The 56,251-nt window shown below is 71.5% G+C and carries 57 protein-coding genes (2 of these 57 only partly in view); 21 read left to right on the top strand and 36 right to left on the bottom strand.

What is annotated here, in order from left to right; all coding sequences use genetic code 11:
• Both RIN75_RS11485 and RIN75_RS11480 read left to right on the top strand, forming a co-directional pair.
• Positions 1-107: the 3' portion of an ABC transporter ATP-binding protein gene (locus RIN75_RS11485; protein WP_309111825.1), read on the top strand. 1,711 nt of this gene lie to the left of the window's left edge; 107 of the gene's 1,818 nt are visible here — the last part of the coding sequence; its start codon lies off the left edge, out of view; it ends in the stop codon at positions 105-107.
• Positions 104-1,948 (top strand): ABC transporter ATP-binding protein, encoded by a 1,845-nt coding sequence (locus RIN75_RS11480; protein ID WP_309111824.1) that lies wholly within the window; start codon positions 104-106, stop codon positions 1,946-1,948. Before RIN75_RS11485 ends, RIN75_RS11480 begins: the two co-directional genes overlap by 4 nt.
• On the opposite strand, the gene RIN75_RS11475 is transcribed toward RIN75_RS11480, so the two are convergent.
• Together RIN75_RS11475 and RIN75_RS11470 are read right to left on the bottom strand one after the other, a co-directional pair.
• On the bottom strand, positions 1,945-2,544 hold the full coding sequence (locus RIN75_RS11475) for a DUF2537 domain-containing protein (protein ID WP_309111823.1): 600 nt from the start codon (positions 2,542-2,544) through the stop codon (positions 1,945-1,947). The two genes, RIN75_RS11480 and RIN75_RS11475, sit on opposite strands and share 4 nt — an antisense overlap.
• A gap of 45 nt (positions 2,545-2,589) precedes the next feature.
• On the bottom strand, positions 2,590-3,468 hold the full coding sequence (locus tag RIN75_RS11470) for an RNA methyltransferase (RefSeq protein WP_309111822.1): 879 nt from the start codon (positions 3,466-3,468) through the stop codon (positions 2,590-2,592).
• 103 nt (positions 3,469-3,571) lie between these two features.
• Between RIN75_RS11470 and RIN75_RS11465 the strand changes: the two genes are divergently transcribed.
• Positions 3,572-5,074 (top strand): glutamate-cysteine ligase family protein, encoded by a 1,503-nt coding sequence (locus RIN75_RS11465; protein ID WP_309111821.1) that lies wholly within the window; start codon positions 3,572-3,574, stop codon positions 5,072-5,074.
• Positions 5,075-5,089: 15 nt separating this feature from the next.
• Here RIN75_RS11465 and RIN75_RS11460 read toward each other — a convergent pair whose 3' ends face one another.
• Together RIN75_RS11460 and RIN75_RS11455 are read right to left on the bottom strand one after the other, a co-directional pair.
• Positions 5,090-5,500: a hypothetical protein gene (locus tag RIN75_RS11460; protein ID WP_309111820.1), complete on the bottom strand. Its 411-nt coding sequence runs from the start codon at positions 5,498-5,500 to the stop codon at positions 5,090-5,092.
• 4 nt (positions 5,501-5,504) lie between these two features.
• Positions 5,505-7,115 (bottom strand): ABC-F family ATP-binding cassette domain-containing protein, encoded by a 1,611-nt coding sequence (locus tag RIN75_RS11455; RefSeq protein ID WP_309111819.1) that lies wholly within the window; start codon positions 7,113-7,115, stop codon positions 5,505-5,507.
• Between the two features lie 102 nt (positions 7,116-7,217).
• Here RIN75_RS11455 and RIN75_RS11450 point away from each other — a divergent pair, with 102 nt between their 5' ends.
• Positions 7,218-7,841 carry a superoxide dismutase gene (locus RIN75_RS11450; RefSeq protein ID WP_309111818.1) on the top strand — a complete coding sequence of 208 codons (624 nt, stop codon included), beginning with the start codon at positions 7,218-7,220 and terminating at the stop codon, positions 7,839-7,841.
• 135 nt (positions 7,842-7,976) lie between these two features.
• Here the strand turns inward: RIN75_RS11450 and RIN75_RS11445 are convergent, their stop codons facing one another.
• The 4 genes from RIN75_RS11445 to RIN75_RS11430 all read right to left on the bottom strand — a co-directional run bounded on the left by RIN75_RS11445 (position 7,977) and on the right by RIN75_RS11430 (position 12,038).
• Positions 7,977-8,750, bottom strand: coding sequence for an ABC transporter permease (locus RIN75_RS11445; RefSeq protein WP_309111817.1), 774 nt, complete (start codon positions 8,748-8,750; stop codon positions 7,977-7,979).
• 8 nt (positions 8,751-8,758) lie between these two features.
• The gene (locus RIN75_RS11440; RefSeq protein ID WP_309111816.1) at positions 8,759-10,006 is read right to left on the bottom strand and encodes an MFS transporter; all 1,248 of its coding nucleotides are present in this window, start codon (positions 10,004-10,006) and stop codon (positions 8,759-8,761) included.
• Between the two features lie 78 nt (positions 10,007-10,084).
• Positions 10,085-10,516 (bottom strand): MarR family transcriptional regulator, encoded by a 432-nt coding sequence (locus RIN75_RS11435; protein WP_309111815.1) that lies wholly within the window; start codon positions 10,514-10,516, stop codon positions 10,085-10,087.
• Between the two features lie 49 nt (positions 10,517-10,565).
• Entirely contained in the window at positions 10,566-12,038 is a 1,473-nt protein-coding gene (locus RIN75_RS11430) for an NCS2 family permease (RefSeq protein WP_309111814.1), read from the bottom strand.
• Between the two features lie 76 nt (positions 12,039-12,114).
• Here RIN75_RS11430 and RIN75_RS11425 point away from each other — a divergent pair, with 76 nt between their 5' ends.
• On the top strand, positions 12,115-12,375 hold the full coding sequence (locus tag RIN75_RS11425; RefSeq protein ID WP_309111813.1) for a DUF2530 domain-containing protein: 261 nt from the start codon (positions 12,115-12,117) through the stop codon (positions 12,373-12,375).
• Positions 12,376-12,886: 511 nt separating this feature from the next.
• Here the strand turns inward: RIN75_RS11425 and RIN75_RS11420 are convergent.
• Positions 12,887-15,715, bottom strand: a complete 2,829-nt coding sequence (locus RIN75_RS11420) for a sacsin N-terminal ATP-binding-like domain-containing protein (protein WP_309111812.1) — start codon at positions 15,713-15,715, stop codon at positions 12,887-12,889.
• Positions 15,712-16,761 carry a DUF3027 domain-containing protein gene (locus RIN75_RS11415; protein ID WP_309111811.1) on the bottom strand — a complete coding sequence of 350 codons (1,050 nt, stop codon included), beginning with the start codon at positions 16,759-16,761 and terminating at the stop codon, positions 15,712-15,714. Before RIN75_RS11415 ends, RIN75_RS11420 begins: the two co-directional genes overlap by 4 nt.
• A gap of 57 nt (positions 16,762-16,818) precedes the next feature.
• Between RIN75_RS11415 and RIN75_RS11410 the strand changes: the two genes are divergently transcribed.
• Positions 16,819-17,595 carry a glutaminyl-peptide cyclotransferase gene (locus RIN75_RS11410; protein ID WP_309111810.1) on the top strand — a complete coding sequence of 259 codons (777 nt, stop codon included), beginning with the start codon at positions 16,819-16,821 and terminating at the stop codon, positions 17,593-17,595.
• Between the two features lie 28 nt (positions 17,596-17,623).
• Here the strand turns inward: RIN75_RS11410 and RIN75_RS11405 are convergent, their stop codons facing one another.
• Positions 17,624-18,076 (bottom strand): Lrp/AsnC family transcriptional regulator, encoded by a 453-nt coding sequence (locus tag RIN75_RS11405; protein WP_309111809.1) that lies wholly within the window; start codon positions 18,074-18,076, stop codon positions 17,624-17,626.
• A gap of 69 nt (positions 18,077-18,145) precedes the next feature.
• On the opposite strand from RIN75_RS11405, the gene RIN75_RS11400 reads away from it, so the two are divergent.
• From RIN75_RS11400 to RIN75_RS11390, 3 genes are read left to right on the top strand one after another with little or no spacing between them, the layout of a single operon-like run.
• On the top strand, positions 18,146-19,048 hold the full coding sequence (locus RIN75_RS11400) for a PLP-dependent lyase/thiolase (RefSeq protein WP_309111808.1): 903 nt from the start codon (positions 18,146-18,148) through the stop codon (positions 19,046-19,048).
• A gap of 33 nt (positions 19,049-19,081) precedes the next feature.
• A complete protein-coding gene (locus tag RIN75_RS11395; RefSeq protein ID WP_309111807.1) occupies positions 19,082-20,716 on the top strand; it encodes an MFS transporter in 1,635 nt (544 codons plus the stop codon).
• A gap of 11 nt (positions 20,717-20,727) precedes the next feature.
• Positions 20,728-21,210 carry a DUF2771 family protein gene (locus RIN75_RS11390; protein ID WP_309111806.1) on the top strand — a complete coding sequence of 161 codons (483 nt, stop codon included), beginning with the start codon at positions 20,728-20,730 and terminating at the stop codon, positions 21,208-21,210.
• A 394-nt stretch (positions 21,211-21,604) separates the two neighbouring features.
• Here RIN75_RS11390 and RIN75_RS11385 read toward each other — a convergent pair whose 3' ends face one another.
• From RIN75_RS11385 to moaA, 3 genes are all read right to left on the bottom strand, one after another.
• A complete protein-coding gene (locus RIN75_RS11385; RefSeq protein ID WP_309111805.1) occupies positions 21,605-22,255 on the bottom strand; it encodes a transglycosylase family protein in 651 nt (216 codons plus the stop codon).
• A 383-nt stretch (positions 22,256-22,638) separates the two neighbouring features.
• Positions 22,639-22,893: a MoaD/ThiS family protein gene (locus RIN75_RS11380; protein ID WP_375295938.1), complete on the bottom strand. Its 255-nt coding sequence runs from the start codon at positions 22,891-22,893 to the stop codon at positions 22,639-22,641.
• Positions 22,894-22,895: 2 nt separating this feature from the next.
• Positions 22,896-23,954: a GTP 3',8-cyclase MoaA gene (gene moaA / locus RIN75_RS11375; protein ID WP_309111804.1), complete on the bottom strand. Its 1,059-nt coding sequence runs from the start codon at positions 23,952-23,954 to the stop codon at positions 22,896-22,898.
• 116 nt (positions 23,955-24,070) lie between these two features.
• Between moaA and RIN75_RS11370 the strand changes: the two genes are divergently transcribed.
• Together RIN75_RS11370 and RIN75_RS11365 are read left to right on the top strand one after the other, a co-directional pair.
• On the top strand, positions 24,071-24,523 hold the full coding sequence (locus RIN75_RS11370; protein WP_309111803.1) for a MarR family transcriptional regulator: 453 nt from the start codon (positions 24,071-24,073) through the stop codon (positions 24,521-24,523).
• A gap of 18 nt (positions 24,524-24,541) precedes the next feature.
• A complete protein-coding gene (locus RIN75_RS11365) occupies positions 24,542-25,339 on the top strand; it encodes an HAD-IIA family hydrolase (RefSeq protein WP_309111802.1) in 798 nt (265 codons plus the stop codon).
• Here the strand turns inward: RIN75_RS11365 and RIN75_RS11360 are convergent.
• Positions 25,336-25,716 carry a hypothetical protein gene (locus RIN75_RS11360; RefSeq protein ID WP_309111801.1) on the bottom strand — a complete coding sequence of 127 codons (381 nt, stop codon included), beginning with the start codon at positions 25,714-25,716 and terminating at the stop codon, positions 25,336-25,338. The genes RIN75_RS11365 and RIN75_RS11360 overlap by 4 nt on opposite strands.
• Positions 25,717-25,871: 155 nt before the next feature.
• On the opposite strand from RIN75_RS11360, the gene RIN75_RS11355 reads away from it, so the two are divergent.
• On the top strand, positions 25,872-26,672 hold the full coding sequence (locus tag RIN75_RS11355; RefSeq protein WP_309111800.1) for a metallophosphoesterase: 801 nt from the start codon (positions 25,872-25,874) through the stop codon (positions 26,670-26,672).
• Here the strand turns inward: RIN75_RS11355 and RIN75_RS11350 are convergent.
• Together RIN75_RS11350 and RIN75_RS11345 are read right to left on the bottom strand one after the other, a co-directional pair.
• Entirely contained in the window at positions 26,653-27,027 is a 375-nt protein-coding gene (locus tag RIN75_RS11350) for a YccF domain-containing protein (protein WP_309111799.1), read from the bottom strand. The two genes, RIN75_RS11355 and RIN75_RS11350, sit on opposite strands and share 20 nt — an antisense overlap.
• Before the next feature lie 238 nt (positions 27,028-27,265).
• Complete coding sequence (locus tag RIN75_RS11345; protein WP_309111798.1) at positions 27,266-27,805, bottom strand: TetR family transcriptional regulator; 540 nt, start codon at positions 27,803-27,805, stop codon at positions 27,266-27,268.
• Between the two features lie 68 nt (positions 27,806-27,873).
• On the opposite strand from RIN75_RS11345, the gene RIN75_RS11340 reads away from it, so the two are divergent.
• The gene (locus RIN75_RS11340) at positions 27,874-28,512 is read left to right on the top strand and encodes an HAD hydrolase-like protein (protein ID WP_309111948.1); all 639 of its coding nucleotides are present in this window, start codon (positions 27,874-27,876) and stop codon (positions 28,510-28,512) included.
• On the opposite strand, the gene RIN75_RS11335 is transcribed toward RIN75_RS11340, so the two are convergent.
• Positions 28,478-28,669 carry a hypothetical protein gene (locus RIN75_RS11335; protein WP_309111797.1) on the bottom strand — a complete coding sequence of 64 codons (192 nt, stop codon included), beginning with the start codon at positions 28,667-28,669 and terminating at the stop codon, positions 28,478-28,480. The two genes, RIN75_RS11340 and RIN75_RS11335, sit on opposite strands and share 35 nt — an antisense overlap.
• Before the next feature lie 125 nt (positions 28,670-28,794).
• On the opposite strand from RIN75_RS11335, the gene RIN75_RS11330 reads away from it, so the two are divergent.
• On the top strand, positions 28,795-29,181 hold the full coding sequence (locus RIN75_RS11330; RefSeq protein WP_189221110.1) for a cold-shock protein: 387 nt from the start codon (positions 28,795-28,797) through the stop codon (positions 29,179-29,181).
• 55 nt (positions 29,182-29,236) lie between these two features.
• Here the strand turns inward: RIN75_RS11330 and RIN75_RS11325 are convergent, their stop codons facing one another.
• The 5 genes from RIN75_RS11325 to RIN75_RS11305 form a co-directional block, all read right to left on the bottom strand.
• Positions 29,237-29,662: a molybdenum cofactor biosynthesis protein MoaE gene (locus tag RIN75_RS11325; RefSeq protein ID WP_309111796.1), complete on the bottom strand. Its 426-nt coding sequence runs from the start codon at positions 29,660-29,662 to the stop codon at positions 29,237-29,239.
• Positions 29,659-30,132, bottom strand: a complete 474-nt coding sequence (locus tag RIN75_RS11320; RefSeq protein ID WP_309111795.1) for a MogA/MoaB family molybdenum cofactor biosynthesis protein — start codon at positions 30,130-30,132, stop codon at positions 29,659-29,661. The genes RIN75_RS11325 and RIN75_RS11320 overlap by 4 nt, the downstream gene beginning before the upstream one ends.
• On the bottom strand, positions 30,129-30,602 hold the full coding sequence (gene moaC, locus RIN75_RS11315; RefSeq protein WP_309111794.1) for a cyclic pyranopterin monophosphate synthase MoaC: 474 nt from the start codon (positions 30,600-30,602) through the stop codon (positions 30,129-30,131). The genes RIN75_RS11320 and moaC overlap by 4 nt, the downstream gene beginning before the upstream one ends.
• A 10-nt stretch (positions 30,603-30,612) precedes the next feature.
• Positions 30,613-32,001: an NAD-dependent malic enzyme gene (locus RIN75_RS11310; protein WP_309111793.1), complete on the bottom strand. Its 1,389-nt coding sequence runs from the start codon at positions 31,999-32,001 to the stop codon at positions 30,613-30,615.
• A 186-nt stretch (positions 32,002-32,187) separates the two neighbouring features.
• On the bottom strand, positions 32,188-32,373 hold the full coding sequence (locus tag RIN75_RS11305; protein ID WP_309111792.1) for a hypothetical protein: 186 nt from the start codon (positions 32,371-32,373) through the stop codon (positions 32,188-32,190).
• 84 nt (positions 32,374-32,457) lie between these two features.
• Between RIN75_RS11305 and RIN75_RS11300 the strand changes: the two genes are divergently transcribed.
• Positions 32,458-34,701, top strand: coding sequence for a helicase-associated domain-containing protein (locus RIN75_RS11300; protein WP_309111791.1), 2,244 nt, complete (start codon positions 32,458-32,460; stop codon positions 34,699-34,701).
• Positions 34,702-34,983: 282 nt separating this feature from the next.
• Entirely contained in the window at positions 34,984-35,358 is a 375-nt protein-coding gene (locus RIN75_RS11295) for a hypothetical protein (protein WP_309111790.1), read from the top strand.
• A 312-nt stretch (positions 35,359-35,670) separates the two neighbouring features.
• Here the strand turns inward: RIN75_RS11295 and RIN75_RS11290 are convergent, their stop codons facing one another.
• From RIN75_RS11290 to RIN75_RS11275, 4 genes are read right to left on the bottom strand one after another with little or no spacing between them, the layout of a single operon-like run.
• Positions 35,671-36,276, bottom strand: coding sequence for an ATP/GTP-binding protein (locus RIN75_RS11290; protein ID WP_033432210.1), 606 nt, complete (start codon positions 36,274-36,276; stop codon positions 35,671-35,673).
• Positions 36,257-37,006, bottom strand: a complete 750-nt coding sequence (locus tag RIN75_RS11285; protein ID WP_309111789.1) for a DUF742 domain-containing protein — start codon at positions 37,004-37,006, stop codon at positions 36,257-36,259. Before RIN75_RS11285 ends, RIN75_RS11290 begins: the two co-directional genes overlap by 20 nt.
• 30 nt (positions 37,007-37,036) lie before the next feature.
• Positions 37,037-37,456 carry a roadblock/LC7 domain-containing protein gene (locus RIN75_RS11280; protein WP_189221129.1) on the bottom strand — a complete coding sequence of 140 codons (420 nt, stop codon included), beginning with the start codon at positions 37,454-37,456 and terminating at the stop codon, positions 37,037-37,039.
• Positions 37,453-40,719, bottom strand: a complete 3,267-nt coding sequence (locus RIN75_RS11275) for a nitrate- and nitrite sensing domain-containing protein (RefSeq protein ID WP_309111788.1) — start codon at positions 40,717-40,719, stop codon at positions 37,453-37,455. Before RIN75_RS11275 ends, RIN75_RS11280 begins: the two co-directional genes overlap by 4 nt.
• A gap of 556 nt (positions 40,720-41,275) precedes the next feature.
• Here RIN75_RS11275 and RIN75_RS11270 point away from each other — a divergent pair.
• Positions 41,276-42,142, top strand: a complete 867-nt coding sequence (locus tag RIN75_RS11270; protein ID WP_309111787.1) for an ABC transporter substrate-binding protein — start codon at positions 41,276-41,278, stop codon at positions 42,140-42,142.
• A 77-nt stretch (positions 42,143-42,219) separates the two neighbouring features.
• On the opposite strand, the gene RIN75_RS11265 is transcribed toward RIN75_RS11270, so the two are convergent.
• From RIN75_RS11265 to RIN75_RS11250, 4 genes are all read right to left on the bottom strand, one after another.
• Positions 42,220-43,113 (bottom strand): hypothetical protein, encoded by an 894-nt coding sequence (locus RIN75_RS11265; protein ID WP_309111786.1) that lies wholly within the window; start codon positions 43,111-43,113, stop codon positions 42,220-42,222.
• Positions 43,114-43,224: 111 nt separating this feature from the next.
• Entirely contained in the window at positions 43,225-43,698 is a 474-nt protein-coding gene (locus tag RIN75_RS11260) for a hypothetical protein (protein WP_309111785.1), read from the bottom strand.
• A gap of 56 nt (positions 43,699-43,754) precedes the next feature.
• Positions 43,755-44,534 carry a hypothetical protein gene (locus tag RIN75_RS11255; RefSeq protein ID WP_309111784.1) on the bottom strand — a complete coding sequence of 260 codons (780 nt, stop codon included), beginning with the start codon at positions 44,532-44,534 and terminating at the stop codon, positions 43,755-43,757.
• A gap of 319 nt (positions 44,535-44,853) precedes the next feature.
• Positions 44,854-45,108 (bottom strand): hypothetical protein, encoded by a 255-nt coding sequence (locus RIN75_RS11250; protein ID WP_309111783.1) that lies wholly within the window; start codon positions 45,106-45,108, stop codon positions 44,854-44,856.
• A 903-nt stretch (positions 45,109-46,011) separates the two neighbouring features.
• Between RIN75_RS11250 and RIN75_RS11245 the strand changes: the two genes are divergently transcribed.
• The 3 genes from RIN75_RS11245 to RIN75_RS11235 all read left to right on the top strand — a co-directional run bounded on the left by RIN75_RS11245 (position 46,012) and on the right by RIN75_RS11235 (position 50,095).
• Entirely contained in the window at positions 46,012-47,673 is a 1,662-nt protein-coding gene (locus RIN75_RS11245) for a DNA repair helicase XPB (RefSeq protein WP_309111782.1), read from the top strand.
• Between the two features lie 914 nt (positions 47,674-48,587).
• Positions 48,588-49,103 (top strand): hypothetical protein, encoded by a 516-nt coding sequence (locus RIN75_RS11240; protein WP_309111781.1) that lies wholly within the window; start codon positions 48,588-48,590, stop codon positions 49,101-49,103.
• 59 nt (positions 49,104-49,162) lie between these two features.
• Positions 49,163-50,095, top strand: coding sequence for an o-succinylbenzoate synthase (locus RIN75_RS11235; protein WP_309111780.1), 933 nt, complete (start codon positions 49,163-49,165; stop codon positions 50,093-50,095).
• 20 nt (positions 50,096-50,115) lie between these two features.
• Here the strand turns inward: RIN75_RS11235 and RIN75_RS11230 are convergent, their stop codons facing one another.
• Positions 50,116-50,793 carry a type 1 glutamine amidotransferase domain-containing protein gene (locus RIN75_RS11230; protein ID WP_309111779.1) on the bottom strand — a complete coding sequence of 226 codons (678 nt, stop codon included), beginning with the start codon at positions 50,791-50,793 and terminating at the stop codon, positions 50,116-50,118.
• 51 nt (positions 50,794-50,844) lie between these two features.
• On the opposite strand from RIN75_RS11230, the gene RIN75_RS11225 reads away from it, so the two are divergent.
• The gene (locus RIN75_RS11225; protein ID WP_309111778.1) at positions 50,845-51,735 is read left to right on the top strand and encodes a LysR family transcriptional regulator; all 891 of its coding nucleotides are present in this window, start codon (positions 50,845-50,847) and stop codon (positions 51,733-51,735) included.
• Between the two features lie 3 nt (positions 51,736-51,738).
• Here the strand turns inward: RIN75_RS11225 and RIN75_RS11220 are convergent, their stop codons facing one another.
• The 4 genes in view from RIN75_RS11220 to RIN75_RS11205 are tightly spaced (at most 5 nt apart) and all read right to left on the bottom strand, a layout consistent with a single transcriptional unit that may run on beyond the window.
• Positions 51,739-52,821: a CapA family protein gene (locus RIN75_RS11220; RefSeq protein ID WP_375295942.1), complete on the bottom strand. Its 1,083-nt coding sequence runs from the start codon at positions 52,819-52,821 to the stop codon at positions 51,739-51,741.
• Between the two features lie 5 nt (positions 52,822-52,826).
• Positions 52,827-53,456: an SRPBCC family protein gene (locus RIN75_RS11215; protein ID WP_309111776.1), complete on the bottom strand. Its 630-nt coding sequence runs from the start codon at positions 53,454-53,456 to the stop codon at positions 52,827-52,829.
• A complete protein-coding gene (locus tag RIN75_RS11210) occupies positions 53,453-54,307 on the bottom strand; it encodes a xanthine dehydrogenase family protein subunit M (RefSeq protein WP_309111775.1) in 855 nt (284 codons plus the stop codon). The genes RIN75_RS11215 and RIN75_RS11210 overlap by 4 nt, the downstream gene beginning before the upstream one ends.
• Positions 54,304-56,251, bottom strand: partial view of a xanthine dehydrogenase family protein molybdopterin-binding subunit gene (locus RIN75_RS11205; RefSeq protein WP_309111774.1) — the 3' portion only. The gene runs 413 nt beyond the window's last position; the window shows 1,948 of its 2,361 coding nt (coding positions 414-2,361); its start codon lies off the right edge, out of view; the stop codon is at positions 54,304-54,306. The genes RIN75_RS11210 and RIN75_RS11205 overlap by 4 nt, the downstream gene beginning before the upstream one ends.

Raw genomic sequence — 56,251 nt, 5'->3', positions numbered from 1 at the left:
TCGACGGGCGGATCGCCGCGGTCGGCACGCACCGGGAACTGTTGGCGGACAACGAGGAGTACCGCTACTTGCTGTCCACTATGGAGGATGAGGAGGTGGCGGCGTGACCACCGTCGAGCAGACCGCGGAGCAGGACGAGGAGAGGTGGCGGGGCGTCGCCGCCGAGGACGTCGAGGACCTGGACCACGCGACCGGCGTGAAGCTCCAGGCCCGGTCGCGCCGGCTGCTCGGCTCCCTGCTGCGCCCGCACACCAGGGCGGCCGTGCTCGCGCTGGCCATCGTGGTGCTGGAGAACCTGGTCAACCTCGCCGGGCCGCTGCTGATCGCGGTGGCCATCGACCGGGGCGTGCCGGCCGCGCTGGACGGCCGTCCGGAGGTGCTGGCGTGGTGCGTCGGCGGGTACGTCGGCGTGGCGTTCTCGGCGACCCTGCTGCGCTGGTCGTTCGTCCGGCTCACCGGCCGGATCGGCCAGGACCTGCTGCTGGACCTGCGCGAACGCGTCTTCCGGCACGCCCAGCGGCTGTCCGTGTCGTTCCACGAGCGCTACACCTCCGGCAAGGTGATCTCGCGGCTGACCAGCGACGTCGACTCCCTCCAGGACCTGCTGGAACAGGGCCTGGACGGGTTCTTCACGTCCATGCTGTCCGTGGTCGGCATCTCGATCGTGATGCTGACCCTGGACCCGCCGCTGGCCGCGGTCGTGCTGTTCGGGTTCGTGCCGCTGCTGCTGCTCATCCGGTGGTTCCGCCGCCGGTCGGCGCGCGCCTACCGGGGCACCCGCGGCGCGATCGCCAAGATCATCGTGCAGTTCGTGGAGACCATGAACGGCATCCGCGCGGTGCAGGCGTTCCGCCGGGAGCGGCGCAACGAGCAGATCATGGGCGAGTTCAACGACAAGTTCCGCGACGCCAACACCGAGGCGTTCAGCGTGGTGGCGGTGTTCACCTCGCTGGTCCGGGTGATCGGCAACGTGTCCCTGGCCGTGATCCTCGCCTGGGGCGCGTGGCGGGTGGCGCACGGCGACCTGGAACTGGGCGTGCTGGCCGCGTTCACCCTGTACGTGCGGCGGTTCTACGACCCGTTCGACGAGATCGCCATGTTCGCCAACTCCTACGCCTCGGCGACCGCCGCGCTGGAGAAGATCTCCGGCGTGCTGGAGGAGCGGCCGACCGTGCCCGAGCCCGAGGACCCCGCGCCGCTGCGGGACGTGCGCGGCCAGGTCGCGTTCGACGGGGTGGAGTTCCGCTACTCCGCCGCCACGCCGGTGGTGCTGCCGTCGTTCGACCTGCACGTGCCGGCCGGGCAGACCGTGGCGCTGGTGGGCGCGACCGGCGCGGGCAAGTCGACGCTGGCCAAACTGGTGGCGCGGTTCTACGACCCGGCGGCGGGCGCGGTCCGGCTGGACGGCATCGACCTGCGCCAGGTCGCCGACACCGACCTGCGGCGCGCCGTGGTGATGGTGACCCAGGAGAACTTCCTGTTCGACGGGTCGGTCGCGGACAACATCAGCCTGGGCCGGCCGTCGGCGACCCGGGACGAGGTCGTGGCCGCGGCCCGCGCGGTCGGCGCGCACGAGTTCATCTCGGCGCTGCCCGACGGGTACGACACCGACGTGCGCAAGCGCGGCGGGCGGCTGTCGGCCGGTCAGCGGCAGCTCGTGGCGTTCGCGCGGGCGTTCCTGGCCGACCCGGCGGTGCTGGTGCTCGACGAGGCCACGTCCAGCCTGGACGTGCCGACCGAGCGGCTGGTGCAGCACGCGCTGGAGACGGTGCTGGCGGACCGGACCGCGTTCATCATCGCGCACCGGCTGTCCACGGTCATGATCGCGGACCGGGTGCTGGTGCTCGAAGGCGGCCGGATCGTGGAGGACGGGTCACCCGAGGACCTGGTCGACGGCCGCGGGCGGTTCGCCGCGCTGCACACGGCGTGGCGGGACTCGTTGGCCTAGAGCAGGGTGGTGATCAGCGCGAACCACGCCAGCAGCACGCCGGCGACCACGCCGTAGGCGACCCAGCGCCAGACCAGCACCTTGCGGGCGAGCCACACGGACGGGGCGATGCCGCCCACGACCAGCACGTTCGCCAGCAGGGCCAGCCACGGGCTGGTCTCGCCGAGGCCGAGGGACAGGGTGACGACCATGAACGTCACCACGGCCGCGGTGAACACGCTGACCGTCAGACCGGTGCCCCAGGGCGTGACCTCGTCCTGGGGCACCGGCTCCGGCTCGTCGGCGGGCGGGCGTTCGACCTCCGGCGCTTCCACCACGAACTGCTCGCCGGACACCGGGTCGGTGTAGGACACGGCCGTGCCCATGTCGGCGGCGAGCCGTCCCGCGAGTTGGCGCCCCCGGCGGGTGACCAGCGCGCCCGCCGCGCCGTTCACGGGCGGGTCGGTGCGCAGCACCGCTTCCGCCACCTTGGCCCACTCGTGCAGCGCGTCGGCGAGTCCCGCGCCCAGCGGCAGCGTGTGCGGGTCGACCTCCCGCTCGCCCGCGTCGTCGCGGCCCGCCAGCACGGCACGGCCGCCCCGGACCCGCAGTTCCACGAATGCCCTCCTCGGCGACGGTGTGCTCAGGTTGAACGTAGTCGGTCAGGCGATCGCGTAGAAGGCGATCGCGGCGGCCGTGGCGACGTTCAGCGAGTCGACGCCGGAGGCCATGGGGATGCGGACGGCCAGGTCGGCGGCGGTGATCGCCTCCTCGGTCAGGCCGTGGCCCTCCGAACCCAGCATGACCGCGACCCGCTGCCCGCGCAGCCCGGCGTCCTGGAGGTTGGTCGCGGACGCGCGCGGCGTGAGCGCGGCGACCCGGAACCCGTTGCGGCGCAGCATGTCCAGCCCTGACACCAAGTCGGGCATGGTGGCGAAGGGGACGCGCAGGACGTGCCCCATCGAGACCCGCACGCTGCGCCGGTAGAGCGGGTCGCTGCACCCCGGTCCGAGCAGCACGCCGTCGATGCCCAGTGCGGCGGCGTTGCGGAACAGGGAACCCAGGTTCTCGTGGTCGCCCACGCCCTCCAGGACGGCCAGGCGCGTCGACTTCGCGGCGAGGTCCTCGGGACTGGGTTGCGGCGCCCGGTCCGCCGCCGCGAGCACGCCCCGGTTCAGGTGGAACCCCACCACCTCGGCCATCACCTCGGGCGAGGTCACGTACGCCGGCGCGGGCAGGTCGCCCAGAGCTTCGACCCGGTGGCGCACGCCGAGCAGCGCGCGCACCGGGTAGGGCGAGGCGAGGAGCCGTTCGACGACCACCACGCCCTCGGCGATGACCAGCCCGCGGCCACCCGGCCGGTCGGGCCTCCGGTCGGCCGTCGAGAGGTCCCGGAAATCGTCCAGTCGGGGGTCCGCCGGATCGTCGATCTCGATCACCCGGGCAGTGTCCCACTTCCCGGCATGTGAACACCCCTCGTAGTCCAACGGGTCGAGCCGCAAGCGCTGGACCAGCGTTTTCTCGCTGATTGTTACCTCCATGTGACAGAGAGCACCGATTTGGGCGCTGGCGGGCGGAAAGCAGCCGTGTCACGGTTGACCTCCGCTGAGCCCGCCGGAGCAGCCCGACCGATTGGGAGGCGGCATGGGTAGCAATGTGTCCAGTCGGACGTTCACCAGGGAGGACCGCCAGCGCTACCGCGAGCGGGTGCAGCGGTGCTTGGACGCGCTGGGGACCATGTTGGCGGAGGACAGCTTCTCCTTCCCGCGCCAGCAGATGGGCCTGGAGATCGAACTCAACCTCGTCGACGACTCGGGCCGGCCCGCGATGGCCAACGCCGAGGTCCTGGAGAAGATCGACGACCCGTCGTTCACGCTGGAACTGGGGCAGCACAACCTGGAGGTCAACGTCCCACCGCGCGAACTTGCCGGCGACGAGACGCTGGACCTGGAGCGCGAGCTGAAGCAGACCCTGTCGTGCGCCGACGACAAGGCCCACGACGCCGGCACGTCCCTGGTGATGATCGGCGTGCTACCCACGTTGCGGCACGAGCACTTCGACCGCCGCTGGCTGTCCGACAGCCCCCGCTACGCCCTGCTGAACGACCAGATCTTCGCGGCCCGCGGGGAGGAGGTCGTGCTGAACATGGAGGGCACCCCGATGCCGGGGCGCGCCGCGCCCGAGAAGTTGTTGAGCTACGCCGAATCCATCCTGCCGGAGGCCGCGTGCACGTCCGTGCAGCTGCACTTGCAGGTGGCGCCGGACGACTTCGCCGCGCACTGGAACGCGGCCCAGGCGCTGGCCGGGGTGCAGGTGGCGATCGCGGCGAACTCGCCGTTCCTGCTGGGGCGGGCGTTGTGGCACGAGACGCGCATCCCGTTGTTCCTGCAGGCGACCGACACCCGGCCGGTGGAGCTGAAGAACCAGGGCGTGCGGCCGAGGGTGTGGTTCGGGGAGCGGTGGATCACGTCGATCTTCGACCTGTTCGAGGAGAACGTGCGCTACTTCCCGGCGTTGCTGCCGGAGACGGGCGACGAGGACCCGTTGGACGTGCTGGGGGCGGGCGGGACGCCGTCGTTGACGGAACTGAGGCTGCACAACGGAACCGTGTGGCGGTGGAACCGGCCCGTGTACGACGTGGTGGACGGCGTGCCGCACCTGCGGGTGGAGAACCGGGTGCTGCCGGCCGGACCCACGGTGCTGGACACGATGGCGAACGCCGCGTTTTTCTACGGGGCGCAACGGGCTTTGACGACGCTGGAACGTCCTTTGTGGACGCAGATGTCGTTCGACGCGGCCGAGGAGAACCTGTACGCGGGCTCCCGGCACGGGATGGGCGCGCACCTGTACTGGCCGGGGATCGGGTGGGTGCCGCCGGACGAGTTGGTGCTGCGGAGGCTGCTGCCGTTGGCGCACGAGGGGTTGCGGGCTTGCGGGGTGTCGGACGAGGCGCGGGAGCGGTACCTCGGGGTGATCGAGGCGAGGTGCCTGTCGCGGCGGACCGGGTCGTCGTGGCAGCGGGAGACGGTGGCGTTGTTGGAGGAGCGGGGGGTGGAGCGGGAGGTGGCGTTGAGCGCCATGTTGGCCAGGTATGTGGAGCTGATGCACAACGGGGAGCCCGTCCACACCTGGCCGGTCGGCTTGTAGCCCTCCGGCGGAGGACTAGCGGCGGCGGCCGGCCTTCAGGGGGGCCACGTCGGCGCCGTCGTGGGAGCTGCGGCACTCGTCGGGGGTGACCGCCTCGACCGCCAGCGTCAGCATCCCCTTGACGCCCGTGTAGATGGACTCACCGCGCGACGCCAGCGAGGTGTGCACCCGGTTGGAGTCGGAGAAGTCGCGCTCGTCCTTCGTGCGCTTCTTCCCGGCCTCCTCCGGCTTGGTGGCGCTGCGGAGGTTGACCTCCAGCCACGCGGCGACCTCGGCCGGGGTCGTCAGGACCTCTTCCGGGGTGCGCTCCAGGCGCTCCTGGCGTGGTGAGGCGTGGTCGAGGGAGGTGTGTTCGACGTAGGCGTGCCAGTGGGTGTTGCGCAGCGACCACGTCTGCTCGATCGGCCAGTCGTCCTCCGTGCCCATGTGCTCATCTTGCCAGGGTCCGCACATCGAGTGCGTGGTCCACCCCCACCGCGTCCGCGAGCCTCCGGTCGTGCGTCACCAGCAGCAGGGTCCCCGAGTAGGTCTCCAGGGCCTGTTCCAACTGCTCGATGGCGGGGACGTCCAGGTGGTTGGTGGGTTCGTCCAGGACCAGGCACGTCGTCCCCCGAGCCTGGAGCACGGCCAGACCCGCCCTGGTCCGCTCGCCGGGGGACAGGGAGCGGGCCGGCCGGAGCACCGCGTCAGCACCGACGCGGAACTTGGCCAGCAGGGTCCTGACCTCGACGTCCGGGAGCCCGGTGGCTTCCGCGACGACCTCCAGCGGGGTGCGGTCGGTCGCGAACCCGGCGCGGATCTGGTCCACCTCACCGACGACCACGGACGCACCCTGACTGCGGTCACCCTCGACCAGGGGAATCCGGCCGAGCAGGGCACCCAGGAGGGTGCTCTTGCCGGACCCATTGGGACCGGTGATGCGCCAGCGCTCCCCCGCGCCGATGGTCAGGTCGATCGGCCCCAGCGTGACCTCGCCGCGACTCACCACGGCACCCCGGAGCGTGAAGGCGATCTGGCTGCCCCGGCCGGCCGATGGCAGGGTCAGGCGCAGCTCCCACGGTTCGCGGGGCTCCTCGACCTCTTCCAACCGAGCCAACGCACGGTCCACTGTGGACGCCTTGGCGGCCGTGTTCTCCGCGCCCTGCTTGCGGAAGGCCTTGATGTTCTTGTCCGGCTCGTCGGACTTGGCGTTGCGGCGCACGCCCGCGCGGGACCACTCGCGGACCTCGCGGGAGCGTTGGACGAGGGCGTCGCGCCTGGCCGCGTAGGTCTCGTACTCCTCGCGGGCGCGCCGCCGGGCCGCCGCCTGCTCGGCCACGTAGGCGTCCCACCCGCCGCCGAACACGGTGACGCCGTGGCTGAACTCGTCGAGTTCGGCGATGTCGGTCGTGGTCCGGGCGAGGAACTCGCGGTCGTGGCTGACCAGGACCATGCCCGCCGGGCTGGCCAGGACGTGGGACTCCAGCAGGTCCAGGCCAGCCGCGTCGAGGTCGTTGGTGGGTTCGTCGAGCAGCAGGAAGTCCGCGCGCGCCAACAGCACCGACGCCAGCCGCAGCCGTGCCGACTGGCCGCCGGACAGGGTCCGGTGCTCGTCGAGCAGGTCGGCGGGCAGGCCGAACCGGTCGCACACCTCGTCCGCGCGTTCGTCGAAGTCGGCCGCGCCGATGGCGGTCCACACGTCGAAGGCGTGCGCATAGGCGTCATCAGCGCCCTGTCGACCCTCGGTCAACGCCAGCGTGGCCGCCTCGAAGGCACGCACGGCACGCGCCACACCGGTGCGCCGGGCGAGGTGGGCCCGCAGCGACTCGCCGGGCCGGACGGTCGTCTCCTGGGTCAGAAAAGCGACGCTCCCGCGCGCGATGACAGTCCCCTCGTCGGGCTTCACCTCGCCGGCGAGCACGCGCAGCAGGGTGGACTTGCCGACGCCGTTGGGCGCGATCAGGCCTGCGCGGCGACCTGGGTGGACATCGAGATCTACCTCCTGGAGCACGGTCCGCGGACCGAACGACAGCGTGACGTTCCGGGCTGCCAGTACGGACACGCCCCGATCATCGCAGGCTCGCCGGTGATCAGCACCTCAGTTTCCGACGGCACTAGTTGCAAGTAGATTGCAAGTACCAGAGAGTTGCAACGAGGGGATGTCATGGCCCAGTACGTCCTGCCCGACCTGGATTACGACTACGGCGACCTCGAGCCGGCGATCATCGGCGAGATCAACGAGCTGCACCACTCCAAGCACCACCTGGCCTACGTGAAGGGCGCGAACGACACGCTGGAGCAGATCGCCGAGGCGCGCGACAAGGAGTCCTTCGGCTCGATCGTCGGCCTGGAGACCACGCTCGCGTTCCACCTCGCCGGCCACGCGCTGCACCAGGTGTGGTGGAAGAACCTGTCCCCCAACGGCGGCGACAAGCCGACCGGCGAGCTGGCGGCGGCGATCGACGAGCACTTCGGGTCGTTCGACAAGCTGCGCGCCCAGCTCACCGCGGCGTCCTCGTCGATCCAGGGTTCCGGCTGGGGCGTCCTCGCCTGGGAGCCGGTCGGCCAGCGGCTGATCACCCAGCAGCTCAAGGACCACCACTCCAACCTGTCGATCGCGACCACGCCGCTGCTGGTGTTCGACATCTGGGAGCACGCGTACTACCTGCAGTACCGCAACCTGAAGGCGGACTACATCTCGGCGCTGTGGAACGTCGTCAACTGGGACGACGTGAACGCCCGCTTCGAGGCCGCGCGCGCCGGGCGGAACGGGCTCCAGCTGCCCTGAGAACCCGGTGGCGGATGCTCCGACAAAGCCCCACCGCCGGACACGACGAGGCCCCGCTCCCCGGCGGTACGACCGGGAGGCGGGGCCTCGTCTGTTCCCGAACCGACTGCCGCTCCCACCACGAAGCGACGGGACTTAGGTTAGCCTAACTTCGCCATGTTGGGAAGCCCGGCGCACGAACCCCCGCGCGACCAGCTCCACGACCACCGCGATCGCCGCCGCCTCCACCGCGAGCAGGCCCAACAGCACCACCAGCTGCAACGCCCCGGCCTGCCACACCGGCGCCCCGCCCAGCAACATGCCGACAAAAGCACCCGGAAGTGTGACCAGCCCCACCGTCCGCGTCTGGTCCAACGCGGGCAACAACGCCTCCCCGGCCGGCCCGCGCACCAGCTCCCGCACCGCCACCGCCTCGGTGAACCCCAGCGCGAGGGCCGCCTCGAACTCCCCGTGCCGGTCCCGCAGGGTGTCCAGCGCCCGCCGCACGGACAACGTCGTCGCGGTCATCGCCCCACCGATGAGGATCCCGCCGACCGGCACCAGCGCGATCCCGGAAACCGGCACCAGCCCGCTCAAGACCAACGCCGCGATCGCCGGCACCGTCCCGCCGAGGATCGCCACCCCGACCCAGATCCCCCGCCGGCCCGTCTTGGTCCGCGCCGCCGACGTCCCGGTCGCCACCCCGGCCATCAGCACCAGGAACCCGACCGTCAACGGCAACGACGCCAGCACCACCGTGACGACCGACGACACCACCGCCAACTGCACGGCCGCCCGCAACGCCGCCCGCACCACCGGTTTGGGCGAAGCCAACCCGGCCCACCACAACACCGCCCCCGCCGCCGCGGTGAAGAACACGCAGATGACGAGCAGCCGCACCCAGTCCGTCGAGATGACCACGGAGGTCATCATCCGCTTCAGACGCGGGCGCGCCGCCGCAGGCCGAGCCGGTAGGACGGCAGCCTCAGCCCGCCCCGACGGGCCAGGACGAACCCGCCGACCAGGGCCGCCACGATCGAGACCGCCCCGCCGACCACCAGGGGCGCGCGGGCGGTGAAGTGCTCGGCCAGCCAGCCCATCACCGGGCCGCCGACGGGGTTGCCGCCCAGGAAGACCAGCATGTACAGGCCCATCACCCGGCCACGCATGGCGGGCGTCACGGCCAGCTGCACGGTCGAGTTCGCGGTGGTCGTGAAGGTCATCATCGCGATGCCCACGGGGATCAGCAGCGCACCGGTCAGCCACAGCGACGGCATCAGACCGGCCGCGATCTCCAGCGCACCGAACGCCAGCGCGCCGATGATCAGCAGCCTCAACCGGGGTTTGCCCCGGGCACTGCGCCGCGCCGCCAGGGTCGCACCGGCCAACGTGCCCACCGCCATCAACGTCGACAGCAGGCCGTAGGCGTCGGCGTCGCCCCCGAACGTGTTGCGCGCCAGCACCGCCAGCGTCACGTGGAAGTTCAGCCCGAACGTGCTGACGAAGAACACCAGGCACAGCAGGATCACCAGGTCGCCCCGCCCCCGCACGTACCGCAGCCCCTCGCGCAGCTGCCCCTTCTCGCGCGGCACCGGGTCACCGCGGTGCAGTTCGGCCGGGCGCATCAGCAGCAGGCCCGTGATCACACCCACGAACGTCATGGCGTTGAGCAGGAACACCCACCCGGTGCCCACCACGATGATCAACCCACCGGCGACGGCCGGACCGACCATGCGGGCCAGGTTGAACGTCATCGAGTTCAACGCGACCGCGTTGGTCAGCTGGTCCCGCCCGACCATCTCGACCACGAACGACTGCCGCACCGGCGTCTCGACCGCCGCCACCGCGCCCAGCAGCAGGCACAACAAATACACGTGCCACAACTCGGCGACCCCGAGCACGTCGAGCAGGCCCAGCGTCAGCGCGCACAGCCCGAGCCCGACCTCCAGCACCAGCAGCAGCCGCCGCTTGTCCATCCGGTCCGCGAGCACGCCCGCCCACAGCGACAGGAACAGGATCGGCGCGAACTGCAACGCCGCCGCGATCCCCAAAGCCACCGGCGACCCGTCGGACAGCTCCAGCACCAGCCAGTCCTGCGCGACGCGCTGCATCCACACGCCGACCAAGGAAACAACCTGGCCGGACGCGTACAACCGGTAGTTGCGGACACGCAGGGAGCCGAACATGCGGGCCTTCGGCGGGGGTAGCGCTTTGCCTCGATCGACCCGATCGGACTCGCCACCACCCGCGTAAGCCGGCACCCGTTACTGCCCCGCCATCCTGTCGATGATCTCGGCGGCGCGCGACAGCACCGCCCGTTCGTCCGGTGTCAGCTCCGCGAGCCGCTTGTCCAGCCACGCCTCGCGCGCGGACACCTCTTCGTCTATGTAGGCCAGCCCGGCCTCGGTCAGCTCCACGATCGCCTGCCGCCCGTCGGTCGGGTGGGGGCGGCGCGTGGCGAAGCCGAACTCCTCCAGCGCCGCGATCACCCGCGTCATGGACGGCGGCTGGACGCCTTCCTTGGCGGCCAGCTCGCCCGGCGTCAGCGGCCCGCACTTGTGCAGCGTGGACAGGGCGGACACCTGGGTGAGCGAGATCGCGGAGTTCACCCGCTGCGCGCGGAGCCGTCGGGTCAGCCGGACCACGGCCAGCCGCAGCCGGCTCGCCAGTCCCCGTTCCGCGTCGCTCTCCGCCACGTAGTTAGCATACCTCACGATCTCGCCCCCGTCGCGTGAACCTGCCCATTCAGCTGCCGAGAGCTGCCTGAATGGGTCCCATGGCGAAGTAGACGACGAAAGCGGCGGCGATCACCCACATCAGCGGGTGCACGCTGCGCGCCCTCCCGGTGAGCGCCCGCAACACCACGTAGCTGACGAAGCCCGCGCCGATGCCGTTGGCGATCGAGTAGGTGAACGGCATGACGACGATGGTGAGGAACGCGGGCAGCGCCACCGAGAAGTCGCCGAAGTCGATCTCCTTGACCTGCACGATCATCAACGCGCCGACGATGACCAGCGCGGGCGCCGCCGCCTCGACCGGCACGATGGAGTAGAGCGGGGTCAGGAACATCGCCGCGAGGAACAGCAGCCCGGTGACGACGTTCGCCAACCCCGTCCGCGCGCCCTCCGCGATGCCGGCCGCCGACTCGATGTAGACGGTGTTGGACGAACTCGACGCCGCCCCACCCGCGACCGCGCCCACGCCGTCCACGAACAGCGCCTTGCTCACGCCCGGCAACTGGCCGTCCTTGCCGATCAGGCCGGCCTCCTTGCCCAGCCCGGTCATGGTGCCGACGGTGTCGAAGAAGTCGGTCAGCACCAGCGTGAACACCAGGAGGGCGGCGGTCAGCGCGGGCAGCCGGGTCCACGCGCCGAACGACACGTCACCCAGCAGCGCCAGGTCCGGCAGCCCGAACACCTGGTCGGGCAACGCCGGGTACCCGAGGTTCCACCCGGCCGGGTTGGTCCCCTTGGACGGCCCGGCCTGCGCGATCGCCTCGACCACGATGGCCAGCACCGTCGAGGCCAGCACACCGATGAGGATCGCGCCCTTGACCTTGCGCGCCACGAGGATGCCCGTCAACACCAACCCCACCACGAACACGAACGTCGGCCAGGATGCGATCGACCCGCTGATCCCGAGTCCGACCGGGACGGTCGTGCCCGCCGCGTCCGGGATGCGCCGCACGAACCCCGCGTCCACCAGCCCGATGAAGCAGATGAACAACCCGATGCCGACCGCGATGGCCGCCTTCAACTCCGGCGGCACCGCGTTGAACACCGCTGTCCGCACGCCCGTGACCACCAAAAGCAGCACCACGAGCCCGTTGACGACGACCAACCCCATCGCCTCGGGCCACGTCATCTGCGGCGCGAGGGACACGGCCACGAACGAGTTGATGCCGAGCCCGGTGGCGAGCGCGAACGGGTAGTTCGCGACCAGTCCGAACAGGATGGTCATGACCCCGGCGACCAGCGCGGTGACCGCCGCGACCTGCGACACCGGCAGGATCGCGCCGAGCACGTCCTTCTTGGCCGACGGGTCGTCCGCCGCGAAGCTGCCCAGGATCAGCGGGTTCAGCACGACGATGTAGGCCATGGTCACGAACGTGACCAGCCCACCGCGCACCTCCCGCCCCACCGTCGAGCCGCGCTCGGAGATCTTGAAGAAGGTGTCGAGCCCTTTCCTCGACACCTCACCGCCGGTCTTCGCGGCCATCTCGCCTCCCACTCCGGGTCAATCCAGGTGCGCAGAGCGTGCCGCACCGGTGTTTCCGCCAGGTAGCCTGCCTGACGTGGCCGAACAGACCCAATCGCCGCCCGCCCCACCACCGCTGCCGCCGAGGCTGACCGACCCGGTCCCGGCGATCGTCGGCGGCACGGCCCTGTGGCTGCTGACCTTCGCGGCGGTCCTCCTGTTCGCCCGCGACCAGACGACCGTCCTGTGGACGTGCGCGGCGGGCGCGGGCCTGGGCGTGATCGGCTACGGCATCTTCAGGTGGCAACGATCAGCCGCCCGAAGGGGTTCGCGCACCGCCCAATCCGGCCTCGACTGACCACCCGCACCCACCGCCTGCTCTCCGACGCACCCACCGCCTGCTCTCCGACGCACCCACCGCCTGCTCTTCGACGCGCGCAGCGCGTGCTTTTCGGCGCGCAGCGCCGTCGGGCGTGCCGCCGGGGCACACACCCCAACCCGGGCTTCTTGCTTGTGTCATCCCCGTATGGCCCGCCCGAAGGGCTACCACAGATTTCCCGGGTGCAGCCAAAAAGTTTTGCGAGGAACGAGCAAAAGTTTTTAGCGGCACCCGGGAAATCTGTGGTCGGCTTTGCCGGGTCATGCGGGGATGACACAAGCAAGAAGCCCCCGCTCTTGCAGTTGTGTCATCCTTGGCGGCTCGCCCGCCGGCGAGGCTCTTTAATCTTTAAACCGGCGCTCACCTGCTCAAATCCACGCTTCGCGCGCGGTCACGCGACGCGCTCCACGCTCTCAAGCTCAAACGCGCTCCACGCTCTCAAGCTCAAACGCGCTCCGCGCTCTTGAACCCGCTGACGACCTGTAGCTATTCAGCCCAAAAGGACGCTGGGAGTCGGGTCGGCGATCAATGCCGCGAACGTGTGACGGTCGGACCACCTGTTCGTGGCCCATGCCAACGCCCGCGCCAACCCCTCCGGCGTGTCCGCCGCGTGCGGCACGCCGTCCTCGACCCACCACGACACCTCGTGCGACTCGCCCTCGAACGCCACACCCAGTTCGTCATGGACGATCACCGGACTGGTCGGCAACTCCACCCCGAGCAGATCACAAGCCAAGCGCACCGCGCCCAACTCCGCCCACACGACCTCGTCACCGGCAGTCTCGATCTCGCCAACCACCTCTTCGGACGCCAACGGCAACGCCAGCAACTCCGCCAACGCCTCCGCATGCCCCTCAGCGGCCAGCACCTGGTTGCCCGGCAGCACACCCAACAACCACGGCAGATCGAGCACGACCACGTCGTCCGCCGCCACGGCCTCGCCGGTCAGCACCCGCACCCGGTCCGGCGGCTCGACGCTCACCGAGTCCGCCACCTCCGCCAGGGCCGCGTGCACCCGCAGCACCAGGGCGTCGGCGAGTTTGCGCTCCGGGTCGCCCAGCCGGGTCAGCAGGTCTGTGACGTCGTCCTCGTCCAGCACGGTCAACGCGGTCCGCACGCCGGCCGCCGCCAACACATGCGGCGGGACGTCCACGTCCGGGACCACGTCGTACAGGCCGTCCAAGCCCTCGGCGTCCGGCAGGCGCCACGCGTTGAGCGGGCAGCCCTCCAGGGTCGCGTACCGGGCGAGCCACCACCCGGTGTAGCCGTCGGGTTCGGTCACCGCGCGCCACGCGACCGGGTCGGCGGCCATCAGGCGCAGGGCGGCCGGCCACTTGTCGCGGGCCACCAGGTCCAGGTCGCGGATGCCCAGGACGCGGGTCGGCGGCTCGTCGGCGCCGTCCCACCAGTAGCCCTCGTCGGCCAGGTCGTGGTCGGGCTCGGTGGGCGAGGTGTCGTCGACCACGGTGAAGCCGTCGATGACGCCGACGCCCGTCCACACCTCGCGCGGCCACTCGGCGGCCAGGTCGGCGTCCAGCACGCCGATCGGGGCGTCGGACTCCAGCACCGACAGCAGCGGCGAGTCGGGCAGCGCGAGTTCGTCGGCGCGCCGCCAGTCGCCGTCGGCGTCCGGCAGGGCCAGTTCGCCCAGCCACGGCCGCCCGCCGGCCCGCGCGACCAGCGACAGGACCGTCTTGACCAGGTCCGGGCCGTCCAACGCGGGGTCGTCGAGGCTGTGCTTGACGGCCTCGCGCAGGGCGTCCGAGTCGAGCAGTTCGCCCGGTCCGGCCTCCAGCGCGCCCAGGCGCAGCAGCAACGGGTGCGCCGCCTCCGGGTGCACGATCCGCAGGCCGGACACGTCGAAGGACATGTCGGCGGGCAGCACGTAGACGCCGCGCGGCGAGCTGACCAGGCGGCCGTCCGCGAGCGGCACGGGCAGGCTGCCCATCTCCTCGCGGGCGGTGGAGTCGACGTCGGCGAGCGGGGTCAGCGCGTCGTAGACCTCGTGCCACCAGCCCGGGTCGCCGCCGATCCCGGCCAGGGCTTCGACCACCTCGGCCACCGACATGCGCGGGACTTCCAGCGCCGCCAACGCCTTCGCGTGCTCGGGCAGGGTCAGCTCGGCGTCCAGCAGGCCGGGGACGACGTCCTCCAGCAGCTCCACCAGCGGCTCGGACGGGGCGTCCAGCACCTTGGCGTTCTCCGGCGCGGTCCACTCGCCGCTGGCCAGCGGCAGCCAGGACGCCTTCCGCAGCGCGGACAGCACGCGCTCGCGCAGCAGACCGTCCACTTCGGACAGCGGGAAGCCGGGCAGCGGCACCAGGGACGTGCGGTCGATCGCGGGCAGCTCCAAGACCAGGTCCGGGTACGCCCGGGCGGCCTGGTCGAGCACGTACTCGGCGGCGGCGCCGACCAGCACCCGGCGGCGGGACGGTTCCACCGGCAGGGACGCGATCAGCCGCGCCGGCAGGGACATCTTCTCGTCGGTCGGGGTCGGGGCGTGCAGGACGTCGCCCTGCAGCGGCTCGTCCATCGGCCACGCCCAGCAGACGTTCCAGTGCGGCCGGGCCTCGACGCCCTGCACCAGGTGCGCGGGCAGCTCACCGCCGACCCGCCGCACCCGCCACCGCTGCGCGCCGGCCGGGCCGTGCAGCACGACCACGCCTTCGTCCTCGGTGCGCTCCCAGACCTGGTCGCCGACCTCGATCCTGCGCAGGCCGGGCAGTGCCAGCAGCAGGTCCGGGACCTGGTCGGCGAACTCGGCGAGCAGCGGGGCGGCGTCGACCTTGAGCGGCAGGCGGACCTCGGTGTCGAAGCCCTCGGGCAGGTCGGCCTCGTCGGTCGGCCAGACCAGCCGCAGCACGGGCACGTCCCCGCCGCGCGCCTCGGCCAGTTCGGGGACCGCCTGGCGGGTGCGGGAAGCGGAGAACAGCACGCCACCGGACGTGGAGACCACGCGCGGGGCGTCGGTCACGGCGAGGACGGCGGCGAAACCCACGCCGAACTGGCCCACGGTGTCCGCCGACTTGGCGGACGCGCGCAGCGAGGCGAGGGCGGCCACGCCTTCGACGGTCAGCGGGTGACCGGTGTTGGCGGCCCGGAGTTCACCGTCCACAACGGACAGACGGAGGGTGCCGGGGGTGGGGCCGGCGGCGTCGGCGGCGTTCTGGGCGAGTTCGACCAGGAGCCGGTCGCGGTAGCCACCCAGGCGCAGGTCTTCTTCGGCGTTGGCGTCCTCGCGGAACCGGGTGGGCGAGCCGCGCCAGGCGGCCAGCACCGACTCCCGCAGCGCCTCCGTGCCGAACGGGTCCCGGCTCACCGCCCGGACTCGTCCGCCTGCTCGGCGGGGGTCTCGGCCTCGGCAGCTTCGGCCGGCGCGGCGGTTTCGACCGACCCAGCCTCGGCTCCGGCCGGCTCGGCGGCGGGCTCGACGGCTTCGGCCGGCGCGGACTCAGCGGTAGCAGGCTCACCGTCGGCCGGTTCGGCTCCGGCCGGCTCGGCGGCCGACTCGACGGCGGCCGACTCGACGGCGGCCGACTCGACGGCGGCCGACTCGACGGCGGCGGGCTCGACGGCGGCGGGCTCGACGGCGGGTTCGTTGACCTCGACGTCCAAGGTGGCGTCGTCGTAGACCAGGTCGGCCACCGGCACCGCCGGACCGCCCTCCACCTCGACCTCCGAATGCGCCCCGCACCCGTACTCGACGTGCACCACGTGCCCGTCCGCCGGCGTCAGCTCGTTCGCGCACACCCCGAACGCCGCACCCAGCGACCCCGCGATCCGCGTGTAGAAACCGCACGTCCCACACGTCGCCGGCGCGCTGCGGGCCATGTCGCTGCGCGGGCCGAAGTCGCCGGCGTGCCACCGGGACGCGGCGTCCAGCACTCCCTCGCGGGACAGCACGCGCACCCGGCCCAGGCCGATCTCCTTCGCGACCTCCTCGACCGCCGGGTCGTCCGAACCCACGTACCCGGGCACCAGGCGCGGGTCGTCCTCGCGGGTCGGCAGCAGGTCGCCCACGCCCAGGTCACCGGCGCGCACGCGCTCGTGCCACGGCACCCAGTCCGGCGCGACCAGCGCGTCCTTGCCGGGCAGCAGCACCACCTCGGACACCGACACCGGCGTCCCCGGTCCGGCGAACGCGACGGTCACCGCCCAGTTCCACCCCCGGTAGCCCGCGTGCGCGGCCTCGAACAGGTGGGTGACCGACGCCTCGTCCTCGGCGAGCACACCCACGTGCTCACCGACGGGTTCCGCGCCCGCTTCCTCCTGCGCCGCGGCGCGGGCGGTCGACACCGCTGCGGCGTCGACGAGCGCCGGGTCGGCGAGCACTGGATCGGGCTGCTGGGTCGGCGTGGCGGTCACAGGTGAATTGTGCCGCACGTCTTCGCAGGCTCGTGCACACGTGCCACCCTTTCGGACGTGCGGTGGCTCCCGGTGGCAGTGGTCCTCGTCATGTCGACGGCGTGCACGTCCACGCCGGACGCGCCCGAACAGCCCAACCAGCAGCGCAGACCGACCGTCGAGGTGGTCGGCACCCTCCCGCACGACCCGGAGGCGTTCACCCAGGGCCTGGAGCTGGTCGACGGCGTCCTCTACGAGGGCACCGGCTTGGAGGGGCAGTCGACGCTGCGCCGCATCGACCCGGCGACCGGCGAGGTCAAGCAACGCGTCGACCTGCCCGCGGACTTCTTCGGCGAGGGCGTCACCGTCGTCGGCGACCGCGTCTGGCAGCTCACCTGGCGCAACGGCGTCGCCATCCAGCGCGACAAGAACACCCTCCAAGAGGTGAAACGCGCCACGTACGAGGGCGAGGGCTGGGGACTGTGCCGCGACGGCGACCGGCTGGTGATGAGCGACGGCACCGAAGAGCTGCGGTTCCGCGACCCGGAGACGTTCGCCGAGACCGGCCGGGTGACCGTGCGCCGCAACGGCATCCCGCTGGTCCGGATCAACGAGCTGGAGTGCGTCGGCGGCGCTGTGTGGGCGAACCTGTGGCAGCTCGACGAGGTCGTCAAGATCGACCCGAAGTCCGGTGACGTGCTGGCCACCGTCGACCTCAGCTCGCTGCGGCCCGCGGACGTGCCCGAGACCAACGTCCTCAACGGCATCGCGGCGGTGCCCGGCAGCACCGACGAGTTCCTGGTGACCGGCAAGAACTGGCCGACGATCTTCCGGATCAAGATCAAGTCAGGGTGACAGCCGCGCGGTGATCGAGGCGGGGTGGTCAGGGCAGCGTGACCGCGAGGCCGGTCTTGACCGCGTCGAACACCGGCATCGTCTCGTAGCGCTTGACGTTGTCGTCCTGCTGGAACAGCTCGTCGCCGACCTCGCGGCAACGCGCCATGTCGGTCACCGACAGGACCACCAGGTAGTCCCACCGGCCGGCCAGCTCGTAGCACTGCTGGACCTCGGGCGTGGCGCGCATCCGTTGGGCGAAGGCGCGGTGGTGGGCGTGGGACTCCCGTTCGAGCACCACCAGCACGATCGCGAGCATCCCGCCGAGCTTGCCGGTGTCCAAGACCGCCACCTCGCGGGTGAGCAGGCCGGACGTCCGGTAGTGGGTGATCCGCCGCTGCACGGCGCTGGGTGACAGGCCGACCAGCTCGCCGAGTTCGTGCAGCGTGCGGCCGGAGTCCTGCTGGAGCTGCGCCAGCAGGCGGCGGTCCACCTCGTCCACGCGAAAATTTTGCGTGGAGGCGGGGAAAGTTTCAATCGGTGCCCTGGGCCTGCGATCTAGCTTCTGAACGTGGACATCGACCTGGACAACATCGCCCGCGCCGCCAAGACCATCGACCCCGTGTTCCGCGACACCCCGCAGTACGTGGACGAACAGCTGTGCGCCGCCCTGGGCCGCCGGGTGCTGGTGAAGGTGGAGACCGCGAACCCGTTGCGCAGCTTCAAGGGCCGGGGCGCCGACTTCCTGGCCTCGACGCTGCCCGTCGGGCGGACCGTGGTGTGCGCGTCGGCGGGCAACTTTGGCCAGGCGGTGGCCTACGCGGGGCGCAACCACGGCTTCCCGGTCGAGGTGTTCGTGTCTGACCGGGCCGTGCCGGACAAGGTCCGCCGGATGCGGGTGCTGGGCGCGACCGTCCACGAGGTCCCGGGCGACTTCACCGGCGCCAAGGAGGTCGCGCGGCGGTACGCGGAGGACACCGGGGCCGTGTTCGTCGAGGACGGCCGGGAGCCGGCGGTGTGCGAGGGGGCGGGGACCATCGCGGTCGAGCTGTTGCGGTCCGGGGTGTCGATCGACGCGGTCGTGGTGCCCCTCGGCGACGGCGCGTTGATCACCGGGATGGCCCGGTGGCTCAAGCACCACTCTCCGCACACGCGGGTCGTCGGGGTGTGCGCGGCTGGTGCCCCCGCGTTGGCGCACGCGTGGGCCGGGCGGGAGTGGGACGGTCCCGCCGAGACGATCGCCGACGGCATCGCGGTGCGGGTGCCTGTGGCGGAGTCGGTCGCCCGGGTGAGGGAACTCGTGGACGACGTCGTGCTGGTGCCCGACGACGCCATCCGGGAGGCCGCCGACCTGGCGCTGCGGACGCTCGGGCTGGTGCTGGAGCCGGCCGGGGCGGCGGGGCTGGCCGGGTTGGCGGTCCACGACATCCCGGGAGAGACCACCGCCACCGTGCTCACCGGGAGCAATGTGTGAGACAGCCCGAGGTCGGTGAGGCAGGATTGGGGTGTGACGCGTCCACGGCCGGAAGACCCGTCGCGGCGGTACCCGTGGGAGGACGACGAGTACAAGCCGCGCACCCGGCCGTACCCGACGCCCGGGGTGCCGCCGGAGGACCGGTACGGGCCCCCGGACGACCGGTACGGACCGCCGCCGCGTGAGCCGTACCCGCCGCGCGACGCCAATCCGCCGCGCGGTCCTCATCAGCCGCGCGGTCCTCATCAGCGGCGTGACCCCAATCCGCCGCGTGACCCCAACCCGCCGCGCGATCCCAACCCGCCGGATGGCGGGCCTACGTCGCCAACGCTGCCGAAGAAGCTGACCGTCACCCGTGTGGCGTGGTTCCGGACGAAGCAGCTCAGCACGCAGGCGGTGCGGGCGTTCCGGCGCGCCGCGCACGCGGACGGGGCCAAGCAGTCCGGGCTGTCCTCGCTGACCTACGCGGTCATGCTGAACTACGCCGCCGACGCGGCGATGGCGGTCGCACTGGCCAACACCCTGTTCTTCTCCGCGGCGGCCGGCGAGAGCCGGGGCAAGGTCGCGTTGTACCTGCTCATCACGGTGGCCCCGTTCGCGGTGGTCGCCCCGGTGATCGGGCCGGTGTTGGACCGCATCCAGAACGGTCGCCGGGTCGCGCTGGCGTTGTCGTGCGTGCTGCGGGTGTTCCTGTTCATCGTGATGGCGATGAACTTCGACAACTGGGGCCTGTACCCGGCGGCGCTGGGCAGCATGGTCCTGTCGAAGTCGTTCACCGTCCTCAAGGCGGCGATCACGCCCCGGGTGCTGCCGCGCGAGATCACGCTGTCCAAGACCAATGCCCGGATGACCGTGTTCGGGCTGGCGGCGGGCGGTGTGTTCGGCGCGATCGCGGCCGGTCTCGCGAACCTGTTCGGCTCTTCGGGCGCGCTGTGGTTCACGGCCGTGCTGTGCCTGGTCAACGCGTGGCTGTGCCTGCGCATCCCGGCGTGGGTCGAGGTCACCGAGGGCGAGGTGCCGACGTCCCTGCGGGCCAAGCCGCACAAGCCGCGCCAGACGCTGGGCCGGACGGTCGTGGTGGCGTTGTGGGGCAGCGGCTCGATCCGGATGCTGACCGGGTTCCTGATGCTGTTCTCGGCGTTCGTGGTGCGGGCGCAGACCGAGGGTGACGCGTTCATGCAGCTGTTGTTGCTGGGCGTGATCGCGGGTGCGGCGGGCATCGGGAGCTTCCTCGGCAACGCGGTCGGCGCGCGGCTGCACTTCGGGGCACCGGATCAGGTCGTGATCGCGTGCCTGGTCGCGGCCCTGCTGTCCACGATCGTGGCGGCGATCCTGCCGGGCGTGATCACGGCGGCGGTGGTGGGCCTGGTCGGCGCGACGGCGAGTTCGCTGGCGAAGGTGTCGCTGGACGCGGTGATCCAGGACGACCTGCCGGAGGAGTCGCGGGCGTCGGCGTTCGGGCGGTCGGAGACGATCCTGCAGCTCGGGTGGGTGTTCGGCGGCGCGATCGGCGTGCTGCTGCCGACCGAGTACTGGATCGGGTTCACCGTGTTGTCGGGGCTGCTGGCGTGCGGCCTGGCGCAGACGATCGCGACCCGGCAGGGCAGCACGTTGATCCCGGGCATGGGCGGCGACCGCCCCATCAGGCCGACCCCGGTCACCCCGTAGGCTCGACTGCCGTGCGTCGAGTGCTGCCGGTCCTGTCGCTGCTGTTGCTGCTGGTCGTCACGGCCTGTGCCGTGCCGGCGAACCCCGAGGTGACGTTCTACGCGGACGGCAAGACCGTCGTCGTGAAGCCCACGCAGTACTGCGACCTGAAGTCGGAGGACTGCGACGTGGACGCCGAGGCGGTCGGGGTGCTGCGGGTGCGGCCGGGGAAGCCGGTGCAGATCTCGGTGCCCGGCGAGTTGGCCAACTCGGCGTGGTCGGTGAAGTTCACCTACCGGAACGCGCGCGGTGAGGCGCAGGAACCGTTGCGCAGCAAGCTGTTCACGGAGCGGGAGCCGCGGTTCGCGTACACGCTGGTGCTGCCGAACCCGGATGACCAGTTGGAGAGCGTCGAGGTTCAGCAGTACGGGGCTCGTATTGAGACCAGCACTACGGGCGCTTTCGACTTCGTTGCTCGCGGTACTTGGGTTTTGTCGGTGGACGACCGGCGCTAGATGCGCTTCGCTGTTGAGCCTTGCGCGCTGCGCGCTCTCAAGATGAAGGCGCCGGCGCGCTCTCAAGATCAAAAGCTTAAAGCGTAAGAGCGGCGCTCGCCGCGCGGCAGGCCCCCCGGGGTGGGGTGGAAGGGCGTCGGTTCGTCCCCCGTACGGCCTGGGCGCAGCCCAACCGCGCTTCGCCCTTCCTGTGGCTCATAGCCCATCGGCGCGCCTGCGGCGCGAAAGCAGTTCCTGCGGCGCGAAGAGCGTCGGTGGCGGTGTGGTTGTGCGACAGGGGCCCCTGCCGTCGGGGGAGGTCGGCAGAGGCCCCTGGTTCGGGCACGGGTCGGGGGACGGCCCGTGCGGTCTTTGTTCGGGTCGGCGCTTGGCCGACCCACGAATCACTTGCTGATCACTTGGTGGCGATCTTTTGGCCCGGGAGGATCAGGTCCGGGTTCGGGATGAACTGCTTGTTCAACTCGTGCAGCTTCGCCCAGCCGCCTTCGACCTTCAGCTCGTCGGCGATCTTCGACAGGCTGTCGCCCGGCTTGATCTCGTAGTCGCCGTTCGGGTTGGTCGACGGCAGGGCCACCGTCACGGGGGCCGCCTGCTGGACCGGGGCGGCCTGCTGCTGGACCGGCGCGGTCTTGCGGGGCTGGGCCGGCGCGGGAGCGGTGCGCTTCGGGGCCGGGGCGGCGGCGCCGCCGAGGCCCTTGGGGCCGCAGACGGGCCAGGCGCCGATGCCCTGGGTCCGGAGGACGTTCTCGGCCACCCGGATCTGCTCCTCGCGGGACGCCTGGTGCGGCATGCCGCTGCCACCGTTGGCGCGCCACGTGCTCGGCAGGAACTGCAGCCCGCCGTAGTAGCCGTTGCCGGTGTTGATGCTCCAGTTACCGCCACTCTCGCACGCCGCGACCGCGTCCCAGTTCACGCTCTGCGCGTTCGCCGTGCCGGCCGCCAGGCCCAGGGGGGCACCGACGATGACGCCGGCGACGGCGACCTTCGCGACGGTGCGGGCGGCGGCGCTGGTGGTCGGGCGGTGCTTGCCTCGGTACGAAGCCATGTGCCTCTCTGCCCACCCACACCTGCTCGACCGGCCGGGGCTCGGGTTCCCCACATGGCCGATCGGTCCCCCGTCCGGCGGATTTCTCTCGCTCGGGGTCGGTCCCGGGAGCCGTCGGACGGGGTTCGGTGTGCGGCGTCCCGGGTGGTGCTCTTGGTCGGTCGGGGCCAACCAACGAGCGACCGTACGTAACCGCCGGAGCGAGGTAAAACGATCTGAACCGTGATCCACATCACTGTAACGAAACCAGGTGATCCGTCGACCCGGTTGTTCATGCTGGTCAGAGCGTCGTTATCGTCTCGTTTCCAATCCGAGATCGGTCGAGATCGATCACCCTCGGTGAGGTGTGAATCACGTCGATCCGCCGCCCGAATGACGCAGCCTCAGCCGCCGGCGAAGGGTGGGAGGACGTCGAGTTGGGCGCCGGGAGGGATGTGGGTGGCGTGGTCGCGGACCGCCACGCCGTCGAGGAGGAAGCTGCACGCCTTGAGGACGCGGGTCAGGTTCTCGCCGTGCTTGGCCTCGATCGCGGTGAGCGCGGTGGCCACGGTCGCGCCGGGTGGGAGGGTGAGGTTCTCGTCCTGGGTGCCGGCGGCGGCTCGTGCGCCTGCGAAGTACCGGACCGTCAGCTCCAACACACTTATCCTCCGATGGCGCTCATGGGGCGGTCCGGCTGGTGGAAACCGGCGTCGTTGATGCCGTGGCCGGCCGCCTTCGCCCACGAGTTCGCCCGCCAGCGGTCCGCGATGTCCTCGTCGGAAGCGCCGCCGCGCAGCAGGGCCCGCAGGTCCGTCTCGGACTGGCTGAACAGGCAGTTGCGCACCTGGCCGTCGGCGGTCAGCCGGGTCCGGTCGCAGGCCGCGCAGAACGGCCTGGTCACCGACGCGATCACGCCCACGACGGCCGGTCCGCCGTCCACCAGCCACCGCTCCGCCGGCGCGCCGCCCCGCTCGCCCGGCTCGGGGGTGAGGGTGAACGCCGTGCGCAGCGCCGCCAGGATCTCCTCGGCGGTCACCATGTCGTCGCGGTTCCAGCCGTGCTGCGGGTCCAGCGGCATCTGCTCGATGAACCGGAGCTGGTAGCCGTTGTCCAGGCAGTACCGCAGCAGCGGCACGGCCTCGTCCTCGTTCACCCCGCGCATCAGCACCGCGTTGACCTTCACCGGCGCGAGGCCCGCGTCCCGCGCGGCGGCGAGGCCCTCGAAGACGTCGTCGAGGCGGTCGCGGCGGGTCAGGGCGTGGAACCGGGCCGGGTCGAGGGTGTCCAGCGACACGTTCACCCGGTCGAGGCCGGCGGCCACGAGGTCGGCGGCGCGGCGGGCCAGGCTCACGCCGTTGGTGGTCATGGAGATCTTGGGGCGCGGGTCGAGGGCGGCGGTGGCCGCGATCACCCGTTCGAGATTGGGGCGCAGCAGCGGCTCGCCACCGGTGAAACGGATGTTCTTGACACCCAGGCGGGTCACCGCGATGCCGATGAGCCGGGCCAGCTCGTCGTCGGTCAGCAGCTCCTGCTTGGGCAGCCAGTCCAGGCCCTCGGCGGGCATGCAGTAGGTGCAGCGCAGGTTGCAGCGGTCGGTCAGCGACACGCGCAGGTCGGTCGCGACCCGGCCGAACCGGTCGACCAGCAGCGGCGAATCCGGCCGGCCCGCCGGGTCCGGGGTGCCGCGCACGATGGGTAGTCCCAGCTCGACTGCCGTCACCCCTACCAGGGTAATGGGGTGACTCTTGTGGGTACTGCTACAAATCCGACACAGCGCACGGCGACCGGTTGGAGGACCATCCCAACCCCGGCCCGCCGGCGGCTAAATTGCTTGACATGACGAGCGAGCCGGACGTGCCCGCGGACGTGCTGGAGCGGTTCGCCGGGTACGCGCGGGAGTCCAGCGCCCTCACCGCCCGGTTCCACACCCGCGTGGCCGAGCGGATGGGCCTCTCGCCGACCGACGAGAAGTGCCTCGACCTGGCCGTTCGTGCCGGGGGACCGGTCACCGCGGGCCGGATCGCGGAGCTGTCCGGGCTGTCCACGGGCGCGGTCACCGGCGTGATCGACCGGCTGGAGAAGGCCGGGTACGTCCGCCGCGTCCGCGACCCGCACGACCGGCGCAAGGTGCTGGTCGAGGTCACCGTGGCCAACACCGGCCTGTTCGAGGGTGCGCGGGAGACGTTGCGCGAAGTTCTCGCGCAGTTCACCCCGGACGAGCGCGAGGTGCTCGACCGGTACAACCGGGTGCTGATCGAAACGTTCCGCAGGCGCGTGATCGACGCCTGAGCCGGCAGCATGACCCGCATGGCCGAGCAGCAGTGGACCTACCTGATGGACATGGACGGCGTGCTCGTGCACGAGGAGCACCCGATCCCGGGTTCGAGCGAGTTCGTGGCGGAGCTGACCGCGAACGGCATCCCGTTCCTCGTGCTCACGAACAACTCCATCTACACCCCGCGCGACCTGCGCGCCCGACTGTCCCGCACCGGGCTGGAGGTGCCGGAGACGGCGATCTGGACCTCCGCGCTGGCCACCGCGCGGTTCCTGGACTCGCAGCGGCCCGGCGGGTCGGCGTTCGTCATCGGCGAGGCCGGGCTGACCACGGCGCTGCACGAGATCGGGTACGTGCTGACCGACCGCGACCCGGACTACGTCGTCCTCGGCGAGACCCGCACGTACAGCTTCACCGCCATCACCAAGGCCATCCGCCTGGTCGAGGAGGGCGCGAAGTTCATCGCCACCAACCCGGACGCGACCGGCCCGTCCCGCGAGGGCTCGCTGCCCGCCACCGGGTCGATCGCCGCCCTGATCGAGCGGGCGACCGGGCGCGAGCCGTACTACGTGGGCAAGCCCAACCCGTTGATGATGCGGTCCGCGCTGCGGGCGCTGGGCGCGCACTCGGCGAACACGCTGATGATCGGCGACCGGATGGACACCGACGTGCGGTCCGGCCTGGAGGCGGGGCTGCGGACCATCCTCGTGCTGACCGGCATCTCGGCGGACTCCACGGCGGAGCTGTACCCGTACCGGCCGACGCGGGTGATCAAGTCGATCGCCGAGCTGGTCGGCAACTCGGCCAACCCGTTCCCGGACCTGGACTAGTCGTCCGGCTCGGCCCGGACCAGGTGGAGGTCACCGGCGACGACCAGGCGTTCGAACGGCTCGTCGCCGGCGGTGACGCGGACGACCGCCGGCCTGGCCGCCGGCGAGTCGACCGGGCCGGCCGGCGGCGGGTTGTCCGGTAGGGCGCACGGGAGGCGGTTGAGGCGGTCGGCGAGCCGTTCGGCCTGGTCGCGGACCAGTTCACCGCGTCCGGACACCGCGCTGGACGACCCAGCCGCCGCGCCGAGCCGGTCCAGCAGGTCGGCGTGCAGGCGCAGCCAGTCGACCTGCTCCCACGGCGTCAGCGCACCGGTCGCGGCGGTCTCCGCCATGACCTGGTCCAGCACCACCGCGACCCGTTCCAGGTGCTCCTTCATGCCGGTGAGATTGCCCACGGGCGGGTTCCATCACGCGGAATGCGCTGACTTCACCCCGCGGGGGGAGGCCGCACGGCCCAGCGGGGAACGCGCATCCGGCCCTGCGGTGATCCACTTCTACGCGTCCCGCAGGATCGTCGCTTATCGTCGCAACCGTGGACAGACCGCTCTTCGTCGTCGGCGACGTGCACGGGCACCTCGCCGAGCTCACCCGTGCCCTGCACGCCCGGCAGCTCGTGGACGACGCGGGCGACTGGGCGGGTGGCGACGCGGAGCTGTGGTTCCTGGGCGACTTCGTCGACCGCGGGCCGGACGGGATCGGCGTCATCGAGTTCGTCATGCGGCTGGCCGAGCAGTCCGAGGGCCGGGTCGACGCCCTGATCGGCAACCACGAGATCCTGCTGCTGGGGATGCACCGGTTCGGCGACACCCACGTCCCGAACGCCCCCACCCCGCGCAGCTTCGCCCGCAGCTGGCTGCTCAACGGCGGCCTCCGCAGCGACCAGGACCGCTTGACCGACCGCCACATCGACTGGCTGACCAGCAGACCCGTGCTGCGGCTGGTCGACGACCACCTGCTGATGCACTCGGACACCCTCGCGTACCTGGAGTGGGGCACCACGATCGACCAGGTCAACGAGGCCGTGCGGGAGGTGCTGGAGGGCGCGGACCTGGAGGCGTGGTGGGAGTGCTGGCGCAAGATGACGACCCGGTACGCGTTCCGCGGCCCGGAGGGCGGTGACGTGGCCGCCGAGATGCTGGAGGTGCTGGGCGGGCGCGAGGTCGTGCACGGCCACAGCGTCATCGCCGACCAGCTGGGTGTCTCGCCGGAGGAGATCGACGGGCCGCTGCGCTACGCCGACGACCGCGTCCTGGCGGTCGATGCCGGCCTTTACAGCGGCGGCCCGTGCCTGGTGGTGAGGTTGGGCTCGCCGCCTACGGCGCCGGGACGATGACCTTGCCGAGGGGCATCAGGGACACCGGGATCATCTTGAAGTTCGCGACGCCGAGCGGGATGCCGATGATCGTCACGCACAGCAGCAACCCGGTGACCGCGTGCCCGATCGCCAGCCAGATGCCGGCGACGATGATCCAGATGACGTTCCCCAACAACGAGGGCGTGCCCGCGTCGGCCCGGTCGACCACCTGCCGGCCGAACGGCCAGAGGGCGTAGTTCGCGATCCGGAACGCGGCCAGGCCCCAGGGGATGGTGATGATCAGGATGCAGCACACGATCCCGGTGACGACGTAGCCGAGGGCCAGCCAGAAGCCGCTGAGCACCAGCCAGATCAGGTTCAGGATGATCCGCACCCCGCCATCCTGCCCGATCACGGGGCGGCCCACGTGGCCGCTCACCCGCCCAGCCCCGCCGAGCCGCCCAGCCCCGGCCCTCCCGCCGAGCCGCCCGGCCCTCCCGCCGAGCCGTCCTGCCGCCGCAGCCGTGCCGCCGCCTAGTTGCGCTCCCCCGCACCTCGCCGCGGCCCTCGCGCCCTTCCTCGCACCCCAACGGCCGCGGCCCACGGACAGGCCGATGCGGGCGCCCAGCGGGTCAGGCGAGCAGTGCCCGGGTCACCGCCACCACCGCTGCCGGAGCGTCGCCCGACGGGGTCAGCAGGTGGCTGATCGCCAAGCGGACCGCCGTCTCCGCGACCAGCCCCCGGCGGTCCTCCGGCACGTCCGGCCAGTGGGTGGTCAAGTGGGACGCGAAGACCGTGGCCGACGCCGTCAGGATCTCGTGGCCGCGGGTGGTGACCAGGGGGAGCATGTCCTCGGCGTTCGCGCCGGTGAAGACCGACTTGGTCAGGGGGTCGCGGAAGGCCTCGGTGAAGACGAACACCATGGCCGCGTGCAGGCCCTCCAAAGGGTCCTCAGCCGACGCCAAGCGGTCGCGGACCGCCGCCAGGAACTGGTCCGTCTTGTCCAACGCCACGGCCCTGACCAGGGTTTCCTTGTTGCCGAACTCGTTGTACACCGTCTGCCTGCTCACCCCCGCCCGCGTCGCCACGTCCACCATGCGCAGGCCGCGCGAGCCGTGTGCCGCTAGCAGGGCCGCCGCCGCGTCGAGCAGCGACCGGGTGAGGTCGGTCACGCGCCCAAGCTTTACACAAGGCTCGATTTTGTAAAGACCGTAGAGTTTCGACCGTGCCGTTGACCGCCGTGCCGTTGACCGTGGGATTCGACCTCGACATGACGCTGATCGACCCCCGGCCAGGCATGGCGGCGGTCATGAACGCGGTCGGGGCCGAGTCCGGGCACGCACTGGACGGCGAGCACTTCGCGGCGAACCTCGGTCCGCCCCTCGACATGATCTACCGCGACTTCGGCGTGCCGGAGGACGAGATCCCGGCCCTGGTCGCGCGCTTCCGGGCGCTCTACCCGGAGATCGTCATCCCGGCCACGGTCGCCCTCCCCGGCGCGGCGCAAGCGCTTGCGGCGGTCAAGGAACTCGGTGGCACCACCGTCGTCGTCACCGGCAAGTACCGGGCCAACGCCGCGCTGCACCTGGCCGCCCTCGGCTGGGAGGTGGACCACCTGTTCGGCGAGCTGTGGGCGTCGGGCAAGGCGGAGGCCCTCAAAGCACACAGCGCGGCGGTCTACGTGGGTGACCACGTCGGCGACATCAGGGGTGCGAAGGTCGCGGGCGCGATGGCGGTCGGCGTGGTCAGCGGTCCGTGCACCCGAAAAGAGCTGGAAGACGAGGGCGCGGACGTCGTGCTGGGCTCGCTCGAGGAGTTCCCGGACTGGCTGCGCGCGAACGCGGTCAGCCTCGGGAGCGGGAGTCCCGCACCGCGCTGAACACGCCCAGCGCCAAACCGGCGGGCGCGAGCAGCCAGCCCGCCGCGAACACCCAGCCCGGCAACCCGGGTTCGCCCGCCACGAACATCGCGACGATCGCCACGACACCCAGCGCGAACAGCGCCACTGCCAGCGGCATCAGCTTCGAGGTCGGCATGGGGTGAGCGTAGTCGCGCGATCGGAGGTGCCCCGGCGGTGGTGTTCTCGTTAGTCTGGTGGGACGCGCCTCGGGCACGCCTGGGGCGCGTTCGTCGTGTGGTTGATCGAGGATTGGTGAGCGCGGTGCCGACCGGCAAGGTCAAGTGGTACGACTCGGAGAAGGGCTTCGGCTTCGTCACCCAAGACGGGGGCGAGGACGTGTACGTGCGGAAATCCGCGCTCCCCCCGGGCGTCGAGGGCCTCAAGGCCGGACAGCGCATCGAGTTCGGCATGGCCGAGGGCCGGCGTGGCCCGCAGGCCCTGTCGGTGCGCCTGATCGACCCGGCGCCGTCGGTGGCCGAGGCCCGGCGCCGCCCCGCGGAGGAGCTGCACGGCCTGATCGAGGACATGATCAAGCTGCTGGAGCTGAAGGTCCAGCCCGAGCTGCGGCGCGGGCGCTACCCCGACCGCAAGAACACGAAGCTGATCGCCGACGTGGTCCGGGCGGTCGCGCGGGAGCTGGACCCGTAAAGAGCCGCAAAAGCCGAAGAGGCGTTGTGCGTGCACAACGCCTCTTCAGGCATGCCTAGGGGCAGTTGACCCACTCGTCGGTGCCGTCGGCGAACACCTGGCGCTTCCACACCGGCAGCCGCCGCTTCACCTCGTCGACCAGCTCGGAGCACACCGCGAACGCCTCGCCCCGGTGCTCCGCGGACACGGCGCACGCCAGCGCCACGTCCCCGATCCGCAGCTCGCCCACCCGGTGCGACACGGCCACCGCCCGCACCCCGGTGAACTTCGCCACCACGTCCGCGACGACCTCCGCCACGACGTCCCCGGCGGTCGGGTGCCCCACGTACTCCAGCTCGCGCACGCTGCGCCCGTGGTCGTGGTCGCGGACCACGCCGGAGAACGTCACCACCGCGCCCGCGCCCGCGTTCTCCACCAGCTTCGCGTGCTCCTCCACCGACAGCGGCTGGTCGCTGACGGTCGCCCGCAGCACCTCGGTCATGCGTGGTCACCTCCGGCCACCTGGTCCACCGCGTGCTCCAGCAGCGTGCCGAGCACGTCCAACCCGTCGCGCACCCCGCCGGTCGAGCCCGGCAGGTTCACCACGAACGTCCGCCCGGCCACGCCCGCCACGCCGCGCGACAGCACGGCGGTGGGCACGCGGGGCCAGCCTGACATGCGGATGGCGTCCGCCACACCGGGGACCTCGAAGTCCAGCACGGACCGGGTCGCCTCGGGCGTCCGGTCCGTGGGGCTGATGCCCGTGCCCCCGGTCGTGATCACCACGGCCACACCGGCGGCCACGGCCTCGCGCAGCGCCTCGGCCACCGGGTCGCCGTCGGGCACCACTACGGGGTCGGGTGTCTCGAAACCGCGTTCGCGCAGCCAGGACACGATGATCGGCCCGCCCCGGTCCGCGTAGACCCCGGCGGAGGCCCGGTTGGACGCCGTCACGACGCGCGCGGTCCTCACGGGCGCTCCCACACGCCGGTCTTGCCGCCTTCCTTGCGCTCCACGCGCACCCCGTCCAACGTCGCCGCCGGGTCCACCGACTTCACCATGTCGTGCAGGGTCAACCCGGCGACGGACACCGCCGTCAGGGCCTCCATCTCCACCCCGGTCCGGTCGGTGGTGCGCACGGTGGCCGTGATGTGCACCGCCGCGTCGCCCAGCCGCAGGTCCACGGACACCTTGGACAGCGCGATCGGGTGGCACAGCGGCACCAGCTCCCACGTCCGCTTCGCCGCCATGATGCCCGCGATGCGCGCCGTGGCCAGCGCGTCGCCCTTCGGCAGGCCGTCGCTGCCCAGCAGCGCCACCACCTCGTCGGTCGTGCGCAGGACGCCGGACGCGACCGCCGTGCGGGTCGTCGGCTCCTTGCCGGAGACGTCCACCATGTGCGCCGCGCCGCTGGAGTCGAGGTGGGTGAACTGCTTGGTCATACGGCCGATGCTAGGCCTGTTCGACGGCCGCCTTCCGGACGGCTTCGGCGACGGCGGGCGCCACGGACGCGTCGAACACGCTCGGCACGATGAACGAGGCGTTCAGCTTCTCCCCGTCGACCACGTCCGCGATGGCGGTCGCGGCGGCCAGCAGCATCGCGTCGGTGATGGTGCGGGCGTGCGCGTCCAGCAGGCCCCGGAAGACGCCGGGGAACGCCAGCACGTTGTTGATCTGGTTGGGGAAGTCGCTGCGGCCGGTGGCCACGACGGCGGCGTGCTTCTGCGCCTCCATCGGGTCGATCTCCGGGTCCGGGTTGGCCAGCGCGAACACGATCGCGTCGGAGTTCATGGTGGCCACCTGCTCCGCGCCGAACAGGTTCGGGGCGGACACGCCGATGAACACGTCCGCGCCGACCAGCGCGTCGTGCAGGCGGCCGGACATGTTGTCCTTGTTGGTGACGGCCGCGATGGACTTCAGGTTGTCGTCCAGGCCGGGCCGGTCGCGGTGCACGACGCCGTCCACGTCGACCGCGACGATGTCGCCCGGCTCCTGCTTGAGCAGCAGGCGGATGATCGCGGAGCCGGCCGCGCCGACGCCGCAGACCACGATCTTGCAGTCGGACAGCTTCTTGCCGACCACGCGCAGCGCGTTGCGGAGAGCGCCGACGACAACGATGGCAGTCCCGTGCTGGTCGTCGTGGAACACCGGGATGTCGAGCTTCTCCCGCAGCCGGGCCTCGATCTCGAAGCAGCGCGGGGCGGCGATGTCCTCCAGGTTGATGCCGCCGTAGACGGGGGCGATCAGCTCGACCGCGCGGATGATCTCCTCGGTGTCCTGGGTGTCCAGGCAGACCGGCCACGCGTCGACGCCCGCGAACTTCTTGAACAGCGCCGCCTTGCCCTCCATGACGGGCAGCGCGGCGGCGGGGCCGAGGTTGCCCAGGCCCAGCACGGCGGAGCCGTCGGTGACCACGGCGACCGTGTTGCGCTTGATGGTCAGGCGGCGGGCGTCGTCGGGGTTCTCGGCGATCGCCTGGCAGACCCGGGCGACGCCGGGGGTGTAGGCGCGGGAGAGGTCGTCGCGGTTGCGCAGCGGGACCTTCGAGGAGATCTCGATCTTGCCGCCGAGGTGGACCAGGAACGTCCGGTCGGACACCTTGCGCACCACGATCCCCGGCAGGAGTTCCAGGGTGTCGGTGATGTCCTTGGCGTGGTTGGCCGACAGCGCGTTGCAGGTGAGGTCGATGATGACGCGGTCGTTGTGCGACTCGACGACGTCGAACGCCGTGATGACCCCGCCGGCGCGCCCGACGGCCGAGGTCAGGTCCCCCGCCGCGCTCGCCGACGGCGGCGCCTCCAGGCGGACGGTGATCGAGTAACCAGGGCCGGGGACCGGCATCGAACCTCCCAGAACAGCACTGCTCAGCGGAAGTTCTGAGCGTAGTCCGACCGGATTAACGGAACTCTTGCGACTCGACCGGCTCCGGCCTGAAGAGTTCGCGCGCGAAAACGCCGCGCGGGCGCGGTGGGAGCCGGTGGTTCACGGCTCGTCCGTGCGGTGCGCGGCGTTCTTCGAGCGGGTGCCTCAGCGGTTGATCTCGGTCACCGGGTGGTGGTAGCCCAGGTCCTCCACCGGCAACGGGAAGGTGACCTTGCCGAACGGGGACAGGGCGCCCTGGACGTCGCTGGCCAGCTCGCTCACCGCGTACTTGCCGTCCGCGGGCGGCTCCGGCCAGTGCGGGTCGATGCGCTCGGGGCGGGCCTTGGCCACGGTTCCTCCTCGGGGGTGCTTCCGGTCGTGGACAAGTGTGCCTCACCGCTCCCCGGCCGTGCGCGGCCCTATACCGTGGTGGGGATGTCCGGCACCACTCTCGCCGACTGGCTGCGCGCGCAGGACGACTCCGCGCTCGTGGCGCTGCTGCGCGCCCGGCCCGACCTGGCCACGCCGCCGCCGGCCGATGTGACCGTGCTCGCCACCCGGATCGGGTCGCGGGCCTCCGTCTCGCGGGCGTGCGAGGACCTCGACACGTTGGCGCTCAGCGTCCTGGAAGCCCTGTTGGTGCTGGACGCGGACGTGCGGCCGGTGCCGCTGGACCGGCTGTCCGCGCTGTTCGACGTGGACGTCCGGCCGACCGTGGGGCTGTTGCAGGACCGCGCGCTGGTGTGGGGTGACGCCTCCGGGTTGTCCACGCCGCCGGCCACGCGGGACGCGGTCAACCCGTTCCCGTGCGGGCTGGGGCGGTCCGTGCCCTCGCTCGCCGAGACTGACCTCGGGGTGTTGGGCGAGGACGAACGGCGGGTGCTGGGCGCGCTGGCGGCCGGGCCGCCGGTCGGGCAGACGAAGGACGCCGCGCACGTGGTGTCGTTGGCCAACGCCAAGACGCCGATCCAGAAGCTGCTGGCCAGGGGCCTGCTGGTGCGGCGGGACGCGATGACCGTCGAGCTGCCGCGTGAGATCGGTCTCAAGGTGCGCGGCGACCGTCCACTGGGTGAGATCCGGACGGCCGAGCCGCCGCTGACGACTGTGGAACGCGCGCCCGCGACCGTGGACAGCACGGGTGGCGGCGAGGCGCTGGAGCTGTGCCGGCACGTCGAGGGGCTGCTGGGGCTGTGGTCCGACGAGCCGCCGGCGGTGCTGCGGTCCGGCGGGGTCGGGGTGCGGGAGGTCCGGCGGGTCGCCAAGGACCTCGACGTGGACGAGCGGCGGGCCGCGCTGCTGGTGGAGCTGGTGGTCAACGCGGGGCTGGTCGCCGACAGCGAGGGCGCCGAGCCGGAGTGGGTGCCGACGACGCAGGCCGACTCGTGGCTGACCGCCGCACCCGAGCACCGGTGGGCGGCGCTCGCTCTGGCGTGGCTGGACCTGCCCCGGCTGCCGGGGCTGATCGGACAGCGCGACGACCGCGACCGGCTGCTCAACCCGCTGGCCCCGGAGCTGAACCGGCCGGGCGCGCCGCGGGACCGCAGGCGCGTCCTGGACGCCCTCGCGGCGCTGCCGCCGGGCACGGCCGTGCCGAACGTGGACGAACTGGCCGCCGTGCTGGCGTGGCGCGCGCCCCGGCGGGGTGGTCGGCTGCGGGACGAGTTGGTGCGGTGGACGGTGGACGAGGGCACGTCGGTGGGCGTGCTGGCGCTGGGCGCGCTGACCGGGCAGGGCCGGACGCTGCTGTCCGAAGGCCCCGGGCCGGCGGCGAAGCGGTTGGGTGACGCCCTGCCCGCGCCGGTGGACCACGTGCTGGTGCAGGCGGACCTGACGGTGGTCGCGCCGGGGCGGCTGGAGCCGGAGCTGGCGGAGGACATCGCGCTGGTCGCGGACGTCGAGTCGGCCGGCGGGGCGACCGTGTACCGGGTGCACGAGGGGTCCGTGCGGCGGGCGTTCGACGCCGGGCGGACCGCGGCGGAGCTGCACGAGCTGTTCCGGGCCAAGTCGAAGACCCCGGTGCCGCAGTCGCTGACGTACCTGATCGACGACACCGCCCGCAAGCACGGGCGGCTGCGCGGCGGGGCGGCCGGGTCGTTCCTGCGCTGCGACGACCCGGTGCTGGTCGCCGAGGTCGTGGCGCACCCGGCGGCGGAGCGGCTGGAGCTGCGCCGCATCGCGCCGACCGTGCTGGTGAGCCCGTACCCGCTGGCGGAGGTCATGGACGGCCTGCGGGCGGCCGGGTTCGCGCCCGCCGCCGAGGGGCCGGACGGGCGGGTGCTGGACCTGCGGGCCGCCGGTCGGCGGATCCCGGGCAAGGGCAGGCGGCGGACCGCTGTGCCGTCGGTGCCGTCGGACGAGCAGTTGGGCGAGCTGGTGCGGCTGGTGCGCGCGGGCGACCGTGCGGCGGCGACCACGGGTGGCGCGCGGGTCGCGGTGCCCGGCCACCTGGGCGCCGGGCCGTCGGCGACGCTGGACCTGTTGCAGCGGGCCGCGCGGGAGGGGCGCAGCGTGCTCGTGGACTTCGTGGACGGGCACGGGACCGCCGCCCGGCGGGTGATCAAGCCGCAGGTGGTCGGCGGTGGCGTGCTGGAGGGCGTGGACGTGAGCTACGGCGAGGTCCGGCGCTTTCCGCTGCACCGCATCACGTCGGCCGCGCTGGTCGAGGACGACCCTGCGTGATCCCCGAACGGGGAGTTTCAACACCCCACGGGGTTCCGGTGGTCTTTTAGTTTCTGTCGTGCGGCAAGAACGTCCGACACAGGGCCGCACCAGGGGCGGGCGTCACCCCGCTCGCCGGTCCCGCCAGGGCGGTCTCCCATGACGAGGCCGTCCCTGTGCGGGCCGTCGTCCACCGTGAGTTATCCCCGGACGGGTACCCGCGACCACCCGCCGGTGCCGCCGCGCTGACCTAGCGTCGAGATGGCTTGTTCCATGCGCGAACCAACTCGGGAGGAGTGGCGCATGTCCATCATCCGAAAGGTCCTGCTGGCAGTGGCGACGACGGCGGGCGCTCTGGCGCTGTCCGCGGTGACGGCGACGGCGTCCCCGGCGACGTCCGACCGCCACGGCGACGGCGACTGCGAGAACGACATCATCCACAGCATCGTCTTCGAGGGCGTCAACCAGTCCAACGACTGCAACAACCACCACGGCTGGTGGGGCGGGCACGACGGCGACGACTGGTCGGACGACCACGGCGACTGGTCGAACAACCACCACGGCTGGGACCACGGCGATTGGGACGACGACCACCACGACTGGGATGACGACGACGACTGGCACGACCATGACGACGACGACGGAGACCACTGGGTCTGGATCTGGAACATCGACTGACGGTTCCCGGACCTGAAGCCGCGAGCAGGGCGGTCTCCCGACCGGGAGGCCGCCCTGACGCGTGGCACCGGGCGAACGCGAACGGAGGGCCGGGCAGTGGCTCGTTCCTGGAAGGAAGTCAAAGCCGACAAGGCTCGGCGGGACCGGGCGGCCGGGCGTGACATGCGGCAAGCCCGCGAAGACGCGCGCAACCGCACCCAGGCGCTCGTCCTGAGCCATCGCGAAGTCGGCCGGAGCGCCGTCACCGCCTGACGCCGGGCAGCGCGAAGGGCGGCCCCGACCACGGGACCGCCCCCAAGCCGCACAACGGGATCAGCCCGCGCGCACCGACATCCACTGGCGCATCGCGTGCTCCACCAGCGTGATCAATGTCTGCTTCGTCGACTGCCGGTTCCGCGCGTCGCACGTCACGATCGGCACCGACTGGTCGATCGTCAACGCCTCCCGCACGTCCTCGATCCGGTGGTGCAGCAAACCGTCGAAGCAGTTCACGCCCACCACGTACGGCAGCTGCCGGTCGTCGAAGAAGTCGATCGACGCGAACGCGTCCGCCAACCGCCGCGTGTCCACCAGCACGATCGCGCCGATCGCACCCCGCACCAGGTCGTCCCACATGAACCAGAACCGGTGCTGACCCGGCGTACCGAACAGGTACAGGATCAGGTCCTGGTCCAACGACACCCGGCCGAAGTCCATCGCCACGGTCGTCGTGACCTTGTTCGGCGTCGCCGACAGGTCGTCGACCCCCGCGCTGGCCTCCGTCATCACCGCTTCGGTGGTCAGCGGAACGATCTCCGACACGGAACCGACGAAAGTCGTCTTGCCCACGCCGAAACCACCGGCGACCACGATCTTCGCGGAAGTCGTCGGCTTGCGAGCGCCTTCGGCCGCGTTGGGGCTAGAGCCTGCGAAGCCCACTGAGCACCCTCTCAAGGAATTCAATGGACGGCCGGTCCCCCACGACCAAGCCACCCTGGTGAATCAAAACCAAACCCATGCTCGCCATGTCACCGATCAACACCCGCACCACGCCCAGCGGGAGCCGCAGGTGCGCCGCGACCTCCGCCACCGAACGGGTGTCGGTGCACAGGCCGCAGATGGACCGGTGCTCCGGCAGCACGGCCGCGTCCCGCTCCATGCCCCGCTCGCTGGTGGACACCAGCGCCTCGATGGCCAGGTCGTAGTCCGGCCGCGTGCGACCGCCGGTCCGGGTGTACGGGCGGACCAGCGAGCCGGACTCGGCCGCGGGGTCCTCCTCGTGCCGCACGACCGGCTGCGGTCCGGTCGCGTAGGGCAGTTGTTCCGGAACGCTGTCGGGCAGGCCGTGGGCACCGAACAGGTCGGCTCCCGGACCTCCGAACAGGCCGCTGCCGTACCCGTCGATGTCGAACCGGTTGGGGACGTCGTCGTAGTCGTACGACGAGTCGTCAACCTCACGCTGAGACATATCGCCTAGCCCCTGCCCTGTGCCTTCTACCCGTGGCGGCTCGGCCGCCCGACCCGTCCACGAGTTGGATGCGTGCTCGGCTTCCTCGTCCTCTGCGGGGTCGGCATCCGGCTCAGCGAATTGGAAGCCACCGACCGCCCACTCCTGGTAGTTGAAGTTCCTACCGAAGCGGCGTCCGCCGGCGCCAGATCGTTCAGCCATTTACCGCTCACCCCCACGATCTCATGAGGACTACCGCCGAACCACGCCCTGGAGCTGCGCGCGCAGCTCCGGGGTGAGCTGCTGGCCGACGCGCTCGACCAGGAGGGTCATCTCGTACGCCACGAGACCGATGTCACAGTTCGGGGCCGCGAGGACGGCGAGGCACGAGCCGTCGCTGATGGACATCAGGAACAGGTACCCCCGCTCCATCTCGACCACGGTCTGGTTGACGGCACCGGCCTCGAAGCACCGCGCCGCGCCGGCCGTGAGGCTGACCAGTCCGGACGCGACGGCGGAGAGCTGTTCGGCGCGGTCCCGGGGAAGTCCCTGGGAGCCGGCGAGCAGCAGCCCGTCCGCCGACACGACCACGGAATGTGCCACACCGGGAACCCGGCGCACGAAGTCGGTGATAAGCCAACCAAAGCTGCCTGGCTGAGCTGCGGTCGTCACTCCTGCTCCTCGTCTTGCCGGCTCGACATGTCACCAGCGTAAGCGTCGATCAACGCGTGTCGCCCTCGACGGACGCCCTGCTGAAGACTCGACATGCGTCCGCGGATCGCGTCAGCGCTCCGCGGGGGCAGCGGGGGCCGCTGCTGCGGTTGCCGCTCCGCGGACGCGGTGGTCCTCGGTGCGGCGGATCCCGGCACAAGCTGAGCCTTGGGCACCCGCTTGGGCAACCCTGCCTGTGTCGTGGTCTCGGGGGCCTTGCTGAGCAGGGCCTGGGCCGCCTGCCAGCCCTCGTCGGCGGGCGACTGCCACACCGACTCGGCGGGCGCCGCGGCGGGTTCGGGCTCGACGACCGGCTCGGGCTCGGTCACGCGGGGCACCTCCGCGGCGCGCTTGGGCAGGTGGTCGGCCGAGCCGGGCTGCCGCTTGGGCAGTCCGCCTTCGGTGAACGGCCGGCCCTGGTCGACCTCGCGCGGCGCGACCGGCGGGTGCGCCGGGCCGCCTTCCGTGGTCGGCGCGACCGGGGGCACGGGCTGGGGCTTGCGGGTCGGCAGGGCAAGGGAGGCCTGCGGCGGTTGCGGAGCCTCCACGGCGGGCTCCGGGGCCGGCGGGACGTCCTGCGCGGTGGCCGCGTTGGTCTCGCTGCCCACGGCCTGGAACCACTGCGAGAGGACCGCCTCGTAGATCGGCAGCCGCTCGGTCGGGGCGTCCAGGTCGTCCCGGCTGGGCGCCGGGGCGGGTTCCGGCGCGTGCGGGGCCGAACCGTTGCGCTGCGCGGGCTCCACCTGCGCCGACTCGACGTGGGACGGTTCCGGGTGGTCGGCGAAGGCGTCCACCAGCGGTTCGCCCGCGAGCCGGCTGCCGATGGCCGGGGCGAACTGGGTCGTCTCGAACCCGTGTTGGTCGGCGTCGTCGTCCTCGTGCCGGTCGGAGTAGGCGGTGAACAGCGTGGGCTCGCCGAAGGAGCCGGACGGCTCGTTGTCGACGTCCCGCGCGGTGTGGTCGTCGCCCATCGGCAGCCACGGCTGGGAGATCTCGCCGGAGGTCTCCGCCGGGGTCTCGCCGAAGGACGGCAGGCCCGCCGCGTCCGGCTCGCCGTCGCTCTGCACGAAGCTGACCGGGAACGCCGGCTCGTCCTCGACGCGCGGCGTGGTCGCGGTGAACGCGCCGGCGATGCCGCTGGCCCGCTCGGCCGGGTTCGAGTAGGTCGTCGCGCCGCCCAGGGGTTCGCCGAACGCGGACACCTGGGGTTCGCCGAACGCCGAGACCGTCGGTGCCGCCGCGGCGGCACCGGGCGAGGACACCAGCGTCTCGGGGACGACGACGAGCGCGGTGGTGCCGCCCTCGATGTCCTCGTTGGCGCGCAGCCGGACCTTGATGTCGTGCCGCTTGGCCAGCCGCGCGACCACGTACAGGCCCATGCGGCGGGACACGGCGACGTCGACCTCGGGCGGGTCGGCGAGGCGCTCGTTGGCGTCGGAGATCTCCTGCTCGGCCATGCCGACGCCGCGGTCCTGGATCTCGATCGCCAGCTCGCCCTTGCGGGTGCGGGCGGTGCGCACGGTCACCTTGGTCACCGGGTCGGAGAACGCGGTCGCGTTGTCCAGCAGCTCGGCGATGAGGTGCACGAGGTCGTTGACCGCGCGGCCCTGGACGGTGAGCTCCGGGGTCTGGCCGACCTGCACGCGGGCGTACTGCTCGACCTCGGACACCGCGGCGCCCAGGACCTCGGCGGCCGGGACCGGGCGGGTCAGCCGGCGGGAGAGGTCCGTGCCGGAGAGGACCAGCAGGTTCTCCGAGTTGCGGCGCATGCGGGTGGCGAGGTGGTCCAGCTCGAACAGCGAGGCGAGCTGGTCGGGGTCCTGCTCGTCCTGCTCCAGCCGGTCGATCAGGTTCAGCTGGCGCTCGACCAGGGCCTGCGAGCGGCGGGACAGGTTGACGAACATCGCGTTGACGTTGTCGCGCAGCAGCGCCTGCTCGGCGGCCAGGCGGACCGCTTCGCCGTGGACCGCGTCGAACGCCCGGGCCACCTGGCCGACCTCTTCGCGGGTGGTGATCGGCACCGGCGCGATGGCGGTCTTGGCGGCTTCCTGCGGGTTCGGGTCCTTGAGGATGTGCGCGACCGCGTCCGGCAGGCCGTGGTCGGCGACCTCCAGGGCGGTGCGGCGCAGGGTGCGCAGCGGGTTGAGGATCGAGCGGGCCACGAACAGGGCCATCACGATCGCCAGCAGCAGCGCGCCGAGGACGATGATCGAGTCGTAGAGCGCCGCGGTGCGGGCCTCGCCGGTCAGCTCGTCGGTGCGGTTCTGCAGCTGCTCCAGCAGCAGGTTCTCCACGTCCCGGGTGAGGTTCACGGTCAGCGTGGACGCGATGTCCCACTTCTCCGGGCGCAGCGAACCCAGGCCCTTGCCGGCGGCGGCCAGGTTCAGCGCCGACTCCTGCATGTCGTTCGCGGTGTCGACGATCAGACCGGTGACGGTGTCGTCGTAGATCTTGGCCTGCTCGGGCGTCGCGGACTTGCGGAAGTCGTTGCGGGCCGCGTCCAGCTCGGCGTTCGCGGCGAGCAGTGCGCGGGTCTGGCCGGGGCCGAAGGAACCCCGCTGGAACACGTCGAGCATGATGCCGCGCTTGCGGGACTCCTGCTCCTTGACGCGCGCGATCGCGTTGGTGGCCAGGTGCAGTCGCACCAGCTCCGGGTTGTTGATCCCGGCGATGGCCTGCTCACCGAGGTCCAGGAGGCTCTCCACGGACTCGGAGTAGGTGCGCAGGACCGCGTCGGACGGGTACGCGGTGTCCCGCACGGCGTTGCGCAGGCTGTTGAGGCGGGTCAGCTGCTCGGAGGCGCGGCGGAACCGGGCCACCACGTCGTCGTCGAGGTCGCCGCTCAGCTCGGTGATCTTGGTCTTCAGCGCGTCGGAGGTGTCGTTCACCCGGCGCAGCTGCCGGTCGAGCACGACGCGGTCGAGCGACTTGCCCGACGCCACGTGGCTCGCGCTGAGGTCGCGTTCGCGCTGGAGCTGCTGGACCAGGTCGGCGACCGCCGACTCCAGCTGGATCTCGTTGGCGAGCCGGTTGAACTCGGTCGCGTCCTCCAGGTCGGACTGCACGCGCAGACCGCCCAGCGCGAGCGCCGCGACGGTCGGGATCAGCAGCACGGCGGCCAGCTTGGTGGGCAGCTTCCAGTTGCGCAGCCGCCAGCCCGCCGCGGTCGCGGCGTTCTTCTTCCGCACGTCGGTGCTCGGCCCAGCGCCCGTTGACTCGGTCACAGTTCCATCACGCAACGCAGCCAGTCCGTCACCCGTTCCGGGGCTTTCGGAACGTGGGGGCATCCCCACGCCAGCCTGGCTGGGACCTCTCTCTCGTCGGGCCACCCTGGGCTTCCTCTTCCGGCAGCAGTGTTCCCCGGCCTCTCCCCCGGACCGAAGCATGGACACGAAAAGTGGGCCGAATTGCAGCACAGAGGTGGTAGCGCCGGCTAGGCACCCCACCTTCGGCGGGGGCACGACGGTCCGCACGGACCTTGTGCCACCCGGCCGGTGAGCGTAGTGCCGCACCCCTGCCCCGGGGAAGACTCCGGAAGCACTCACCGTATCTGCCGGGACTGTCGTTTCACACCTCCGGGTGGTTACCATCCCCCGCATCGGCGTTTCCGGCCGAGAAATCAGTTGATCAATTGGACCGGCTCAAGAGGTCGTCGCGGCGAGAGGTGCCATGCCAACCCCAGCGCGTGTTCTCCGGCGTGCGGCAGCGTTGTTCGCGTGTGCCGCGACCCTGACGGCCTGTGGGCTGTTGCCCGGGACCGACGGCAACGACACACCCGAGGTGGAACGCAACACACTGCGCATCGGTGTGATGCCCGTCGTCGACGTCGCCCCGCTCAAGCTCGCCACCAACGAGAAGCTGTTCGAGAAGGCCGGCCTCTCGGTGCAGCTGGTGACGCTGAGCAGCGAGGAGGAGGGCCTCAAGCAGCTCGACACCACGCTGGACATCACGTGGGCCAGCCACGTGAACCTGTTCCGCACGGTCGCCGAGGGCACCCAGCTGCAGCTGCAGGGCGAGGCCTACCAGGCGGGCGTCAACACGATGGCGCTGGTCACCACCGACAACAAGTACGACGGCCCGGCCAGCATCGAGGCCCCGCGCATCGCCGTGAACAGCGACAAGGACATCGGCGCGCTGACCACCAAGGCCGTGCTGGACACCGCCGGCATCGAGAAGCAGCGGATCAACCTGCGCGTGATGCCGTTCGACCAGATGGTCAACGCGCTGCGCGCGGGCCAGGTCGACGCCGCGTGGATGACCGAGCCGTTCATCACCAAGGCGCAGAAGGACGTCGGCGCGCGGATCGTCACCGACACCGCGGTCGGCCCCACCAAGGACTTCCCGATGTCGGGGTACGCGTCGAGCAAGAAGTTCGCCGACGCCAACCCCAAGACGCTCGCCCTGTTCCGCCACGTCCTGCGGGAGGCGCAGCAGCTCGCGTCGAACAACAAGCTGGGCGTGCAGGACGCGCTGACCGGCTACGTCGACGTCGACCAGCAGACCGCCGCCCTGGTGTCGGTCGGCACGTTCCCGCTGTCGCTCAACCCGATCCGGCTCCAGCGGGTCGCGGACATGATGGACACCGAGGACGTCCTCCCGGGCCGCCTGGACGTCCAGGGATTGCTGCCACCGGGCACCACGAACTAGCGCCGAGCGACCGCTTGGTCGCACAGCGTGGCCATTTCCAGGGGCCTTCCACGTTGATCACGGGAAGGCCCCTTCGGCTATTTCGTCTTGGTCATGCAGATCGTGGTCGCGGGCTGTGAGTAAACGAACACCGTGTCGCCGCTCTTGCACTCGTTCTCGTCGGCGGTGTTCGCGACCTTGCTCACCTTGTGCGTGGCGGAAGAACCACAGGTCACCTTGGTGGTTTTGCCCGCGACAATCGTGCCCTCCTGCTTGAAGCAGTCGCCGTCCTTGGCGTTGAGGGTCAGGCACAGCTTGAAGCCGTCGCTGCGCCGGCCGCCGCTGTCGCGGTACTCGGCGTAGTCGCCGGTCGGGCAGGCCTTGGTGCTGCTGTCGAGGTTGACGGCGACCTTGAAGGCGGCTTCCGGGGAGTTGCAGTCGATCTTGTCGACGTCGGCGTTCGAGACCGAGGCGGAGTTGACCTTGATGCAGTCGCCCGCCTCCGCGCCGCCGGGGCTGTCCTTGCCCGCGATGAGGCCGGCGACCACGACGCCCACGATGGCCAGCACGACCACCGCGATCAGCAGCTTGGCACCGTTGGAGGTCTTCTGCTCGGGCCGGGGCGGGAACTCCGACTGGCCGGGCGGGAAGCCGGGCTGACCCGGGTACTGGGGCGGCTGCTGGAAGCCCGGCCGGCCCGGGGGTTGGGCTGGGAACCCACCGGAGCCGGGCTGACCGGGGTAGGCGCCCGGCTGCTGCCCCGGGTACCCGCCCGGCTGCTGCCCGGGGTACGCGCCCGGCACGCCGGCGAGGCCCGGCTGGCCCGGTTGTGGCTGGTAGGGCGGCGGGTAGCCGGGCTGCTGGTAGCCGGGCTGCGCGGGCGGCGGGTACCCCGGCTGACCCGGCTGGGCGGGGAAGCCCGACGGCTGGGACGGCGGGTAGCCGGGTGGGTTGCCGCCCGGTGGCGGGCCGTAGGGCGGGGGCGTGGTCACGCGTGTTCCTCTCGACGCTCGGGCGAGCCGGAACGTACCGCCGCCGACCCGCCCGCCGCAGCGGATTCCACGCATCCCCGACGCGGGTCACCCCACCGACCGGACCCGGCGTCAGGGGGTGTTCTTGGCCAGGCAGAACGTGACCGACGGCTCCGGGTAGGCCACCGTGCGGTTCGGCTCGCACGTCGTGGGCGCGCCGTGCGCGACCTTCACGACCTTGACCGCCTGGGCGTTGGTGCAGTCGACCTTGCGCAGGCCCGCCTTCTCGTCGCGGCCGTAGCAGGCGCCCTCGACGAAGTTCGGGATCAGGCACAGCGTGGTCGACCCGGTGAACCGGGTGTACTGCGCACCGCCCCGCGGGCACTCCGCCTCGGCGTCCACCACCTTGGCGACCTTCACGTTGGCCAAGTCGTCCGCGCAGCTCGCGGCGCGGTAGGTGGGCGACTCCGGGCGGCCCTCGATGCGCGCGCACTCGCCGGGTTGCGGGCGCGGCCCGCGGTCGCTGCCGGTCATCACGAACGCGTAGGCGTACGCCCCGACCGCCACGACGGCGACCGCGCCGATGACCCATCCGATCTTCCGCATGGTCTACGACATCGGCACGGCCGCCCGCCGGGTTGACCGGGTTCACCGCAAAGGGGTCACAGCTCCGCGGGAGCGAGGCAGTAGGTGACCTTGGGCTCCGGGTAGGACATGCCCGCGCTGTCGGGGCACCGGGACAGGTCGACGTCGCCCTCGATGACGTCGGTGACCTTGATCGTCTCCGGTCCCTTGCAGTCGGTCTTGACGAACCCGGTGCCGTCGTCGGGCTTGTAGCAGGCGCCCTTGGCCATGTTGGGCAGCAGGCACAGCTTGTAGCCGTCGCCCACGCCGGCCGCCGGGGACACCTCGGTGTAGAGGCCCTCCTCGGGGCAGGCCTCGTCGGAGGAGCCGAGGACCTTGCCGACCTTGTAGGAGGCCTCGTTGTCGTCGCAGTCGAGGGTCTTGACGTCGGCCCGGTTGTTCTCGTCCTGGCGGCCGATGCTGACGCAGTCCCCCGCGTCCGCCGTGGACCGCTCGCTGAGCACGAAGTACCCGGCGACGGCGACCGCGGCCAGCACGACGACCGCGAGCGCGCCGATCAGCAGCTTGCGCTTGGAGCCGGCCGGGCTCGCGGGGGCGGGCGCGTCGTCCTCGTGTTCCGGGGTGACCAGGTACCGGGAGGAGCCGTCGTGCGGCTTGGTCTCGCCCTCGGCGTGGGGCTTGGTCTCGCCCTCGGCGTACGGCTTGGTCTCGCCGGCGGGGGTGTCCGGCGTGATCGGGCCGGGCGTGGTCGCGCCGGGCGGCGTCGCGCCGAATGTGCTCGCCGGCGTCGCTCCGCCGCTCGTGGTGTCCGGCCCGTTCTCGCCGCCGGCCTGGGGCCGGCTCGGCTCGTCGCTCATGGTCATCCTCGCTGGACGGGTGCGCGTGACGCCACAGAAGGTAGCGGCACGCGCACCCGGCCCCGCGATCAGGCACCTGGGGTGGTCGTGGCACGAACATCCGATTCTTGCCACGGCCATTCGGAGCAGGTGTGCAATTTCGCCTACATGACACAACCTGACTTGACCCAAAGCCCCCAAAAGGAAGCTCAACCCTCGAAACTCGGACCAGTCCAGTCACCTGCTCCAGAAGCCGGAGCGGATTCCCCGATCACAATAGCGTGAGCGCACTATTTGATCAGCGCAGAACACCCAAGTGCCGCACGCGAAGCTTTGGAACTCAGTCGCTGGCGACGTCGCATGCCCAGGTGGCGTCATCGCGTGCGACACCCGCACTCTGCAACGTGAAGATGCAGCCGATGACCTGGCCCGCCTGCCCCTTCCCGCAACCAGCAGCGATCTGCTCGTTCGGAGGGTAACCCAACCCGCTGAGCAGCTTGACACATGCGATACCGTCAGCGTTCGCAGTTCCGCCGGTGAACGCCATCGCCGCCGCAGCGGCAATGGCGACCATCCCAATCCGGAAATAACGCATGATTTGCGCCCCCAACTCAACTCGATCAACAACGGATCAGAGCTTAGCAGGCACACCGCGGGCGCCGCTTGGGTTTCCCTTTGACATTGCCCGACGAGCCGGCGACCAGGCAGCCCGCCTGGCCTTACCGCCAATCAGCCGAAGTTTGCCTTCTTTCGGGCGAACCTAAAGGAATTGCACCGATAAGACTAGTTGCCATGCCGGCGCAAGGCTGATCAGCGGCTGTTAGGCCTTCCCGCACCAGCCGTTCGGCCGAGTCGGCTCGACCGGAACGGGTGGACAGATTCCGCGACGCGAAGCCGCGGCGCCGACCAGCCCGGTTCGCAACCGGAGTGGGCAGGCAGGCGTCAGCCGTCGGATTCCGCGCTCAGGCGTTCTCGGTAGGCGCGAGGCAGATGGTGAGCTTCGGCTCCGGGAAGGTCATCGCCACACCTTCGGTGCACGCGGTCTCGTTCTCGACACCGGTGGCCTTCTTGACCACCTTGTACGCCTCCGCGGTCGAGCAGTCGACCTTCGGTTAGCCGACCTCCAGCTTGGCAACCGCCCTCGTCGACCTTCGGCATCAAACACAGCTTCGAATCCGGGCCGCGGTTGGTGGTCTCGGTGCACTCGTCGTAGAACTCGCCACCGCACGACTCGCCCGTGCCGCCGAGCACCTTCCCGACGGTGTGGCGCGGGCGCGTCCGTGCTCATGGTGACCTTCGTTCACATCGGGGGTTCCCGGAATTCCACGCGTCGGGGCATGGCGGGAAGGTCTGGCACGCTATCGATCACCGATCCGGGCGTTCACAGCTTTATCAAACCGAAGCCGTGCGCGGAGCGTGACCGGACGGCCACGGCGGCGCGATCGACTTGCACCCGGTTGGAACACTGGAGGTACGCCAACGACAGGAGTGCGCTCTCGTGACCGACGGCCCTTTGATCGTCCAGTCGGACAAGACCCTGCTGCTCGAGGTCGACCACCCGCTGTCTGACGACGCGCGCACCGCCATCGCGCCGTTCGCCGAGCTGGAGCGCGCCCCCGAGCACGTCCACACCTACCGCGTCACGCCGCTGGCGCTGTGGAACGCGCGGGCCGCCGGGCACGACGCCGAGCAGGTCGTGGACGCGCTGGTCCGGTTCTCCCGCTACCCCGTGCCGCAGCCGCTGCTGGTGGACGTGGTCGACACGATGGGCCGGTTCGGGCGGCTCCAGCTGACCAACCACCCGGCGCACGGGCTGGTGCTGAGTTCCCTCGACCGGGCCGTGCTGGAAGAGGTGCTGCGGCACAAGAAGGTCAAGCCGATGCTGGGCAGCCGCATCGACGACGACACGGTGGTCGTGCACCCGAGCGAGCGCGGTCGGCTGAAGCAGTTGCTGCTCAAGATCGGCTGGCCGGCCGAGGACCTGGCCGGGTACGTCGACGGCGAGGCGCACCCCATCGACCTGGTCGAGGACGGCTGGAAGCTGCGCGACTACCAGCGGTTGGCGGCGCAGGCGTTCTGGGCGGGCGGTTCGGGCGTGGTCGTGCTGCCGTGCGGGGCGGGCAAGACGCTGGTCGGCGCGGCGGCGATGGCCGAGGCGCAGGCGACCACGTTGATCCTGGTGACCAACACGGTCGCGGGCCGGCAGTGGAAGCGGGAGCTGGTCGCGCGGACGTCGCTGACCGAGGACGAGATCGGCGAGTACTCGGGCGAGCGCAAGGAGATCCGCCCGGTCACCATCGCGACCTACCAGGTGATCACCCGCAAGTCGAAGGGCGAGTACAAGCACCTGGAGCTGTTCGACTCGCGCGACTGGGGCCTGATCGTCTACGACGAGGTCCACCTGCTGCCCGCGCCGGTGTTCCGGATGACCGCCGACCTCCAGTCCCGACGGCGCTTGGGTCTGACGGCGACGTTGGTGCGCGAGGACGGTCAGGAGGGCGACGTGTTCTCGCTGATCGGGCCGAAGCGCTACGACGTGCCGTGGCGCGACATCGAGTCCCAGGGCTGGATCGCGCCGGCCGAGTGCACCGAGGTCCGGGTGACCCTGACCGACAACGAACGCCTGGAGTACGCGACCGCCGAGGCCGAGGAGCGGTACAAGCTGTGCTCCACGGCGCGGACGAAGCTGCCCGTGGTGCGCGCGATCCTGGACCGGCACCCGGAGGAGCCGACCCTGGTGATCGGGGCGTATCTGGACCAGTTGGAGACGCTGGGCGAGGAGCTGGACGCCCCGGTGATCCAGGGTTCGACGAAGAACAAGGAACGCGAGGCGCTTTTTGATGCGTTCCGGCGGGGCGAGCTTCGGACCTTGGTGGTGTCGAAGGTGGCGAACTTCTCCATCGACCTGCCGGAGGCGTCGGTGGCGGTGCAGGTGTCGGGCACGTTCGGGTCGCGGCAGGAGGAGGCGCAGCGGTTGGGGAGGTTGTTGCGGCCCAAGGGGGATGGGCGGCAGGCGCACTTCTACTCGGTGGTGTCGCGGGACACCTTGGACACCGACTACGCGGCTCACCGGCAGCGTTTCCTGGCGGAGCAGGGTTACGCTTACAAGATCGTGGACGCGGACGACTTGCTGGGCCCCAAGCTCCCCGAGGTCCCGTAGCCCCGGGCGGCCACCCGATCGTGTGACATGCAGAATCCGGAACCCTTCCTCACCTCACGCGTCCCGTGATGTGAGGAAGGGTCGCGCGGCCACCCAACCACCCCACGCCCCCTTGCCCTACCCGCCACCACCCCGCACGAGCCGCGCCACGAAGCACCCAACGCCGCCACACCGCACCCGCCCCACCGCGCCCGCCGCACCGCGCCGCCCTCGCCGCACCCGCCCCACCGCGCCCACCGCACCGCGCCCGCCACTCCCGCGCCTCCGCCGCGCCCTCCCCGTGCCGCGCCCTCGCCGCGCCGCCAGCCCGGCTGCGCGCCGCATCACCCACACAACCGCATCCGCCACGCCGCGCACCCCGCCACTAACGCGCCCTGCCGTGGACAAGGCGGGTTGCGGTGTCGCGGTGGGAGGGATTGCGCTGGGTGGGAGTGGTTGGGAGGCCGCGGTGGGAAGGAGATTGGGGGTGGGTGCGGCGAGTGAAGAGGGGCGGGGGCGGGAGTACACGATCGGGGGACATGCGGGTTTGGGAACCGGGGTGGGGGTCGCGCGTCCCGGAGTAGGAGGAGGTCGCGGGGCCGGTGGGGAGTGAGTGGGCGGAGGGGGTGGAATGAGGGGGCGCTAGGTTGAGGGGTCGGTTGCGCCGGGGCTGGGTGGGTGGCTGCGGGATGACGGTGGTGGTGCGGCTTCGGCCGGTGCCTCGCTGGTGGGTTTGGCGGCCTGGGGCTGAGGTGGATGCGGCTGGGCGGCCTGGGGCAGAGCGGCGTGCGGCTGGGGCTGGGCGGGGTGCGAATGGGTGGGCTCAGGCCGGTGTGGGGGCGGCTGGGCGGGGGGCGGCTGTTGCGCGGGCTGTTCGGCGGGCTCGGGGGAGGCGGGGGCGATTATTGGCGGGGGTTGGGGTGGCGTTGTGTGGCGTGATCGGGGTGGTGGTGCCGTCGCCGGGCTGGAAAGTCGGGCTGGTGGGGGCGGTGCTGGTGGGGTTCGGCGTGGTGGGTTGGGTTCGGCCTCGGGTTTCTGAGTGGGATGTGGTGGTGGCGGCATCCGATCGGGATGTCGTGCACTGCGAGCAGTTCTCCGACCTTGAGCAGCGGCGGCGGGCTCGGCGGATGTGTGAGCACTTCCTGGCGGTCGCGGAGGTGTCCGACTCACCTTGCCTGCGGGGCGTGGAAGTGTTGCTGTGGCGGGCGTTGGTCGCGCTGAGGGAGAGCCTTGTGGTGCGGGACGCCCTGGCTCGCGCGGAGAACCGGGTGGGGTTGGCGGCGGAGATCGCCGAGTCGACGCGGGCGTTGGCGGAACTTGATCGGCGGGTGGACGAGTTCGCGGCTGCCTTGCGGATCGCCGTTGAGGAGGTTGCCGCGGAGGTCGGCGATACCGATCCCGAGTTGGCGGAGAGGGCGTTGCGGCGGGTGGCTGCGCTTGACCCGATCTAGCCTCGATCCGGCCCAGCCCTCGATCCGATCCGGGGAGTGGAGGGATTTAGGGTCGGCGGGTGTTGGTTTACTCGATTCCGCTGCGCAATCGGTTCCGGGGCATCACCGTTCGGGAAGGTGTCCTGGTCGAAGGGGCGCGGGGGTGGGGTGAGTTCTGCGCCTTTCTCGACTACTCGGACGCCGAGTGCGTGGCTTGGTGGCGGACGGCGGTCGAGGCGGCGGAGGTCGGGTGGCCGGAGCCGGTCCGGGAGTCCGTTCCGGTCAACTGCACGGTGCCGGTGGTGTCGCCGGAGCGTGCGCACGCGATCGTTGCCGCCTCGGGGTGTTCGACGGCCAAGGTGAAGGTCGCCGACCCGGGCACGCCGCTGTCCGACGACCTGGAGCGGGTCGCGGCGGTGCGGGACGCGTTGGGGTCCAAGGGCGCTGTGCGGGTCGACGCGAACGCGGCCTGGGACGTGGACACGGCCGTCCGGGCCATTCGTGAACTGGACAAGGCCGCGCAAGGGCTGGAGTACGTCGAGCAGCCGTGTCCGTCGGTGGAGGAGCTGGCGGCGGTGCGGCGGCGGGTGGACGTCCGGATCGCGGCGGACGAGTCGATCCGCCGCGCCGAGGACCCGCTGAAGGTCGCGGTCGCCGGCGCGGCGGACGTGGCGGTGATCAAGGTCGCCCCGCTGGGCGGGGTGCGGCGGGCGTTGGAGGTCGCCGAGGCGTGCGGGTTGCCGTGCGTGGTGTCGTCGGCGGTCGAGACGTCGGTCGGCATGGCCGCCGGGCTCGCACTGGCGGGCGCGTTGCCGGAACTGGACTTCGCGTGCGGCCTGGGCACACTGCCGCTGCTGGACGGGGACGTGGCAAGCGCTTCCCTGGTGCCGGTGGACGGGGCGCTGCCGGTGTTGCGGCAAGCGCCCGTGCCCGACCGGTTCGCGGAGTTCGCCGCTGATGAGGCCACCACGCGGAAGTGGTTGGACCGCGTGGCGAGGGTGCGGAACCTGTGACCCCCTGGCGGCGTGAGCCGCTAGAGGACTTCCAGCATCTGCTTGGCCAGAGGGCCGGAGGACGACGGGTTCTGGCCCGTGTACAGGTTCCGGTCCACTACCACGTTCGGCGCGAACGGCGCACCCGCCACGAAGTCGACGCCCAACTCCACCAGGCGGTCCTGGAGCAGCCACTTCGCCTTGTCCGCCAAGCCCGCGAGCTTCTCCTCCTCGTTGGTGAACGCGGTCACCCGGTAGCCCGCGAACGCGTCACCGGCGGCGAGCAGCGCGGCGGGTGCGTGGCACAGCACGGCGAGCGGCTTGCCCTCGCCCAAGGCCCGGGCCAGCAGGCGGCCGGAGTCGGCGTTCACCGCCAGGTCCTCCATCGGGCCGTGGCCGCCGGGGTAGAAGACGGCGTCGAACTCGGCCAGGTCGACGTCCTCCAGCTTGAGCGGCTCCCGCAGCTGGGAAGCGCCTTCCAACTCCGCCGCGATCGCGTCGGCCTGTGCCTGACCGCCGTTGGCTTCGGCGGACAGGCTGCCCTTGTCGACGGTCGGCACCACGCCGCCCGGGGTCGCGACGACGACGGTGTGACCCGCCTCGGTGAACGTCCGGAAGGGCGTGGCGAACTCCTCGGCCCAGAAGCCGGTCGGGTGGAGGGTGCCGTCGGCGAGCGTCCAGTGGTCGGCGCCGGTCAGCACGAACAGGATCTTTGCCATGTCCTCGACGGTAGGCCGGACTGCCATCGGTGCACCAATAGGATGGTCATCATGTCCCATAAGCCTGCTGATGGGTTGGACTTGGCGCTGCTGCGGACGTTCCTGGCCGTGCACCGGTCCGGGTCGTTCACGTCGGCGGCACGCGTGCTCGGGCTGTCCCAGCCGACCGTGACCAGCCAGGTCCGGTTGCTGGAGCAGCGCATGGAACGCCAGCTCTTCGAACGGCTGCCGCGCGGGGTGCGGCCGACGTCGGTGGCCGACGAACTGGCCGCCGAGGTGGCGCGGCCGTTGGACGACCTGGCGGCGGTGCTGGACCGGGGCCGGCCGACGGCCCCGCCGGAACCCGTGCACCTGGCCGGGCCGGCGGAGGTCCTGTGCCTGCGGGTGCTGCCCGCGCTGGCGCCGCACGTGGCGGAAGGCCTGCGGCTGCGGATCACGACCGGGCTGACCGACGACCTGCTGGAGGGGCTGCGGGCGGGCCGGTTCGACCTGGTGATCTCCACGCTCCGGCCACGCGGGCGCACGTTGACCGCCGTGCCGTTGATGGACGAGGAGTTCGTGCTGGTGGCGGCACCCGCGTGGGCGTCCCGGCTGACGGAGGAGACCCTGGGTGACGCGCCGCTGGTGACCTACGCCGAGGACCTGCCCATCGCGCGCCGGTACTGGCGGCACGTGTTCGGCGTGCGGCTGACCACGCAGGCGGCGGTCGTGATGCCCGACCTGCGCGGCGTGCTGTCCGCGGTGGTGGCGGGCGCGGGCGTCACCGTGCTGCCCCGCTACCTGTGCGCGGACGAACTGGCCTCGGGCGCCTTGGTGCCGCTGGTCGCGCCGGAGGACCCGCCGATCAACACCGCTTACCTGGCCCAACGGGCAGGCGCGACACCGAGCCGGCACGTCACGCTCGTCCGCGAGGTACTGCTGCGCGAAGGCCTGAACTGGTGACCGTCACGGGTGCTTGATCGTGCTGCCCATGCTGGCGACCACGCTCTCCGTGCGCTGCAACGCCTCCGCACGCCGAGGAGTCCGCTCCACCCGCGTCAGGTCCACCACCCGAATGGGCGGCCCGAATTCGACCAGCGTGGGCACGTACTCCGCGTGTTCCACCTTCCACCCCGAAGCGTCCTTCACGAACTTGAACCGCGTCACGATGCCCTCTTCCGTGATCCCCCGCGGCTCCGAGTGGCGGGCGACCTCGTTGCCCATGCCGTAGACGACCCACTTGCCGCCGATCTGCTCGATCGGCTGCACGGCGTGCACGTGCGTCCCGATGATCAGGTCCACCGCCGGGTCGGCCAGGATCTCCGCCGCCATCCGGCGCTGTTCCGGCGTGGCCTCGTGCCGGTACTCCGCGCCCCAGTGCAGGCTGGCGACCACGACCTCGGCGCCGGCGGCCTTCGCGGCTCGGGCCGCGGCGAGCACGCCCTCGACGGACAGCTGGTTCGCCATCCAGGGCTCGGGCAGCGGAATCCCGTTGAAGCCGTACGTGAACGCGATGTGCCCGACCTTCACCCCGCGCGCGTCCAGCAGCAACGGCGTCGACGACTCCTCGGGCGACCGGAACGAGCCGGTGTGGGCCAGGCCCGCCGCGTCCATGACGTCCAAGGTCGTCTTGATCGCGCCGGAACCCCGGTCCAGCGTGTGGTTGGACGCGGTGGAACACGAGTCGTAGCCGATGGTCTTCAGGGCCGTCGCCACCTCCGGCGGCGCGCTGAACGCCGGGTAGCCGTACGTCGGCGCGCCCGGCGCGGACAGCGGGGTCTCCAGGTGGCAGATCGACAGGTCCGCGTCGATCGCCTCCCGCAGCCCGGACAGCAGCGGGACGAAGTCGCGGTCGCCGTCGGCGTCGGCCTGCTCGGTCAGCGCGGGGTGGATCAGGATGTCGCCGCCCGCCGCCAGGGTGAACGACGGCAGCGGGGCCACCGACGACGTCGTGGGCGCCGGGCGCGGTGACGTGATGACCACCGGTGACCCGGTGCAGGCCGTGACGAGGCAGGCGGCCAGCCACACCGGGACCAGCCGCCTGCCCAGCGCGCTCAGTGCCGCCGCCTGCGCCGCAGGCCCAGCACGAACACCACCGCCAGGGCGGCGGCGAAGACCGGGAGCACGCGCTTGAGCACCGGCACGCCCGCCGTCTCCAGCAGGTCGACCGGCTGGTCCGGCACGGCCCGCAGCGGCGGGCGGGAAGCGGGCGTCGGGGAAGCAGTCACCCCCTCAGCCTCCCCCGGCACGAGCTTCGTCGCCAGGCAATCCGCGAACTCACCCACGATCCGGCCACTGACCTCGCTGATCAGCCCGCGCCCGAGCTGCGCCGGCCGCCCGGTGACGGCCAGGTCGGCCACCACGGACACGGCCGTGCTGCCCCCGTCCGGGTTGAGCGTCACGGTGACGGTCGCGGACGCGGTGCCGTTGCCCCGGCTGTCCTTGCCCGAGGCCTTGATCACGGCCGCGTGCGCCTCCTCCGACACCGACGTGAACTGCCCGGACCCCTTGTACAGCAGGGTGACCGGGCCGAGCTTGACCTTCACCGTGCCGCTGAACTTCGGCCCCTCCACCTCGGTCAGGGTCGCGCCCGGCAGGCACGGCGCCACCCGCGCCGGGTCGAGCAGGGCCGCCCACACGTCCGGCACGGGCGCGGGGACGGTGAACCGGTGTGCCAGCCTCATGCGCCCACCGCGGCGGTCACGGCCCGTTCGGTCAGCACCCGGGCCAGGTGGGCGCGGTACTCGGCGTCGGCGTTGCCGTCGGTCGTCGGGTCGGTGCCCTCGGCGGCCCGGGTGGCGGCGGTGGTGATGGCCTCGGCCGTGGCCGGCTGCCCGACCAGCGCCTCCTCCACGCCCCGCGCCCGCACGGGCGTCGGTCCCATGTTGGTCAGACCCACCCTGGCCTGCGCGATCACCCCGCCGGACACCTCCACGGCCGCCGCCACCGCCACGATCGACCACGCCTGCGCGACCCGGTTGAACTTCTCGTAGTGCGCGCCCCAGCCGGGCAGCTTGGGCACCCGGACGTGGGTGAGCAGTTCGTCGGGGGCGAGCGCGGTGGTGAAGTAGTCGACGAAGAACTCGGCCGCGGGCACCTCCCGCGTCCCGTGCGGACCAGCGCAGACCATCACGGCGTCCAACGCTAGTGCCGGTGCGGGCAGGTCGCCGGCCGGATCGGCGTGGGCGAGCGCGCCGCCGAACGTGCCCCGGTGCCGGATCTGCGGGTCCGCGACGGTGTCGGTGGCCAGGCACAGCAGCCGGGCGTGCTCGCGGACCAGGTGGTCGCGCTGGACCTCGTAGTGCCTGGTCATGGCCCCGATGAGCAGCGAATCGCCCTCGTCGTGCACGCCGGTCAGCTCGGTGAGCCCGGACAGGTCCACCAGCAGGGTCGGCGCGGCCAGGCGCATCCGCAGCACGGGGATCAGGCTCTGGCCGCCGGCCAGCACCTTCGCGTCCTCACCGCCCTCGGCCAGCGCCCGCACCGCCTCCTCGACCGAGGTCGGCGCCACGTAGTCGAACGCCGCCGGGATCACGCGCCACCTCCCACGGCCTGCAACGCCTTCCACACCCGCATGGGCGTGCACGGCATCTGGACGTCGTCGACACCCATGTGCCGCACGGCGTCCACGACCGCGTTGACCACCGCCGGGGTGGACGCGATGGTGCCCGCCTCGCCGACTCCCTTGACGCCCAACGGGTTCGACTCCGCCGGCGTCTCGGTGCGGTCGGTGACGAAGTGCGGCAGGTCGGCCGCCGACGGCAGCAGGTAGTCGGCGAACGTGGCCGTGGTGAGCGTGCCGCCCTCGTCGTGCACGGCCTCTTCGAACAGGGCCTGCGCGATGCCCTGGGCGAGCCCGCCGTGCACTTGGCCCTCCACGATCAGCGGGTTGACCACCTTGCCGACGTCGTCCACGCACACGTACTTGCGGATGGTCACCCGCCCGGTCCGCGTGTCGACCTCCGTCGCGCACAGGTGGGTGCCGTGCGGGAACGAGAAGTTGTCCGGGTCGAACGCGGCGTCGGAGTCGAGCCCGGGTTCGACCCCTTCGGGCAGGTCGTGCGCGACGTGCGCGGCCACGACCACGTCACCCAGCGACATCGTGGTGGACGTGCCGCGCACGGAGAACGTGCCGGCGCTGAAGTCGACGTCGTCCGGCGCGCACTCCATCAGGTGCGCGGCCACGGTCCGGGCCTTGGCCAGCACCTTCTCCGCCGCCAGCACGATCGCCGTGCCGCCGACCGCGAGCGACCGCGACCCGTAGGTGTCCATGCCGCGCGGGGCGACCTGGGTGTCGCCGTGCAGCACCTCGACGTCCTCGAACGGCACGCCGAGCCGGTCGGCCACGATCTGGCTCCACGCCGTCTCGTGGCCCTGCCCGTGCGGCGAGGTGCCGGTGATCAGCTCGACCTTGCCGGTGGGCAGCATCCGGATGGCCGCGTGCTCCCACCCGCCGGCCGCGTAGCGCAGCGCGCCGAGCACGCGGGACGGCGCGAGCCCGCACATCTCGGTGTAGGTGGAGATGCCGATGCCCAGTTGCACGGGATCACCGTTGGCGCGCCGGTCGTTCTGTTCCCTGCGCAGGGCTTCGTAGCCGAACAGCTCCACGGCCCGCGCGGTCGCGGCCTCGTAGTTGCCGCTGTCGTAGGTGAGTCCGGCGACCGTGTCGAACGGGAACTCGTCGTGGTTGATCCAGTTCTTCCGCCGCAGCTCCATCGGGTCCATGCCGAGTTCGGCGGCCAACTCGTCCATGATCCGCTCGACGGCGAACGTGGCTTCCGGCCGGCCCGCGCCCCGGTAGGCGTCGGTGGGCGTCTTGTTGGTGAAGACGTTGTGGCAGATGAACTTGTAGGCCGGGAACTTGTAGATCGCGTTGTACATGAACGCGCCCAGGATCGGCACGCCCGGCGCGACCAGCCGCAGGTACGCGCCCATGTCGGCGAGCAGTTCGACGCGCATCCCGGTGACCGTGCCGTCGCGCTTGGCCGTCACGACGACCTTCTGGACCTGGTCGCGGCCGTGGTGCGCGGACAGCATGGATTCGGTGCGCGTCTCGGTCCACTTCACCGGCTTGCCCAGCCGGCGCGCGACCACCAGCGCGATCACCTCCTCGGGCGTGACCTGGAGCTTGCCGCCGAACCCGCCGCCGACGTCCGGCGCGATGACCCGCAGCTTGTGCTCGGGCACGCCGACCGTGGCGGCCAGCATCCAGCGCAGGATGTGCGGGATCTGGGTGGACGACCACATCGTCACCGCGTCCGGCGTCGGGTCGACCACGACCGACCGGGGCTCCATGAACGCCGGGATCAGCCGCTGCTGCCGGAACGTCCGCGCCACGACGACTTCGGCCTCGGCGATGGCCTGCTCGACGTCGCCACCCGCACCTGCTTCGGCGGAGTCGTACACCCACGTGGCGCTCTTGTTCGAGCCCAGGTCCGGGTGCACGAGGTCCGCGCCCTCGGCCACGGCGGCCTCCAGG

It is taken from the genome of Saccharothrix sp. (assembly GCF_031180885.1).
Lineage (GTDB): Bacteria > Actinomycetota > Actinomycetes > Mycobacteriales > Pseudonocardiaceae > Actinosynnema.
The sequence above is the reverse complement of the archived record's forward strand: the minus strand, read 5'-3'. Positions and strand labels throughout refer to the sequence as shown.

What these genes read in the sequence shown, in the direction of transcription:
- RIN75_RS11250 (WP_309111783.1), bottom strand. Translation starts at nt 45,108, where the DNA reads ATGCGTTATTTCCGGATTGGGATGGTCGCCATTGCCGCTGCGGCGGCG.
- RIN75_RS11445 (WP_309111817.1), bottom strand. Translation starts at nt 8,750, where the DNA reads ATGACCTCCGTGGTCATCTCGACGGACTGGGTGCGGCTGCTCGTCATC.
- RIN75_RS11470 (WP_309111822.1), bottom strand. Translation starts at nt 3,468, where the DNA reads ATGGAGGTAACAATCAGCGAGAAAACGCTGGTCCAGCGCTTGCGGCTC.
- RIN75_RS11430 (WP_309111814.1), bottom strand. Translation starts at nt 12,038, where the DNA reads ATGGCCGCGAAGACCGGCGGTGAGGTGTCGAGGAAAGGGCTCGACACC.
- RIN75_RS11310 (WP_309111793.1), bottom strand. Translation starts at nt 32,001, where the DNA reads ATGCCGGTCCCCGGCCCTGGTTACTCGATCACCGTCCGCCTGGAGGCG.
- RIN75_RS11285 (WP_309111789.1), bottom strand. Translation starts at nt 37,006, where the DNA reads ATGGCTGAACGATCTGGCGCCGGCGGACGCCGCTTCGGTAGGAACTTC.
- RIN75_RS11370 (WP_309111803.1), top strand. Translation starts at nt 24,071, where the DNA reads ATGACGAGCGAGCCGGACGTGCCCGCGGACGTGCTGGAGCGGTTCGCC.
- RIN75_RS11465 (WP_309111821.1), top strand. Translation starts at nt 3,572, where the DNA reads ATGGGTAGCAATGTGTCCAGTCGGACGTTCACCAGGGAGGACCGCCAG.
- RIN75_RS11440 (WP_309111816.1), bottom strand. Translation starts at nt 10,006, where the DNA reads ATGTTCGGCTCCCTGCGTGTCCGCAACTACCGGTTGTACGCGTCCGGC.
- RIN75_RS11325 (WP_309111796.1), bottom strand. Translation starts at nt 29,662, where the DNA reads ATGACCGAGGTGCTGCGGGCGACCGTCAGCGACCAGCCGCTGTCGGTG.
- RIN75_RS11365 (WP_309111802.1), top strand. Translation starts at nt 24,542, where the DNA reads ATGGCCGAGCAGCAGTGGACCTACCTGATGGACATGGACGGCGTGCTC.
- RIN75_RS11215 (WP_309111776.1), bottom strand. Translation starts at nt 53,456, where the DNA reads ATGAGGCTGGCACACCGGTTCACCGTCCCCGCGCCCGTGCCGGACGTG.
- RIN75_RS11255 (WP_309111784.1), bottom strand. Translation starts at nt 44,534, where the DNA reads ATGAGCGACGAGCCGAGCCGGCCCCAGGCCGGCGGCGAGAACGGGCCG.
- RIN75_RS11460 (WP_309111820.1), bottom strand. Translation starts at nt 5,500, where the DNA reads ATGGGCACGGAGGACGACTGGCCGATCGAGCAGACGTGGTCGCTGCGC.
- RIN75_RS11295 (WP_309111790.1), top strand. Translation starts at nt 34,984, where the DNA reads ATGTCCATCATCCGAAAGGTCCTGCTGGCAGTGGCGACGACGGCGGGC.
- RIN75_RS11335 (WP_309111797.1), bottom strand. Translation starts at nt 28,669, where the DNA reads ATGCCGACCTCGAAGCTGATGCCGCTGGCAGTGGCGCTGTTCGCGCTG.
- RIN75_RS11260 (WP_309111785.1), bottom strand. Translation starts at nt 43,698, where the DNA reads ATGCGGAAGATCGGATGGGTCATCGGCGCGGTCGCCGTCGTGGCGGTC.
- RIN75_RS11450 (WP_309111818.1), top strand. Translation starts at nt 7,218, where the DNA reads ATGGCCCAGTACGTCCTGCCCGACCTGGATTACGACTACGGCGACCTC.
- RIN75_RS11225 (WP_309111778.1), top strand. Translation starts at nt 50,845, where the DNA reads ATGTCCCATAAGCCTGCTGATGGGTTGGACTTGGCGCTGCTGCGGACG.
- RIN75_RS11385 (WP_309111805.1), bottom strand. Translation starts at nt 22,255, where the DNA reads ATGGCTTCGTACCGAGGCAAGCACCGCCCGACCACCAGCGCCGCCGCC.
- RIN75_RS11300 (WP_309111791.1), top strand. Translation starts at nt 32,458, where the DNA reads ATGTCCGGCACCACTCTCGCCGACTGGCTGCGCGCGCAGGACGACTCC.
- RIN75_RS11230 (WP_309111779.1), bottom strand. Translation starts at nt 50,793, where the DNA reads ATGGCAAAGATCCTGTTCGTGCTGACCGGCGCCGACCACTGGACGCTC.
- RIN75_RS11360 (WP_309111801.1), bottom strand. Translation starts at nt 25,716, where the DNA reads ATGAAGGAGCACCTGGAACGGGTCGCGGTGGTGCTGGACCAGGTCATG.
- moaC (WP_309111794.1), bottom strand. Translation starts at nt 30,602, where the DNA reads ATGACCAAGCAGTTCACCCACCTCGACTCCAGCGGCGCGGCGCACATG.